We start from the raw sequence: 55,124 nt of genomic DNA, 5'->3' as shown, positions 1-55,124 counted from the left end.
GACGCCGCGGCGGAGGACGGCCAGGCGGCCGGCTCGTCGAACGACGACTCCCGGGACGACGACTCCCGGGACGACGACTCCCGGGACGACGACTCTCTGAACGACGACTCCCAGGCCGCCGACTCCCAGGCAGCCGAGTCCCTGAGCGGTGACTCCCCGAGCGGCGACTCCTCGGAGTCCGAGGACGGCCCCGCACCCGAGGACGACGGTTCGCCGAAGGGCGACGGTCCCAAGGGCGACAGGTCCCGGAAGCGCGAGCCGGTGAAGGCGAAGGCCGCCGCCGCGACGAGCGAGGCCGCCGCGAACGCGGCCGAGTCGGCTCCGATCGCCTCGGAGGCCGCCGTGGACGGCGGTACCGGGGCCGCGGCGCAGGAGGACGAGGCGCAGGGGCAGCCCGTGGCGGTCGACGGGCATGAGCGCGCGGCCGCCACCACTCCCGCCCGGCACGCCCCGTCCGCGCAGCAGCCCGCGGGTCACTTCGTCGCACCGACCGCGGTGGCCGTGGTGCCCGCCGCACCCACGCGCCCGGCGGTCGAGGGCCAGTTCGACTTCTTCGGCACGAAGGCGGAACCGTCCCCGAAGGCCATCGAGGCCGTGCAGAACGAGGACCTCGCGGACGTGGTCGGCGAGGAGGCGCTCGCGCTCCACAAGGCCGAGGCCGAGGCGGAGTTCAAGCCGGCCGGCGAGGAGACGCGCGACGCGGGCCAAGTGATCGACCTGACGGCGCACGACGAGACCGAGCAGATCGACGTGCAGGGGCTGCGCAGCGCGGTTTCCTGACGCGGCACCTCCTGAAATCCCGAAGCCGGCGGCCTCAGGGCCGCCGGCTCTCCTGTGCCTCCGCGTCATCGGCCGGCGGTGCCATCCAGCGGTCGGGGCGGGCGTCCCTGCGTCCCGTCCTCGACCGCTCGGCCTGGGCCCGCAGCAGCTCCGCCGCCTCCTGAGCGTCCCGCAGCCGGGCCGTCACGGTCTTGTCGGCCCCCGTGTCCACATGGACGTCGGCGACCCGCCACAGCCGCTCCCACGGCCCCTGGGCCAGCCGTACGCTCTGCACCTTCGCGTGCGGTACGAGCGCAAGGCTCCGGCGCAGCAGCCCGTGCCGGGCGGCGAACACCGCGTCGGTGACCGCGAGTCCGTGACCCCGCCACCACACCGGCACGCACCGCCCGGCCCGCTTCGGGGGACGTGACACGGCGGCCGGCACGGTCACCCCGGGCAGCACGCGCGCGACGACCGACTCGGCGACCGCCCGCGGAGCCACCGGAACCAGTACGGAGTTGGACGATCCGGCCACGTCCAGCTCCACCCGCACCCAGCCGCGCCGCCGCCACAGCAGCGGTTCCACGATCCGCACGGTCTGCACCCGGCCGGGCGGCACCGTCTCGTGCGTACGGTCGAGCAGACCGTGGTCGATGCGCAGTCCGTCCGGCGACTCGCCGACCGTCCAGTCGTACTCGCCGACGAACCGGCCCACACTGGTCGCGCCCGCCGCGCCCAGCAGCGGCACAGCCGTCGCGAGGACCGTCCACACGCTGTGGGTGGCCAGCCACAGCAGCGACGGGACGACGAGCGCCGCGACCAGGGAGCCCCAGGTGGCGCCCGTCAGCACGACGGAGATCGCGAGGTCGAGCGGAGGCGTGCGCAGCAGCTCGCGCGCCGGTGCCTCACCGACCTCGTGCGCCGTCTCGGGCGCGAACCCCGCGGCGCGGGCGAGGAGTTCGGCGCGCAGCGCACGCGCCTCGCGCTCCCCCAGGAAGGCGAGCTCGTCCTTCTTCTTGTCGGTGCCTATGACGTCGATCTTGAGCTTGGCGACGCCCGCCACGCGCGCGAGGAGCGGCTGGGTGACGTCGATGGCCTGGATGCGTTCGAGCCGGATGTGCGCGGTGCGCCGGAACAACAGGCCGGTACGGATGCGCAGTTCGCTCTCCGTCACCGCGAAGTGCGTGAACCACCAGGTCATGAAGCCGTACAGAGAGGCGACCGGGACGAGGACGGCGATCGCGATCAGGAGGGTCGTGGCCGTCAGTCTCGTCAGCTGGTGCTGCGCCTGGTCGGGGTCGTGCACCGCCCACCCGATGACGACGGCCACCGGCGCCCACGCCCGCCGCAGGGGCGTCACGGGGTGCAGCCGCCGTTCGGTGACGGGCTCCTTCTCGCGTACGGCGTCCTCGACGCCCGGCGCGGTCACAGACCCGCCGATCGGGCCTCGCCGAGCTCGGTGAGCCGGTCGCGCAGCCGCTCCGCCTCGGCCGGGTCGAGGCCGGGGATGGTCGCGTCGGTCGCGGCGGCCGCCGTGTGCAGCTGCACGCTGGCCAGCCCGAAGTGCCGCTCCACGGGTCCCGAGGTCACCTCGACCAGCTGCATCCGCCCGTACGGCACGACGGTCTCCTCGCGCCACAGCACGCCTCTGCTGATCAGCAGGTCGTCGGCGCGCTCGGCGTAGCGCCAGGACCGCCAGTTGCGGCCGAGCAGCACCCAGCCCCAGGCCGTGAGCGCCGGGGGCAGCAGCGCGAACGCGGCCCAGGCGGGCCCGGCGAACAGTCCCAGCAGCAGGCCCAGGGCGAGGGTCAGCAGCCCCAGCCACACCACCAGCAGCAGCCGCCGCATCCGCAGCAGTCCGGGAGGCAGCCCGATCCAGGCCGGCTCCGCCGTCTCGTCCCCCGTGGTCCCCGCGCCCGGCGGGCTCCCCGTCTCCATACCGCCAGCGTACGTAGGAGAGACTGTGTTCCATGACTCCTACGACGGAGACCATGGTCGGTATCGGCGGCGCCGCGGAGAGCACCGACATGGTGCTCAACATCGGGCCCCAGCACCCGTCCACGCACGGCGTACTGCGCCTGCGACTGGTGCTGGACGGCGAGCGGATCATGCACGCGGAGCCGGTGATCGGCTACATGCACCGGGGAGCCGAGAAGCTCTTCGAGGCGCGCGACTACCGCCAGATCATCATGCTCGCCAACCGTCACGACTGGCTGTCGGCCTTCTCGAACGAGCTCGGTGTGGTCCTCGCCGTGGAGCGCATGCTCGGCATGGAGGTCCCCACGCGCGCGGTGTGGACGCGCACGCTGCTGGCGGAGCTCAACCGGGTGCTCAACCACCTGATGTTCCTCGGCTCCTACCCGCTGGAGCTCGGCGGCATCACGCCGGTCTTCTACGCCTTCCGGGAGCGCGAGGTCCTCCAGAACGTCATGGAGGAGGTCTCCGGCGGCCGTATGCACTACATGTTCAACCGCGTCGGCGGCCTCAAGGAGGACCTGCCGGCGGGCTGGAGCGCACGCGCGCGTGCCGCCGTCGCCGCGGTGCGCTCGCGCATGGACCGGTTCGACGACCTGGTGCTCGGCAACGAGATCTTCCGCGGGCGCACGCGGGGCGTGGGCGCGCTGAGCCCGGAGGCCGTGCACGCCTACGGCGTGAGCGGGCCGATCGCGCGCGGCTCGGGCGTCGACTTCGACCTGCGCCGCGACGAGCCGTATCTCGCGTACGGCGAGCTGCAGGACACCCTGAAGGTCGTCACGCGGCAGGAGGGCGACTGCCTCGCCCGCTTCGAGGTGCTCCTGGAGCAGACCCACGTCGCCCTCGACCTCGCCGACGCCTGCCTGGACCGGCTGGCCGACCTGCCGCCCGGGCCGATCAACCAGCGGCTGCCCAAGGTCCTGAAGGCGCCCGAGGGACACACCTACGCCTGGACTGAGAACCCGCTCGGCATCAACGGCTACTACCTGGTCAGCAGGGGCGAGAAGACCCCGTACCGGCTGAAGCTGCGCTCGGCCTCGTACAACAACATCCAGGCGCTCGTGGAGCTGCTGCCGGGGACGCTGGTCGCGGACATGGTGGCGATCCTGGGGTCGCTGTTCTTCGTGGTCGGGGACATCGACAAGTAGGGCCTCCGCGCCCGCGGCGCCGGCCGGCGCCGTCACCCGGCGAGCGGGTCCGGGATCCCCACCGGCTGGAGCAGCCAGCCGAAGTCGCCGAGACCGCCCTCGGCGGTGAGCTCGGCGGCCTCGCCGGCGCTCGCGAGGGCGCGTACGTATGCGGCGGGCTGGGTGGACGCCAGCGTGAGCGGGGGGCGTGCGCCGGTGATGCCCAGGGCGTGCAGGGCGTCGCGCTGGTACAGCAGGCGTGCGCCGGGGAGGCCGGGCGCTGCCGTGTGCGCCGCGCACGCGTCGAGGGCGACATGCGCCGTGACGTCGCACGACCCGTCGGGCACGGGCGTCGTCTGCCGCCCGGCACGGAAGCCGGTGAGCGTCCCGAACGGGGGGCGCGCGTCCAGGGAGTGCGCGTAGTCGACGGCGACCGCGAGGCCCCGGTCGAGCGAGGCGACCGCGTCCGCCCACGCCTCGTCCCTGGGCAGCCCGATCTCGGCCCGCATCCCTTCCTCGGCCGGCAGCGGCCACCACCGGGCGAGCCACCGGGCCTCCGCACCGCCGAGGGGCTCCCCGAGCCGCTCGGTCCCGTCCTGCCGTACGAGCACGCGGCGCACTGCGCCCGCCGCGTCCACCTCGGCGACGTCCACAGGGACGTTGTCCAGCCACTCGTTGGCGAACAGGAGCCCGGTGACGCCCAGCGGCGGCGCGGTGAGCCACTCGATCCGTTCGTCCAGGCCGTCCGGGCGCCCGGCGATCTCGACGGCGTACGCGCGCGTGCGGGCGAGCACGTCCGCCGGCAGCGCGGCCAGCACGCCGGCGGCCAGCTCGCCCCGCCCCGCCGCCATGTCGACGAAGGCGAGCGGTTCGGGCCGGCCCAGGGCCGCGTCGACCCGGCACAGCAGCCGCGCCACGGCCTCGGCGAACAGGCGCGAGGCGTGCACCGAGGTACGGAAGTGCCCGGCCGGACCCCCGGGCCCGCGGTAGAAGCCGCCGGGTCCGTACAGAGCCGTCCGCGCCGCCGCCCGCCAGCCGTGCCACCGGCCGGATGTCTCTTCCCTCACCGGCCAAGGCTAAGCGCGCAGGACAGGGGGGCCTCCACCTTGGGGAGTATGCGCGGTGGATGCGGATCGGCCCTCCGGTTGACCCCTGCACGCATCCCGCTTCCCTACTCTGGGTTACGTGCAGCGCCTCTATGACTTCCTCCGCAGGCACCCGACAGGGGTCGACAGCTTCTGGGCCGTCTTCCTCTTCGGGATCTCGGTCGTGGGCGCGGCCGCCCACCGGGAGTCCCGGGGCACCGAATCACTTGCTCTGATCATTCCGATCGCGTTCCTGCTGTGCCTGGTGATCGCGCTGCGCCGCCTGATGCCGGAGAAGATGCTGCTGCTGACGATCGGGCTCGGCGTGGCGCAGGTCGCGCTCGACGTCGAGACCACGGTCGCCGACTTCGCGATGCTGGTGATCGTCTACACGGTCGCGGCGACGGGCGCCCGCTGGGCCTCCCGGGTGGCGCTGGGCACCGGTCTGTGCGCGGCGCTGGTCGCGCAACTGCGCTGGCCGAACCAGCATTCCAGTGCCCTGGGCAACCTCGCGATAGTGGTCTTCCAGACGGTGCCGTTCGCGCTGGCCTGGGTGCTCGGCGACTCCATCCGCACCCGGCGCGCCTACTTCGCGCAGCTCGAGGAGCGCAACGCCCGGCTGGAGAAGGAGCGCGAGGCGCAGGCCAAGGTCGCGGTCGCCGCCGAGCGTGCCCGCATCGCACGCGAGCTGCACGACGTCGTCGCGCACAACGTCTCTGTGATGGTGGTGCAGGCCGATGGCGCCGCCTATGTCCTCGACGCCGCCCCCGACCAGGCGAAGAAGGCGCTGGAGACCATCTCCTCCACCGGCCGCCAGGCCCTCGCCGAGATGCGCCGCCTGCTCGGCGTGCTGCGCACCGGCGAGCACAAGGAGGCCGGCGAGTACGTTCCGCAGCCGGACGTCGAGCAGATAGACGAGCTGATCGAGCAGTGCCGCACCTCCGGCCTGCCCGTCGACTTCAAGGTCGAGGGCACCCCGCGCCCGCTGCCCAGCGGCGTCGAGCTCACCGCGTACCGCATCGTGCAGGAGGCCCTGACCAACACCCGCAAGCACGGCGGGCAAAACGCGGGCGCGAGCGTGCGCCTCGTCTACTTCGACGACGGCCTGGGCCTGCTCGTCGAGGACGACGGCAAGGGCGCCCCGCACGAGCTGTACGAGGAGGGCGGGTTCGACGGCCAGGGCCACGGGCTGATCGGCATGCGCGAGCGGGTCGGTATGGTCGGTGGCACGCTCGACGCGGGCCCGCGCCCCGGCGGCGGATTCCGGATCAGTGCGCTGCTGCCGCTGAAACCCGCACACTGACGCGTACGTACGCTCCCCGCTGACACCTGCAACGACCCGCTGCGCCGACCACGCAGCCGGAGACCGCCGCAAACGGACGAGAACGGAAGAGGCCCCGATGACGATCCGCGTGATGCTCGTCGACGACCAGGTGCTGCTGCGCACCGGGTTCCGGATGGTGCTCGCCGCGCAGCCGGACATGGAGGTCGTCGCGGAGGCGGGGGACGGCGTGGAGGCTCTTCAGGTGCTGCGCGCGACGGCCGTCGACGTCGTTCTGATGGACGTCCGCATGCCGAAGCTCGACGGGGTGGAGACCACCCGCCGCATCTGCTCGGAGCCCGAACCGCCCAAGGTGCTGATCCTGACCACCTTCGACCTCGACGAGTACGCCTTCTCCGGCCTGAAGGCGGGTGCCTCGGGCTTCATGCTCAAGGACGTGCCGCCCGGCGAGCTGCTGGCCGCCATCCGCGCCGTGCACAGCGGCGACGCGGTGGTGGCGCCGTCGACCACGCGCCGGCTGCTCGACCGGTTCGCGCCGATGCTGCCGAGCGGTGCCAAGGAGCCCCGGCACAAGGAGCTGGAGCGGCTCACCGACCGCGAGCGCGAGGTCATGATCCTGGTCGCGCAGGGCCTGTCCAACGGCGAGATCGCGGCCCGGCTGGTGCTGTCCGAGGCGACGGTGAAGACCCACGTCGGCCGCATCCTGACCAAGCTGGGGCTGCGCGACCGGGTGCAGGTCGTGGTCCTCGCCTACGAGACCGGGCTGGTGCGCGCGGGCGGGCACGGCTGACGCGCGGGGGGCGTGCACTTCGCGCGAGCGCCGGCCACTAGGGTCTGCGCATGCTCCTGTGGATCAACGGCCCCTTCGGGGGCGGCAAGACACAGACCGCACACGAGATCCAGCGGCGTCTGCGCGGCAGCGTCATCTGCGACCCCGAACACGCCGGCTTCGGTCTGCGCCGGATGCTCCCGCCCGAACTGCGCGGCGACTTCCAGGACTTGACGGCTTGGCGGCAGGGCGTGGTCGAGGTGCTGGACCTCGCCCTGACCAAACACGAAGGAGTCGTGATCGCGCCGATGACGGTCACGGACTCCGGGTACCTGGACGAGACCGTGGGCCGGCTGCGCGAACTCGGCCACGACGTACGCCACTTCACCCTCCTCGCCCAGCGGGAGACGGTCCTCGGGCGGCTGCGCGAGCGCGGCTTCGGGCATCTCCTTCAGTACGTCGCCGGCAAGAACGCCGGGCTGGGCAGGGAGACCTGGGCCGTACGGCAGCTCGACCACTGCCTGGAGCGGCTGAGCGAGCCGGAGTTCGCCGAGCACCTGTGGACGGACCACTCGACCGTGCCGAAGACCGCGGACCGCATCGCCGTGCTCGCCGGGCTGACGCTGCGGCCCAACAACGAGGGCGCACTGCGCACGCGGCTGCGGCAGGCGCGGGTGGGCATCCGGCACATCCGGTTCGACTGACCCGGCGGCCGCCCGCTCAGCGCAGGATGCCCTCCAGGAAGTCGCTGCCCAGCCGGGCCACGACGGATATGTCCAGCTGGTGCTGGACGTACCGGCCGCGGCGGCGCGTGGTGATCAGGCCCGCCTTCTTCAGCACGCCCAGGTGACGGGATATCTCGGGGGCCGTCATGCCGTGCGCCTGCGCCAGCTCGCTCGTGGTGTAGGCGCTGCGGGCCAGGTAGCGGCAGATCCGCATGCGGACCGGGTGGGACAGGGCGGTCATCCGCAGGGCGAGCTGCTGCACGGAGGGCGGGGACGTGAGCTCGGGCGAGCCGGCCGGGTAGTGCAGCACCGGCTGCCAGCCGCGCCGGTACAGGACGGACAGGTGGGGCCAGCCGAGGCTGGTCGGCACCAGGAGCAGCCCACGGTCCCGGGTGGCGGTGCGGCCCACGCTCAGCTTGTCGACCGTGATCGCCCCGGCGTCCTCGTCGAGCGCGACGGCCGGGGACACGGCGGCCAGCGCCTCGGCCAGGCCCTTGCGGCGCAGCAGGTCGGTCTTGTGACGGGCGTCCGCCGTGAGCTGGTGGCGCAGCCGGGACCAGGTCTCCGCGAAGAACGCCTCGTCGCAGTCCTCGAGGAACTGCCGCAACCAGGAACGGGTCTTGGGCGGATCGGCCAGCAACAGCTCGCTGAACCGCACCTGTTGCGGCCCGCGTGCGGCGGCCAGTTCCAGGGCGCGCCGGCGCAGCCCGGCGTCGAAGAGCGGGCTCGGCCCCTCGCCGTAGGGCATCGCGCAGCTGAACTCCAGCGCCGCGTCGACGAATTCCTCGTCCGTCAGCTTGTCCAGCAGGTCGAGCTCCTCGGCGAGCGTGGCCCCGGGCAGGGCGCCGCCGGGGATGCCCGCGTACGGCAGGAACAGGTCCGAGAACGTCGACCGCCACAGGAAGTCGGCCTCGCACATGCGGTCCGCGAGGTGGGGGTCGAGGCGGGCCGTCACGCCCGTCACCCAGCCCTGCAGACCCGGGTGGTGCCCCGGCTCGGACAGCGCGTGCAGCGCCATGCCGAGCTCGGCCAGGGGCGAGGGGACGACGGCGACCCTCTCCGGCCGCAGCCCCGCGATGTCGATGTGCACGCTCATGACCTCATGGTGCACCCCGCCACTGACAACGCCGCGCTCGATTGACGCCGCCCGTCAATCGACGCGACGTCTCCGCGGCGTCCGGCGCAGCCTGGGATCACCGGGGCGACCGCGGAGCCCAGTCCCAGATCCGGAGTCCCACATCCGGAGAAGTCCCGAAAAGGCGATCCGTCATGAGCATCACGCAGCAGTACCTTCTCGACACCTACCGTGCCCGGCAGCTGGGCGAGCCCGCCCCGCCCGCGCCCGGCGCCAACGACTGGCAGGTCGTGCGCGAGCTGCGCGACCACCGGCAGTTCAGCGCGGTCGTCGCCGGGCGTCCGGCCCATGGGCGGATACGGCAGGCCCTGGGCCGCTGGCTGCATCTGCGGCCGCGTTCCATCTACTGACCGGTCCCGGCCGCTCCCGCCTCGCCGGCCTCCTCGGTGAGGCGGGACGCGAACTCCGCGACGGCCGCCTTCACGTCCTCGGCGGTCCACTCCAGGCCCGCGGACCGTACGGACACCTCGGTGAGGGCCAGGCCCGGGCCCTTCTCGTCCCAGGGCGCCGCGAACAGCAGCGTGCCCGTCTCCTCGCCCTGCCGGATCGCGGCTTCCGAGAGGACGTCGGCGCCGTACGGCAGCCAGACCTGGAACTCGTTGGTGTGCGGCACGCCGGGGTGGACGCGCGCCCAGGGCACCCCTGCCGCCGCGAACCCCTCGCGCAGCGCGGCGGCGACCACGCGCGCGTGCGCCACGTACGCGGGCAGCCGGGGCAGCTCCCGCTCCAGGCCCGCGAGGGCCGACAGGGCGGTCGGGAACTGCTGGAAGATCTGGCCGCCGTACCGGTGCCGCCAGGTCCTCGCCTCCTGGACGAGCGTCCGGGGACCGGCGAGCGCGGCGCCGCCGTAGCCGTCGAGGGACTTGTAGAACGACACGTACACGCTGTCCGCCAGGCCCGCGATCTCGTCCAGGGGGCGGCCGAAGTGGACCGTGGACTCCCACAGGCGCGCGCCGTCGAAGTGCACCACCGCGTCCCGCTCGCGCGCGGCCTCGACGACCTCGGTGAGCTCCTCCCAGGAGGGCAGCACCAAACCGGCGTCCCTGAGGGGCAGTTCGAGCATCAGCGCACCGAAGGGCTCCTCGAAGTCGCGCACCTCGGCGGCGGTCGGGAGCCGGGGCTCACTCGTCACCCGCACCGGGCGCAATCCGCTGACCTGGCTGAACGCATTGCGCTCGTGCACCTCGGGGTGGGCCAGCGCGTGCACGGCGACCGTGGGATTGCCGGTGCGGCCCGCCCAGCAGCGCAGTGCCACCTGCTGGGCCATCGTGCCCGTGGGGAAGAACGCGGCGGCCTCCGTGCCGAGCAGCCCGGCGACCTTCTCCTCCAGGGCCTCGACGATGCCGTTGCCGTAGATGTCCGACGGCTCGTCCAGGTCGTACAGGTCCCGCGCGTCGTCCAGCAGCGCCAGTCGTTCGCGGAGCGTGCCCAGGAAACCGGGGCGCGCGAGCACACGCCTGGCGTCCCGGTACGCGCTGATCCGCCGCTTGCGCCGCTGCTTGAGCCGTTCCTCGTCGGGCATTTCGTCCGTCTGCCCGTCCTGTTCCGCCAATTCGCTCATGGAGCGGATCATTCCCGTGACGCTCCGCGAGGGCACCCGGATTTCCACCGGGCTTCCGCGTGGGTCACCGTGTGACTACTCACAGCCTGTGGACAGCCGAACGCACTTCGGACGGATAGCGTTAACATGACGAGAAATCGTCCGGTACCCGGAGCGGACTGGAACGGGAAGGCCGCCGTCGAGTGAGTACAAGCCAACAGCCAGATCCCAGGGACCGCCCGGCGCGGCTCACCGTCGGCATCGTCGGCGCCGGTCGAGTCGGCCCCGCGCTGGCCGCGTCCCTCCAGCTCGCCGGGCACCGCCCGGTCGCCGTCTCCGGTGTCTCCGAGACCTCCAGGAGGCGCGCCGCGCAGATGCTGCCCGACGTCCCGCTCGTGCCGCCCGCCGAGGTGCTCCAGCGCTCCGAACTGGTCCTGCTGACCGTCCCGGACGACGCCCTGCCCGGCCTGGTCGAGGGGCTCGCCGAGACCGGGGCGGTCCGGCCGGGTCAGCTGCTCGTGCACACCTCCGGGCGGTACGGCGCGAAGGTCCTGGACCCCGCCCTGCGCGCGGGTGCGCTGCCGCTGGCCCTGCACCCGGCGATGACCTTCACGGGCACGCCCGTGGACGTCCAGCGCCTGGCCGGCTGCTCGTTCGGCGTCACCGCGCCCGCGGAGCTTCGGCTGGCCGCCGAGGCCCTCGTCATCGAGATGGGCGGCGAGCCGGAATGGGTCGCCGAGGAGATGCGCCCGCTGTACCACGCGGCGCTTGCACTGGGCGCCAATCACCTGGTCACGCTGGTCGCCCAGTCCATGGAGCTGCTGCGCGAGGCCGGCGTCGCGGCCCCCGACCGGATGCTCGGCCCGCTGCTCGGCGCCGCCCTCGACAACGCCCTGCGCTCCGGCGACGCGGCCCTGACCGGCCCCGTCGCGCGCGGGGACGCGGGCACGGTCGCGGCGCACGTCGCGGAGCTGCGCCGGTACGCCCCGCAGACCGTCGCGGGCTACCTGGCGATGGCGCGTGCCACCGCCGACCGCGCGCTCGCCCACGGGCTGCTGAAGCCGGAACTCGCCGAGGATCTCCTCGGGGTACTCGCCGACGGCGCCGACCGGACCGACGGCGCCGAGGGAGACGCCCGATGACCACCACCCTGCTGCGCACCGCCGACGAACTGCACGCACGCACGCGTACCGGCCGCCGCGCCGTCGTGATGACCATGGGCGCCCTGCACGAGGGCCACGCCACCCTGATCCGCACCGCGCGCGGCATCGCCGGAGCGGACGGCGAGGTCGTCGTCACGGTCTTCGTGAACCCTCTTCAGTTCGGCGCGGGCGAGGACCTCGACCGCTACCCGCGCACCCTGGACGCGGACGTCAAGCTCGCCGAACTCTCCGGCGCGGACGTCGTGTTCGCCCCGTCCGTGGACGAGGTCTACCCCGGCGGCGAGCCCCAGGTCCGGATCGGCGCGGGCCCCATGGGCGAGCGCCTGGAGGGCTCCGCGCGCCCCGGCCACTTCGACGGCATGCTCACCGTCGTCGCCAAGCTGCTGCACCTCACCCGCCCCGACGTCGCCCTCTACGGCCAGAAGGACGCCCAGCAGCTCGCCCTGATCCGCCGCATGGTGCGGGACCTGAACTTCGGCATCGAGATCGTCGGCGTCCCCACGGTGCGCGAGGAGGACGGCCTGGCGCTCTCCAGCCGCAACCGCTACCTCTCGCCCACCGAGCGGCGCACGGCGCTCTCGCTGTCCCGCGCGCTGTTCGCGGGCAGCGACCGGCACGCCGCCCAGGAGGCGCTGCGCGCGAGGGCGCGCGAGGTGCCCGCCACGCACGCGCGTGCCGAGGCGCTCAGCGCGATCGGCGAGTCACGCGCGGCCGCCGACGCGCACGCCGTCGCCAAGGCACTCCCGGGCGCCCCCTCCGCCGTCCGCGCCGCCGCCCGGCTGGTCCTCGACGACGCCGCGCGCCTGTCGCCGCCGCTGAAGCTGGACTACCTCGCCCTGGTCGACCCGTCCGACTTCACCGAGATCGAGGACGGCTTCACCGGTGAGGCCGTCCTCGCCGTCGCCGCCCGGGTCGGCACGACCCGGCTGATCGACAACATCCCTCTCACTTTCGGAACCTTCGGAGCCGCCTCGTGAGCAGCACAGGCATACGCCCGCCCGCCTCCCACCACCCTCGGCCGAACGCGCTCGGCGCCCGCCTCCCTCGTCTGGCCGCGCCCGCCCCCGGGTGGTCCATCTCCGCGGACGTGGTGGTCGTCGGCTCCGGGGTCGCCGGCCTCACCGCGGCCCTGCGCTGCGAGGCCTCCGGGCTGCGCACCGTCGTCGTCACCAAGGCCCGCCTCGACGACGGCTCCACCCGCTGGGCCCAGGGCGGCATCGCCGCGGCCCTCGGCGAGGGCGACACCCCCGAACAGCACCTGGACGACACCCTGGTGGCGGGCGCGGGCCTGTGCGACGAGGAGGCCGTACGGATCCTGGTCACCGAGGGCCCGGACGCCGTACGGCGGCTCATCGCGACCGGCGCGCACTTCGACGAGTCCGAAGAGGGCGAGCTGGCACTCACCCGCGAGGGCGGCCACCACCGCCGCCGCATCGCGCACGCCGGCGGCGACGCGACGGGCGCGGAGATCTCCCGCGCGCTGGTCGAGGCGGCACGCGCGCGTGGCGTCCGCACCATCGAGAACGCGCTGGTGCTGGACCTGCTGACGGACACCGACGGACGTACGGCGGGCGTGAGCCTGCACGTCATGGGCGAGGGCCAGCACGACGGCGTGGGCGCCGTGCACGCGCCCGCGGTCGTCCTCGCGACCGGCGGCATGGGCCAGGTGTTCTCGGCCACGACCAACCCGTCCGTGTCCACCGGCGACGGCGTGGCCCTCGCCCTGCGCGCGGGCGCGGAGGTCTCCGACCTCGAGTTCGTGCAGTTCCACCCGACCGTGCTGTTCCTCGGCGCGGACGCGGAGGGCCAGCAGCCGCTGGTCTCCGAGGCCGTGCGCGGCGAGGGCGCCCATCTGGTCGACGCCGGCGGCGTGCGCTTCATGGTCGGGCAGCACGAACTGGCCGAGCTGGCGCCCCGGGACATCGTCGCCAAGGGCATCACGCGCCGCATGCAGGAGCAGGACGCCGAGCACATGTACCTCGACGCCCGGCACTTCGGCGCCGACATGTGGGAGCACCGCTTCCCGACGATCCTGGCCGCCTGCCGCGCCCACGGCATCGACCCGGTGACCGAACCCATCCCGATCGCCCCGGCCGCCCACTACGCCTCCGGCGGCGTCCGCACCGACTCCCGGGGCCGGACGACCGTGCCGGGCCTGTACGCGTGCGGCGAGGTCGCCTGCACCGGCGTGCACGGCGCGAACCGGCTCGCCTCCAACTCCCTGCTGGAGGGCCTCGTCTACGCCGAGCGCATCGTCGCCGACATCGCGGAGAAGCAGGCGGCGAACGGCCTCCACGCGCGCGTGCCCGAGCTCATGGAGCACCCGGAGGTGCCCCGGCACCCGCTGCTCGCACCGGAGGCCCGGTTCGCGATCCAGCGGATCATGACCGACGGCGCGGGCGTGCTGCGCTCCGCCGAGTCCCTCGCCAGGGCCGCCGACCAGCTCCAGCGGCTGCACACCGACGCCCGCGACGCCCTCGCCGAGGACGGCAAGACCGCCGAACCGGGCGTCGACACCTGGGAGGCCACCAACCTCCTGTGCGTGGCCCGCGTCCTGGTCGCCGCCGCCCTGCAGCGCGAGGAGACCCGCGGCTGCCACTGGCGCGAGGACCACCCAGACCGCGACGACACGGCATGGCGCCGTCACATCGTCGTACGGCTGAATCCCGACCGCACACTCGCTGTCGGCACCACCGATACCCCAGACTTCCCCCCGACCCAGCAGACCCAGCAGCGCCTCCAGGAGCAGTGACAGAAGTGAGCACCCCCGACCTCCCCCTCGTGTCGAACGGCGGCTGCGGCGACGGCTGTGCCTGTGGCGCGGACGCCGGCACCGACGCGGAATACCTGGAGTGCGGGCTCGACCCCGCGCTCGCCCAGCTCCTGGCCGACGCCGGACTCGACCCCGTGGAGGTCGAGGACATCGCCAACGTCGCCATCCAGGAGGACCTCGACCACGGCGTGGACGTGACCACGGTGGCGACCATCCCCGAAGAGGCCGTCGCCACCTCCGACTTCACCGCGCGCGAGGCGGGCGTCGTGGCCGGCCTCAGGGTCGCCGAAGCGGTGCTCTCCGTGGTCTGCACGGACGAGTTCGAGGTCGAGCGGCACGTGGAGGACGGCGACCGGGTGGCGGCCGGGCAGAAGCTGCTGTCGGTCACCTCGCGCACCCGCGACCTGCTCACCGCCGAACGCAGCGCGCTCAACCTCCTGTGCCGCCTGTCGGGCATCGCCACCGCCACGCGCGCGTGGGCGGACGCCCTGGACGGCACGACGACCAAGGTCCGCGACACCCGCAAGACGACTCCGGGGCTGCGGTCGCTGGAGAAGTTCGCCGTGCGCTGCGGCGGCGGGGTCAACCACCGGATGTCGCTGTCGGACGCGGCGCTCGTCAAGGACAACCACGTCGTCGCCGCGGGCGGCGTCGCCCAGGCGTTCAAGGCCGTACGGGAAGCCTTCCCGGAGGTGCCGATCGAGGTCGAGGTCGACACCCTGCACCAGCTGCGCGAGGTCGTCGACGCCGGCGCCGACCTGATCCTCCTGGACAACTTCACGCCCGGCGAGTGCGAGGAGGCGGTCGCCCTCGTGCACGGCCGCGCCGCCCTGGAGGCGTCGGGCCGGCTCACCCTCGCCAACGCGCGCGCGTACGCCGACACCGGCGTCGACTACCTCGCCGTGGGAGCCCTGACCCACTCCTCGCCGATCCTCGACATCGGCCTCGACCTGCGAGCGGCGGAGTAGGTACCGGCCATGCTGCTGACCATCGACGTAGGCAACACGCACACCGTCCTCGGCCTGTTCGACGGGGACGACATCGTCGAGCACTGGCGCATCTCCACGGACGCCCGCCGCACGGCGGACGAGCTGGCGGTGCTGCTGCAGGGCCTGATGGGCATGCACCCCCTGCTCGGCGACGAGCTGGGCGACGGCATCGACGGGATCGCGATCTGCGCCACCGTGCCGTCCGTGCTGCACGAGCTGCGCGAGGTGACCCGCCGGTACTACGGCGACGTCCCCGCGGTGCTGGTGGAGCCGGGCGTGAAGACCGGTGTGCCGATCCTGACCGACAACCCCAAGGAGGTCGGCGCCGACCGCATCATCAACGCGGTCGCGGCCGTCGAGCTGTACGGCGGCCCGGCGATCGTCGTCGACTTCGGCACCGCCACCACCTTCGACGCGGTCTCCGCGCGCGGGGAGTACATCGGCGGCGTGATCGCCCCCGGTATCGAGATCTCCGTCGAGGCGCTCGGCGTCCGGGGCGCGCAGCTGCGCAAGATCGAGGTGGCCCGCCCGCGGAGCGTGATCGGCAAGAACACGGTCGAGGCGATGCAGTCCGGCATCATCTACGGCTTCGCCGGACAGGTCGACGGCGTCGTCGGACGGATGGCGCGCGAGCTGGCGGACGACCCCGACGACGTCACGGTGATCGCGACCGGCGGGCTGGCACCGATGGTGCTGGGGGAGTCGTCCGTGATCGACGAGCACGAGCCGTGGCTGACGCTGATCGGGCTGCGGATGGTCTACGAGCGCAACGTCTCCCGCATGTAGCGCAACGTCTCCCGCATGTGAGGACGGCCTAGGAGCAACCGGGTGGCGCGACCGCGCCACACCTGCCCCTTATGTCGAATTTGTCTGATTAGCGCGTAGTGTCGCCGCATGCCCACGCCATACGGATCCCGCGGCGGCATGGCGTTCGGCGCGGAGGAGCTGCGTGTGCTCCGCCGCGCTCTCGCCCTCGCCCTTCAGCCCGGCCCCACGCCCGCAGAGGACGTCAAGGACTGCCTCCGCCTCGCCGAGTCCCTGGACGAGGCGATGCGTGAGGGTGACCGGCTGCGTGCCTTCCTGGTGGCCGATCTCGCGCGCTACCGCGCCGCTCTGCCAGGGACCGTGTCCGGCTATCTGACGCTCCTGGAGGAGGCGCTGGCAGCCGGATACCGTCCGCAGCCCGACGATCTCGCCGCCCTGCGGGCCCTGCGCGGCAGTCCGGCCGCCTCGGTCCTGCTGGGGCGCTGCCGGAGGCTCGCGGAGCAGGACGTACGCGACCGTCTCGCGCCCGGTGCGACCCGCCGGGTCACTGCGACCGTCCCGGCCGCCCGCAGCCGCCTCAAGGCCCTTCCAGGCGGCCTGAAGGGCGCCGGTGCGCGGCCCGCCGGGGCCGCGGAGCGGGATCCCGCGCGCGAGCCCGACAAGAAGCCCGCCCGGAAACCGGACGCCCCCAAGCCGGCCCCCGCCCCGGACGAGCCGAAGCCGGCCCGTCCCATCCCGACCCCGGGCGAGGTCTTCCCGCGCCGCAAGCCGGCCCCGCCGCCCAGCTCAGGGCAGCGCCGGCACCTCGCCGCCGGCTGAGAGCGCCCGAACCGCCCGGAACCTCCCGGCCCCGCCCTGCCCGTCCATTGCGGCCGTGGCTACCCTGGACGCATGGACATCGTCTCCGCGCTCGTGCCCCCGGTCGTCATGGCCGCGCTCTTCATCGCTGTGATCAGGGTGATGGTGAAGACCCAGGGCGGGGCCAACAAGGCCAAGGAGGACGCGGCCGTCGACGCCGCGATCGCACGCGCGGAGAGCGCCCGGCAGGGCACCCCGAAGGCCGACGCCTGACCCTCCCCGGCGGCGCCCCTTTTTCACTGTTTGTCGGTGGATGCGCACGTCCGGCACGCCAATGTGGACTTCTCCCACTATTGTGCTGAGCTGTGCCTCGCCCATTGGGAGAACTCGAAGACGCGGTCATGACGCGGGTGTGGAAGTGGAACCGCCCGGTGACCGTCCGAGAAGTCCTGGAAGACCTTCAGCAGGAACGGTCCATCGCATACACCACGGTGATGACCGTTTTGGACAATCTCCATCAGAAGGGCTGGGTCCGCCGTGAGGCGGAAGGCCGGGCCTATCGATATGAGGCGGTCTCCACCAGGGCCGCCTACGCGGCCGCTCTGATGAACGACGCCTGGTCGCAGAGCGACAACCCGGCAGCTGCTCTCGTCGCCTTCTTCGGGATGATGAGCGAGGAACAGCGCCTTGCCCTCAGGGACGCCGTACGCATGGTCCAAGGTCCGGAAACACCCGAAGCGGCCGCGGATACCGGTGGGGATACGGACCGCGAGAACCCCGGGTCGGCGCAGGAGACCGACGGGCGATAGCGTCCGCACATGTCAGCAGAGAGTCCTGTAGGTCCCGAAGGCACCGAAGTCAGTGCTAAAGCCATCACTGTCCGGCGGGCCCGTACCAGCGATGTCCCGGCCGTGCGCCGTCTCCTCGACACGTACGTCCGCGGCCGCATCCTGCTCGACAAAGCAACGGTGACGCTTTACGAGGACATCCAGGAGTTCTGGATCGCCGAACGGGACGACAACGCCGACGTGGTCGGCTGCGGCGCGCTGCACGTGATGTGGGAAGACCTCGCGGAAGTCCGCACTCTCGCGGTGAAGCCCGGCCTGAAGGGCGCCGGTGTCGGGCATCAACTGCTGCAGAAGTTGGTGGAGACCGCGCGCTGGCTCGGCGTTCGCCGCGTTTTCTGCCTGACCTTCGAAGTGGACTTCTTCGCCAAGCACGGCTTCGTCGAGATCGGTGAGACACCCGTTGACACCGATGTCTACGCGGAGCTACTGCGTTCCTATGACGAGGGCGTAGCGGAGTTCCTCGGTCTCGAACGGGTGAAACCGAACACCTTGGGCAACAGCCGGATGCTTCTGCATCTGTGATCGCCGATCGCCGCGATGTATTCCGCGGCCCCTGCCCACGTTCCCTATGTCCGAAACGCGCATGTTTCCGGACGGCGCGGCCATCTGTCTCGCTCTTGACCCCGTACTAGGTCTCACAGCCGGTCTCTCGGGCAGTCCAGCGGTCAGTCTCTCCAAGGGGTTTGTGTTTTTCCGGCAAAAGCGGTTTGCTTTCCGACGTACTGCAGTACTGCATATAACAGGGGACGGCGAAACGGCGGACGCCGCAGACCCCAGGCCCTCAAGTTATGGATGAAAGGAAATCCGGTGGCACAGAAGGTTCAGGTCCTTCTTGTCGACGACCTCGACGGCGGCGAGGCGGACGAGACCGTTACGTTCGCGTTGGACGGCAAGACGTACGAGATCGATCTCACGACCGCCAATGCGGACAAGCTCCGTGGCCTTCTCGAGCCTTACGTGAAGGGTGGCCGTCGTACCGGAGGTCGTTCTTCGGGTGGGCGCGGAAAGGCGCGCGCCGCTTCCGGTGGCAGCCAGGACACCGCGCAGATCCGCGCGTGGGCGAAGGAGAACGGCTACGAGGTCAACGACCGCGGCCGTGTTCCCGCGTCCATCCGCGAGGCCTACGAGAAGGCCAACGCCTGATCGCCGTTCTACGGCAGGGCGGACGGCCGGGCGCCCGCGCGCCACAGTCGCAGCCGGTGGCACTGCGTTGCCACCGTGTCCACGAGTCGTACGAGATCGGGGGCGCCCCCATCGCCCCCCACGGCCGACAGCGTCGGCAGCGAGGCCTCGACCTCGCACCCAGGCTCGGGGGGCCGCAGCCATACGGCGGCCCCCTGCAGGGCGCCCGAGCGGCCCCGTCGACCGGCCGGCCCGCTCCCGGGCGGAAGCGGCGCGTCCATGACGCCGCCCTCGCCGGTCGCCGTCAGATCCAGCGTGAGCGCGCCCCACTCCAGCCAGTCCAGCAGCCCCGGCAGTTCCTCGGCGCTGCCCGCGGCCACCAGCAGCCGCATCCGGTCGCCCTGCACGGCCACCGGAGAGGACGGGGCGAGATGGCGCAGGCCCGCCCGGCCCGCCTCGGCCGGCACGTCCAGGACGTCGAAGCGGTCGCCCACCCGCAGCCGGAGCCCGTGTCCGGGCTCTCCCGCCGGTGCGGGCACCGTCGCCCAGCCGAGTTCGTTCTCGTACCACCGGCGACCGTGATCGCCGGAATCGAGCGGCCTGCGGGGGAGCGGGATCGTGCGGCGGCTGCGAACCATGCCAAGTGCAACCGTCCGAACGTCTCCCGAGTTACGCTGGGTGCTCGTGCGGCTGCAAAGGGTGCCGAATCGGGGGGCGTGCGGGGGTGCGGGGTGGTGCAAGGTTGTTCGCCCGTAGCGGAGGGAACGGGGCCGCGCGGCATGGACTGTCAGTCCCAGCGGGTAAGACATCCCTAGTGGGAGGGGGCGACACGCAGGAGAGGACGTCTCACGTTCGCCATCGGCGTACTGATGGTGTGGGTAACGGTCTGGCCTGCGGGAACATCGTCTCGCACCATCGGGTTGGAGCATATGTCGGCGTTCGGGGTCAGGAGGCAGCGTTGGTTCTCGGTCCGGTGTCGGCAGTTGGAATGAGCGGTCCCCGCTTGCGGGACTAAGCTGCGGAAGGACAGGGAGGGGAAGTTCCCCTCCACTGCCTGACCGCTCTGAGGAGCGATTAACGATGTTCGAGAGGTTCACCGACCGCGCGCGGCGGGTTGTCGTCCTGGCTCAGGAAGAAGCCCGGATGCTCAACCACAACTACATCGGCACCGAGCACATCCTCCTGGGCCTGATCCACGAGGGTGAGGGTGTCGCCGCCAAGGCCCTTGAGAGCCTCGGGATTTCGCTCGAGGCGGTCCGCCAGCAGGTGGAGGAGATCATCGGCCAGGGCCAGCAGGCCCCGTCCGGGCACATCCCCTTCACCCCCCGTGCCAAGAAGGTCCTGGAGCTGTCGCTCCGGGAGGCCCTCCAGCTGGGCCACAACTACATCGGCACGGAGCACATCCTGCTCGGCCTGATCCGCGAGGGTGAGGGCGTCGCCGCCCAGGTCCTCGTCAAGCTCGGCGCCGATCTCAACCGGGTGCGGCAGCAGGTCATCCAGCTGCTCTCCGGCTACCAGGGCAAGGAGACCGCCGCCGCCGGCGGCCCTGCCGAGGGCACGCCCTCGACGTCCCTGGTCCTCGACCAGTTCGGCCGGAACCTCACCCAGGCCGCTCGTGAGTCCAAGCTCGACCCGGTCATCGGGCGCGAGAAGGAGATCGAGCGGGTCATGCAGGTGCTGTCCCGCCGTACCAAGAACAACCCGGTCCTGATCGGTGAGCCCGGCGTCGGCAAGACCGCCGTCGTCGAGGGCCTCGCCCAGGCCATCGTCAAGGGCGAGGTGCCCGAGACCCTCAAGGACAAGCACCTCTACACCCTGGACCTCGGCGCGCTGGTCGCCGGCTCCCGCTACCGCGGTGACTTCGAGGAGCGCCTGAAGAAGGTGCTCAAGGAGATCCGCACCCGCGGCGACATCATCCTGTTCATCGACGAGCTGCACACGCTGGTCGGTGCGGGTGCCGCCGAGGGCGCCATCGACGCCGCTTCGATCCTGAAGCCGATGCTGGCCCGCGGTGAGCTCCAGACCATCGGTGCGACCACGCTGGACGAGTACCGCAAGCACCTGGAGAAGGACGCGGCCCTCGAGCGCCGCTTCCAGCCCATCCAGGTCGCCGAGCCGTCCCTGCCGCACACGATCGAGATCCTCAAGGGTCTGCGCGACCGGTACGAGGCCCACCACCGCGTCTCCATCACCGACGAGGCGCTGGTCCAGGCGGCCACCCTGGCCGACCGCTACATCTCGGACCGCTTCCTGCCGGACAAGGCGATCGACCTGATCGACGAGGCCGGCTCCCGGATGCGCATCCGCCGGATGACGGCTCCGCCGGACCTGCGCGAGTTCGACGAGAAGATCGCGGGCGTGCGCCGCGACAAGGAGTCCGCGATCGACTCGCAGGACTTCGAGAAGGCCGCTTCCCTGCGCGACAAGGAGAAGCAGCTCCTGGCCGCCAAGGCCAAGCGGGAGAAGGAGTGGAAGGCCGGCGACATGGACGTCGTCGCCGAGGTCGACGGCGAGCTGATCGCCGAGGTCCTCGCGACCGCCACCGGCATCCCGGTCTTCAAGCTGACCGAGGAGGAGTCCTCGCGTCTGCTGCGCATGGAGGAGGAGCTCCACAAGCGGGTCATCGGCCAGGTCGACGCCGTCAAGGCGCTGTCGAAGGCGATCCGCCGTACGCGTGCCGGTCTGAAGGACCCCAAGCGCCCCGGTGGTTCGTTCATCTTCGCCGGCCCCTCCGGTGTCGGTAAGACCGAACTCTCCAAGGCCCTCGCGGAGTTCCTCTTCGGTGACGAGGACGCGCTGATCTCCCTCGACATGTCGGAGTTCAGCGAGAAGCACACGGTCTCGCGTCTCTTCGGTTCGCCCCCCGGCTACGTGGGCTACGAAGAGGGCGGCCAGCTGACCGAGAAGGTCCGCCGCAAGCCGTTCTCCGTCGTCCTCTTCGACGAGGTCGAGAAGGCCCACCCGGACATCTTCAACTCGCTGCTGCAGATCCTGGAGGACGGTCGCCTGACCGACTCCCAGGGCCGGGTCGTGGACTTCAAGAACACGGTCATCATCATGACGACCAACCTCGGCACCCGGGACATCTCCAAGGGCTTCAACCTCGGCTTCGCGGCCTCGGGTGACAAGAAGTCCAACTACGAGCGCATGAAGAACAAGGTGTCGGACGAGCTCAAGCAGCACTTCCGTCCCGAATTCCTCAACCGCGTCGACGACGTGGTCGTCTTCCCGCAGCTGACGCAGGAGGACATCCTCAAGATCGTCGACCTGATGGTCGGCAAGGTGGACGAGCGCCTCAAGGACCGGGACATGGGCATCGAGCTCTCCCAGTCCGCCAAGGAGCTGCTGTCCAAGAAGGGTTACGACCCCGTGCTCGGTGCGCGGCCGCTGCGCCGCACCATCCAGCGCGAGATCGAGGACTCCCTCTCCGAGAAGATCCTCTTCGGCGAGCTGCGTCCCGGTCACATCGTGGTCGTCGACACCGAGGGCGAGGGCGACAACGTCACCTTCACCTTCCGCGGTGAGGAGAAGTCGGCCCTGCCGGACGTCCCGCCGATCGAGCAGGCGGCCGGCGGAGCCGGACCGAATCTGAGCAAGGAGGCCTGACCCTCCAGGGGTTGAGCCGACGAAAGGGGCCGGTGCCGAAAGGCACCGGCCCCTTTCGCATGGGGTCCTCCGGGGTTTTCCGGGGCCCTCCCGGCACGAGGCCCTAGGAGAGCTGCCCGTCGTAGTCCGGCAGCTTGTACGTCTTCTCGGCGTGGCCGCCCGAGAGGTCGGTGGCGCTGTTGCCGATGTTCGCGATGATCGTGTAGCCCTTGTTCTCGATGTCGACGCGCTGGGCGGTCTTGTAGGCGGCGACGTCCTTGAAGAGGTCGAACAGGCCGCGGACGTAGAGCCCGGAGACCTGGTAGCCGTCGTGCTCCAGGTTCCACTCGGTGGGCGCGTAGAGGATGCCCGGGCGGGCCGTGACGAAGAAGACCGAGACGCCGTGCTGCTGGGCGTACTCGGCGACGTTCAGGACGGGCTTGTTGGCCGGCTGCGGGAACTTGAAGCCGAAGTCGGTCTCCAGCGTGGTGTTGTCGATGTCGAAGACGATCGCCTGCTTCTCACCGGGTCCGGTGCGCGCGATCCGCTGCTGGAGATAGGGCAGTGCCTGGTCCATCACCGCCCGGCAGTCCTTCTGCCAGGTCGCGTAGTCGACGTCCTCGGTGCTCGTTGCCGCGTTCGCGGGGCCGGCCAGTGCCACAAGGGCCGTGGTGGAGACTGCGGTGACCACTGTGCTCAGCGCCCAGGGGCGTCGGCTCGTCATGGTGGGGGGTCCTCTCACGTCCGTATGCCGTTGTCTGGTGCATGTTCGGGGGCGAGGGTGGCGCGAGGGGAACCGTAGGGTTACTGGGTGGTAAGTCGCCAGAGATGTGCGTCACATGAGGCCGAGTTCTTTCACCGGGTCCGATGTGGGCGGGGAGTTGACCGGCGTTGCCGCCGTCACATCGGCGGGGGAACGGATCTTGCCGGCCGGTGACATGCCGCACAGGCGATATGTCCGTTACTAGACGGAATAGTGGATCCCCTGATGCGGGAGAGGGGGCCTTGGTCCCCGAATAGAGGTGGCTTTTTCGCCGCATTAGGCGGATTGATTACCGATCTGTCCCGGATGGGTCATGTGTCAATAAGTCGGAAGTCTTGGGATGAAGTACTAGCTTCCGTCGTAGATCACATGTTTTGGGTTCAACGGGTCCCGGGGTTACCAAGGATGAGCCCATCCGGTGGCCGCGAACGCGTCGGGTGGCTTTTCTCTGTCCCCGTCATCCCGAGGTATCCATGTCTTCGCGTGTCACGTCCCGTTCCTCCCGTACGTCCCACCTCCGCACCCGCGCCGCCGTCCTGGCCGCAGGCCTCGGGGCCTCGGTCGTGCTGGGAGCCGGGGTGGCGGCCGCCGCCGACGTCTCCTCCGCCTCCAGCGCCGCGAGCGCCGTCGAGGCGCAGGCCGCCGCGCAGGCCAAGGCCGCCAAGGCCGCGGCGACCGCGAAGGCGAAGGCGCAGGCGGTCGCGAAGCAGAAGGCCGCCGCCAAGAAGGCCGCTGCCGCCAAGAGGGCCCGCTCCTGGGTCCACCCGGTGGCGAAGTACGCGCTCTCCGCGAGCTTCAACCAGGCCGGCGGCATGTGGCAGCACAAGCACAGTGGTCAGGACTTCGCCGTGCCGAGCGGCACGAACGTCGTCGCCGCGCACGGCGGCACCGTCGTCAAGGCCGGCGGCAACGGCGCCGGCGACGGCCCCGCGTACGGCAACGCCATCGTCATCAAGCACGGCAACGGGACGTACTCGCAGTACGCCCACCTGTCGCGGATCGACGTCCACGTCGGCCAGGTCGTCACCACCGGCCAGCACATAGCCCGGTCCGGCAACACCGGTAACTCCAGCGGCCCGCACCTGCACTTCGAGGTCCGTAAGACCGCCAACTACGGTTCGGCGATCAACCCGGTCTCCTTCCTCCTGACCAAGGGCGTCAAGGTCTGAGAGGTGAGTGCCTGGGTGTGATCGGCTACGGCGTGTGCGTCGACCGGTGAGCCTGGGTCACCAGATCGGTGGCGACCTCGAGGACGGCCTTGCGCTTCTCCTCGGGGTCGCCTTCGAGGTCGTTGAGGACGAACATCCCGGCGTGCAGCGTGAACATCGCGCTGACGCAGCGCACCTGGTCGACCAGTTCGGCGTCCGTGTCGATGAGGATGTCGCGCATCCCCATCATGCGGTTGCGGAACATCTCGCCGATGCGCAGTTCCTTCACCGTCGCCTGGTTCTCCTGCATGAAGCGGAAGAGCGGGGACGCGCTCGCCAGGGTGTCGCTGTAGCGGCGGATGATCTCCTGCTTGGTCTCCAGCGTCTGGGGCTGCGCCCTGCCCCACTCGATCAGGTCCTCTATCGGCTGGGAGAGGTCCTCGAAGATGCTGACGAGGATCTCTTCCTTCGTCTTGAAGTGGTAGTACAGCGCTGCCTTGGTGACGTCGAGGCGCTCGGCGATCTCGCGCAGCGACGTCTTCTCGTAGCCCTGCTCGGCGAAGAGCTCGAGCGCCACGTCCTGGATGCGCTGGCGGGTGTTTCCGCGGCGATGCTGTTTGGTGCCGTCCATGGTGACGCCCATCCTCGTACTCCTCGCACTGCACGGAAACTTACTTGCCGCCCGACTAGATAACTTACTTGACGCCCGGCTAGTTGGAGGTCTAACTTCTCCCAGTGTAGACAACTAGCCGGGCGGCAAGTAAGTGGCCGGCCGGGGGAACGAAGCGGGGCTCAGGGGAGTGGGGACGATGGCGGACACGCAGACGGTCGAGACCAAGCCGGACAAACAGCCGAAGAGCGTACGGGTCGTGCTGCTCGCGCTCATGATCACCATGATGCTCGCGATGCTCGACAACATGATCGTGGGTACGGCGATGCCGACGATCGTGGGCGAGCTCGGCGGCCTGGAGCACCTGTCCTGGGTGGTGACGGCGTACACGCTGGCCACCGCGGCGGCCACACCGATCTGGGGCAAGCTCGGTGACATGTTCGGCCGCAAGGCCACCTTCATGACCTCGATCGTGATCTTCCTGATCGGCTCCGCGCTCAGCGGCATGGCCCAGAACATGGGCGAGTTGATCGGTTTCCGGGCCGTGCAGGGCCTCGGCGCCGGCGGTCTGATGGTCGGCGTCATGGCGATCATCGGCGACCTGATCCCGCCGCGGGAGCGCGGCAAGTACCAGGGCATGATGGCCGGCGTCATGGCGCTCGCGATGATCGGCGGCCCGCTGGTCGGTGGCACCATCACGGACAACTGGGGCTGGCGCTGGTCGTTCTACATCAACCTGCCGCTCGGCGTCTTCGCCCTCGGTCTGATCAGCGTGGTGCTGCACCTGCCGAAGAAGCGGTCCAAGGCGGGCATCGACTACCTCGGTGTCGTGCTGCTGACCGTCGGCATCACCTCGATCGTGCTCGTCACCACCTGGGGCGGTACGCAGTACGCCTGGACGTCCGCTCGGATCATGGAGCTCATCGGCATCGGCGTGGCATCGCTGATCGGGTTCGTGTTCTGGCAGACCAAGGCCCGCGAGCCGGTCGTCCCGCTCCACATCTTCCGCAGCCGCAACTTCACGCTGATGTCGATCATCGGCTTCATCACCGGCTTCGTGATGTTCGGCGCGACGCTGTTCCTGCCGCTGTACCAGCAGTCGGTGCAGGGTGCCTCCGCGACCAACTCCGGTCTGCTGCTCCTGCCGATGCTCGGCGCGATGCTGGTCACCTCGATGGTGGCCGGGCGCGTGACCACGAACACCGGCAAGTACAAGGTGTTCCCGGTGGTCGGCAGCGCCCTGATGATCGTCGGGCTGTACCTGCTGTCGACGATGGACACGGGGACCTCGCGGTTGATGTCCGGTGTGTTCATGGCCGTCGTCGGTCTCGGCATGGGCTGCCTGATGCAGATCACCATGCTGGTCGCGCAGAACAGCGTCGAGATGCGGGACATGGGCGTCGCGTCCTCCTCGACCACCCTGTTCCGTACGCTCGGCTCCTCCTTCGGTGTCGCGATCATGGGCGCGCTGTTCAACAACCGGGTCCAGGACGTGATGTCCGCACGGGCCGGAGCGCTGGGTTCGAAGATCACCGAGAAGTCGGCGCAGCTGGACGCGAAGAGCCTGGAGAAACTGCCGGCGGTGGCGCGGGAGGCGTACCAGCACGCGGTGTCCGCGGGTACGCACACGGCCTTCCTGCTCGGGTCGATCGTGGCCGTGGGCGCGCTGATCGCGGCGGTGTTCGTGACGGAGGTCGCTCTTCGCGGCGCGGGGCCGGCTGCGCCCAAGCCTGGCGAGGGTGAGGCCGCGCCGGCGCCGGTCGTCGAAGCCGTGTGATCCTCCCAAGGTGAGCTGAAGGCCCCCGGACGGTGTCCGCCCCGGGGGCCTTCGTCATGTGTGGGTGCGTGGGGGCGTGCGTCTCTGGGGGGCCGCCCCCAGGCCCCCGCTTCGGCCCCGCCGCTGTCAGTGGGCCGTGTCACCATCGGACCTGTGGACAAGATGCGGCAGTTGCGGCTCGCCAAGGACGCGATGGACCGTGACTGGGCCGATCCGGAGCTGGATCTGGACGGGGTGGCCGCATATGCCGGGTATTCGCGGTTTCACTTCCTGCGCGCCTTCAAGGCGGCGTACGGGGAGACGCCCGGGCAGTACCTGACGCATCGGCGTATCGAGCGGGCCGAGGAGATGCTGCGCAGCGCCGGCCTGAGCGTGACGGAGATCTGCCATCTGGTCGGGTTCAGCAGTCTCGGGACGTTCTCGGCGCGGTTCAAGGCGCGGACCGGGCTGACGCCGAGCGACTACCGGAGCAAGCACGTCGGCCGCGGCGCCGCCCTCATCCCGGGGTGCTACGCGATGCTGTGGGCCGGCGGTTTCCCCACCGCAACATCGAAGAAGCGGCCCGAGGCCCGCCCTGCCTACGGTGACGGACAGGACACCGGCACCGAGCCAGGGAGAGCAGAGCCATGATCTTGGGCCTGGGCATCAGCACCGTATGGACCTTCGACCAGCAGCGCACCAAGACCTTCTTCACGGAGAAGCTGGACTTCGAGGTGCGGGACGAGATCTCCATGGGGGACATGACGTGGATCACCGTCGGCGCCAAGGATCAGCCGGGCGTCGAGCTCGCGTTGATGAACCTCGACGGCCCCGGGCTCGACCCCGAGTCCGCCGAGGCGCTGAAGAAGCTGGTCGGCAAGGGCGTGCTGGGCGCGGGAGCGTTCCGTACGGACGACTGCCGGGGTGACTACGCGACCTTCAAGGCACGCGGAGTCGAGTTCCTGCAGTCGCCGCAGGAGCGGCCGTACGGGATCGAGGCGATCTTCCGCGACGACAACGGCAACTGGTACTCGCTGACCGAGCGCAGCGAGGAGCTGGACTTCTCCAAGGACTTCGGGTGACGGGCCCGGCGGGCGAGGAGGCCGCCGCCGAGCACACCGCCGTGCGGGTCGCCCTCTGGCGGGCCCTGCATCTGCGCGCCGATCCGCCGCCGTACGTCATCGAGGACGAGGTCGGGCTGCGGCTCGCCGACCCGGGTGCGGGGTGGCGTGAGCGGCCCGACATGGATGTCGCGGCCACCCGGCGCACGCGGGCGTCCATCGTCGCGCGGGCCCGGTTCGTCGAGGATCTCGTGGTGGAGCGGGTGGCGGAGGGTCTCGACCAGTACGTCGTCCTCGGGGCCGGGCTCGACACCTTCGCGCAGCGCCGGCCGGACGTCGGCGCCGGTGGGCTGCGTGTCTTCGAGGTCGATCAGGCCGGGCCGCAGACCTGGAAGCGGCGCCGGCTCGACGAGCTCGGCCTCGGCGTCCCCGAGTGGCTGCGGCTGGTGCCCGTCGACTTCGAGGGCGACTGGTGGGGGCAGCTGCTCGCGGGCGGACTCGATCCCGGGCGGCCCGCGGTGGTGGCCTCCGCGGGAGTGACCATGTACCTCACCCCGGAGGCGATCAAGGCGACCTTCCGGCTCGTCGCGGGCCTCGCGCCGGGGTCGGCGCTCGTGTCCACGTTCCTCCGGCCCGTGGAAGACGTCGAGCCCGAGGAGCAGGCCCAGCTCAGGGTCGCGATGAAGGGCGCCCGGGCCGCGGGGACGCCGTTCCTCAGCTTCTACCGGCCGCCGGAGATCCTCGGTCTCGCCCGCGAGGCCGGCTTCCGCGAGGTCCGGCACGTCTCGGCGGCCCACCTGGAGCAGCGGTACTTCGCGGGGCGGACGGACGGTCTGCGGCCCTCCCGAGGGGAGGAGCTGCTGGTCGCGGAGGTATGAGCGGTCGCAGGAGAGCCGGCTACGGCAACATCGGATAGCTGCCGGTGTTCGTCGGGGCGTGCTCCGGCAGCCACAGCACCGCCACCGCGCCCTCCGCCGGGACGTCGTCGGGCGTGCCCACCGGGCGGACGTTGCGGAAGGTCAGGCGGGCGCCCAGGACGCGGGCCTGGCCGGCGGCGATCGTGAGGCCCAGGCCGTGGCCGTGGCCCGCGCGGTCGGTGCTGCCGGTGCGGAACCGGCTCGGGCCGTCGGCGAGGAGGTCGGCGGGGAAGCCGGGGCCGTGGTCGCGGACGCGGATGACGCGGCCCTCGACGGTGACCTGGATCGGCGGTTTGCCGTGCTTGGCGGCGTTGGCGAGCAGGTTGAACAGGACCCGCTCCAGGCGCCGGGGATCGGTCGTGACCATCGACTCGTGCACCACCCGCACCTCGACGGCCGGGTCCTTCGCCGTCACCCGGCGGCTGACGAACTCGCCGAGCATGATGTCCTGCAGCTCGGCCCGTTCGGAGGCCCCGTCGAGGCGGGCCACCTCCAGGACGTCCTCGACGAGGGTCCGCATCGCCTTCGCCCGGTCCAGGACCAGCTCGGTGGGGCGGCCGGGCGGCAGCAGTTCGGCCGCCGTCAGCAGCCCGGTCACCGGGGTGCGCAGCTCGTGCGCGATGTCCGCGGTGACCCGGCGCTCGGCCTCCAGCCGCTGCTGCAGGGTGTCCGCCATGGCGTCCACCGCCCGCGCCAGATCGTCGGTCTCGTCGCGTACGACCCCGCCGATGGCGTCCCGCACCCGTACGTCCGACTCGCCCTTGGCGACCTGGTTCGCCGCGGCCGCCGCCTTGCGCAGCCGGCGCGAGAGCTGGCCGCCGATGAGCACGCCCAGCGCGCTGCCGCCGAGGACCACCGCGATGGAGCCGATCACCAGGGCCTGGTCGAGGTCCTTGAGCATGTCCGTGCTGCGGTCGGTGAAGTTGGTGTGCAGCGACAGCACATGCCCGTCCTTGACCGGCACGGCGGCCCAGATGTCCGGCACCCCGTCGCGCCGGTCGGTCACGAACGTCGCCCGGCGGCCCTGCTGGACCTTCGCGCGCAGCGCCGACGGCAGCCGGGGGTCGTCGATCTTGACGTTGGGGAAGTTCGGCCGGTTGGACAGCTCGTAGCTGCGCTGCGCGATCTGGACGCGCTCGTCGGCGAGGTCGCGCGCGTTGTCCAGCATCGAGACCCGGGCCGCGTTGTGCACGACCAGGCTCAGCGCGATCGCCACCAGCGCGCCGACCAGGGCGATGGCCGCGCTGAGCTTCCATCTCAGACCCGTGCGCATGCCCGTGCCACCCGGGTTGTCCGGGTTGGTCGGGCGCCTGAATGTCCCCCGCATGTCCCTGGTGTCCCCGTTCAGGCCTTCAACTTGTAACCGAAGCCGCGGACCGTCTCGATCCGGTCCTGGCCGATCTTCGTGCGCAGCCGCTGGACGTGGACGTCCACCACGCGCGTGTCGCCGCCCCAGCCGTAGTCCCACACCCGCTCCAGCAGCTTGTCGCGCGACAGGACCGTGCCCGGCGCGGAGGAGAACTCCAGGAGCAGCCGCATCTCGGTCGGGGTCAGCCCCACCGGCTGCCCGGACCGGCGCACCTCCATGCCCTCGGTGTCGATCTCCAGATCCCCGAAGGTCAGCACACCGCCGCCCATCGGGCCCCCGTCGTCGTCGGCCTTCTCGCCGCCGCTCGCGTGACCGAAGCGCCGCAGCACCGCACGGATCCGCGCGACCAGCACGGCGCCGTCGAAGGGCTTGGTCACGTAGTCGTCGGCGCCCGCCTCCAGGCCCAGCACGACGTCGATCGAGTCGGCCCGGGCGGAGAGCATGATCACCGGGACGGTCGACTCGTCGCGGATACGGCGGCACAGGCTCACGCCGTCGAGACCGGGCACCATGACGTCGAGCAGCGCGATGTCGGGGCGGTTCGCCCGGAACGCCTCCAGGCCCGACAGCCCGTCGGGCATGGCGGTGACCGCGAAGCCGTCCCGCTCCAGCGCGAGCTGGGTGGCCTCGCGGATGACGTCGTCGTCCTCGACGAACAGGACGTGGGTCTGGTCTGCCATCCCGGTGCTCTCAGTTCTCGTATCGGTGATGTCGGTCGTGCCGTGCGTACGGCCTGCCGCTGGTGGATCGGTCCGAGCGGCCCGAACGGTTCACGAGGACGGCGACGCGCCGCCCCCGACGGCGTTGCTGTAGTCGTTGCGCGTGTTGTACCGCTTGACGAAGCGGCCCGCGGTCCAGCCGTACGTCGTCACGATCTCGCCGGACGGACTCGACACCCGGTCACCCTTCTCGTACACCTGCTTGGTCACCACCAGGTCGCCGCGGTCGATCTCCGCGTAGACCGGGGGTTCCTCGGCACGGAACACATTCTCGTACCGACCGCGTTCCTGGCGATACACATACGAGCCGACCCCCACCGCGTCACCGCAGGTCAGCACATTCACCACGACGTCGTCGCCCGGCCCGCCGGTCACGTCGCCGTAGGAGACGTCGATCGGGTACTCGTTCGCGACGCACGGCTTGAGGTCGCGCTTGACCTCCGCCGAGACCGACGGGTCGTCCTTGACCAGCCTGACCGCGTCCACATGCGCGGACGCCTTCGAGGAGCTGGGCGAGGGCGAGACCGCGGCACCCGCCACCGCGTCCGAGGGCGCGTGCGCGGGGCCCTCGTCACGGGCGCCGGTGCCGCCCGTGGCGCAGGCGGAGACGAAAAGGGCGAGGGCGGCGAGCACGGCCACCGCCGTGAACGCCGCCTGCAAGGTCCCCCGGCCCGAGTCCGTCAGACCGCGCAACGCTCCTGCTCCCCACGCTCCAGCGCGCGTGCGTCCAGATCGCGGCTCTCCAGCTCCTCGCGGAGCCGGGCGAGCGCCCGGTGCAGCGTGCTCTTGACCGTACCGGCCGACATGCCAAGGGCTGCGGCCGTCTCCTCCGTCGACATCTGCTCCCAGTGTCGCAGGACGACGACGCTGCGCTGTTTCGGCGCCAGAACCTTCATGATGTCCATCAGCAGGGCGCGGTCCGCGTGCTGCTCGGTGGAGTCGTCGACCGAGGCGTCCGGCAGTTGCTCGGTCGGGACCTCCTCCAGTTTGCGCGCCCGCCACCACTCGGTACGCGTGTTGATCATCACGCGCCGCAGGTAGGCGTCGGCGAGGCGCTTGTCCGCGATGCCGTCCCAGCGGTGGTAGGTCCTGACCAGCGCCGTCTGGAGCAGGTCCTGAGCGTCCACCGGGTCCGGGACCAGCCGGCGTGCGCTGCGCAGCAGCGCATCCTGCCTGGTGCGGACGTACTCCTCGAACTCGAGCACCTCTCCCTGCGCCATGTTGAACCGCCTCCCGATCCCCGTTCCCGCCCGGCCCCTCGCCGTCGGTCTTCCTCGTGCCAATGAAGCTACGGAGGCGTTGTCACGGCGCTGTGCGAGCCAGCGCGCGGCTGGCAATCGGCTGTCCGTCGGTTGTGTAACGGACGTAGGAACGGGGTAAACAGGCGCACCGAACTGCGGTGCTATGGGGGGATTTGGTCGGGTGGCGGGTCGTGATGTGCCGTGGGTTACGAGGGGTTACGTCAACGGGAGCCGATACAAACCACCGGGAAGCGGCTCCACGAGCCCGTCCGAGACGAGTCCGTCGAGAGCCCGCGCGCGCTGCACGGGCTCGTGCCACACGCGGTCGAGAACCGCCTGCGGCACGGGTCCGTGGGCCTCGCGCAGCACGGCGAGCAGCTTGCCCCGCACCTGGCGGTCCGTGCCCGCGTACGTCTGCCCGCGGCGCGGCGGCCCCTGGTGCTCGGGCTTGCCCGCGAGCCGCCAGGCGCACCGGTCGGCGATGGGGCAGCGGTGGCAGGACTCGTTCTTGGCGGTGCACACGAGCGCGCCGAGCTCCATGGAGGCGGCTGCCCAGCGGGAGGCCGTGCCCTCGTCCTCGGGCAACAGGGCGCGGGCCAGCTTGCGTTCGGCGGCGGTGGTGGCGTTCGGCGGGTACTGGACGCCGGTGACGGCGCGCGCGAAGACCCGGCGGACGTTGGTGTCGAGCACCGCGTGCCGCTGCCCGTACGCGAAGGAGGCCACGGCCGCCGCCGTGTACTCGCCGATGCCGGGCAGGGCCAGCAGCTGGCCGTGGTCGGTCGGTACGTCTCCGCCGTGCCGCTCCGTTATGGCCACGGCGGCGCCGTGCAGCCGGAGCGCGCGGCGCGGGTAGCCGAGCCGGCCCCAGGCGCGGACCGCCTCGCCGGGCGCCTCCTTGGCCAGGTCGGCGGGGCGCGGCCAGCGGGCGAGCCACTGCTCGTAGACGGGCAGCACGCGGCTGACGGGGGTCTGCTGCAGCATGAACTCGCTGACCATCACCCCCCAGGCGCCGGCTTCCGGGAGCCGCCACGGCAGGTCCCGGGCATGCTCCTCGAACCAGTCGATGACGGGGGAGTGGAGGTCCTCGCCGGGAGGGGGCCCGAGGGGGCCGTCGGCGGGGCTGTCGTTCGGGGGCTTCGTTGGCGCAGTCATGGCCCTTCCGATCCTGCCACGGCCAGGGGCGGTTGGGCGGTCGTGCCGCCTGCGGTGCGTCGTGCGGAACAGGTCGGTGTGCGGACCGGGATGATGATCCGGAAAAGTTGTGGGACAGGCGGCGGGTGCGGCAAGCGAACGCGCCGATCTCTCGTACAGTTTGCGCCGTGGGATCTCTGCGCAATCCTGTCGGGCCGCTCCCCCGCTCCATCTACTGGCGCCGGAGGGCCGTACTCGTGTCCGTGGTCGCCCTGTTGGCGCTGCTGATCACCTGGATCGTGGTGTCGGGCGGAGGCGGCGGCAAGAAGGACGGCGGGACGAACGGCAAGGGTCCCGCGCCCACGATCACTGCGGGGCCGTCGAGTTCGGGTCCCGCGATCAGTCAAGCCCCGGGCGGGCGCGACGATTCGGGCGGCGGGGATTCCAGCGGGGCGGGATCCGGGGGCAGTTCGGGATCCGGGTCCGGGGGTTCCGGGTCGGGTTCCGGCTCCGGCTCCGGTGGCGGGTCCGCGGCCGGTGGCGGGTCCGGGTCCGGAGGCACCGAGGGTGCGGGTGGCGGCGGCGCGGCCGGCGTCGGATCGAGCATCGGGGTCGGCGGGGGCGACACCCTCGCGCCGGGCTCGACACTCCCCAACTGCACCGCGAGTACGGTCAAGTTGAGCGTGCGCAGCCTGCACAACGCCTACTCGCCCGGCCGGACGCCCACCCTGCTGCTGACCGCCGCGAACACCTCGCCCTACGACTGCAAGATCGATCTCGGCCCTAAGAGCGCGGTGTTGACCATCACGCAGGCCGGCAGCGACAACGACTACTGGTCCTCCGCCGACTGCCCCAAGGGCTCCGGCAGCCTGGTGTTCCGGGCGCCCGCGAAGACCGGCATCACCTACACGGTGAAGTGGGACCGCAAGCCCAGCGCCCCGAAGTGCGCGACGCCCCCGGCGGGGTCGGCGAAGGCCGGAACGTACCTGGTGGAGGCGACGGCATCGGGCTTCACCAAGGCCCAGACGTCGTTCCTGCTCAAGGCGGACTGAGGGGCCTGTCACGGCGGGCGGGCTGGTAAGCCCTCGGCGTGCAGGCGTGCAGGCGTGCAGGCGTGCAGGCGTGCAGGCGTGCAGGCGTGCAGGCGTGCAGGCGTGCAGGCGTGCAGGCCTGCAGGCGGGCCGGTGGTCCTCGGGGCGGCCGGGGGGCTGAGGGGGCTCGGTGCGGCTGTGGGGGCGGGGCTCAGACGTAGCGCTCGAGGATCGACGACTCGGCGAGCCTGGACAGGCCCTCGCGCACGCTGCGGGCCCGTGCCTCGCCGACGCCGTCGACGGTCTGCAGGTCGTCGACGCTCGCGGCGAGCAGCTTCTGCAGGCCGCCGAAGTGCTCCACGAGACGGTCGATGATGGCGCCCGGCAGGCGCGGCACCTTGGCCAGCAGGCGGAAGCCGCGGGGCGAGACCGCCGAGTCCAGCGTCTCCGGAGATCCGGTGTAGCCCAACGCCCGTGCCACCGTGGGCAGTTCGAGCAGCTCGGCGTGGGTGAGGGCGTCGAGCTCGTAGAGCGCCTCGTCGACCGTGCGGGAGCGTTTGGCCGTGGGCTCGGGGACGTAGTCCCGGACGACCAGCTCGCGCTCAGGCTCCACGCCCGCGATCAACTCGTCGAGCTGGAGAGCCAGAAGACGCCCGTCGGTGCCCAGTTCGACCACGTATTCGGCGATTTCGGTGGCGATGCGGCGCACCATCTCCAGCCTCTGGGCCACCGCCGACACGTCGCGGACCGTCACCAGGTCCTCGATCTCCAGGGCCGACAGCGTGCCCGCGACCTCGTCCAGGCGGAGCTTGTAGCGCTCCAGGGTGGCGAGGGCCTGGTTGGCGCGCGAGAGGATCGCCGCGGAGTCCTCCAGGACGCGGCGCTGGCCGTCGACGTAGAGGGCGATCAGGCGCATGGACTGCGAGACCGAGACGACCGGGAAGCCGACCTGCTTGCTGACCCGGTCCGCCGTGCGGTGCCGGGTGCCGGTCTCCTCGGTCGGGATCGTCGCGTCGGGCACGAACTGCACGCCCGCCCGCAGGATCTTCGACAGGTCGGAGTTCAGCACGATGCCGCCGTCCAGTTTGCACAGCTCACGCAGGCGCGTGGCCGTGAACTCGACGTCCAGCACGAATCCGCCCGAGCACATCGCCTCGACCGTCTTGTCGAAGCCGAGCACGATGAGACCGCCGGTGTTGCCGCGCAGGACGCGCTCCAGGCCGTCGCGCATGGCCGTGCCGGGAGCCACGGCGCTCAGTGAGGCGCGCATCAGGCCATCGGCACCGGAACTCCCACCGGATTTTCCGGGAGCTGCTGCCCGGTCGTTGGCTGCCACTGCACTCCTCCGGTCGCAGGTTCTGGGCGCCCCCATGTCGCACATTCTCTTCGTACGGACGGGCGAGACCAGGGCAAAGTCTACCGGCGGTCCTCCTCGTCCCGTGGGGCCTCTCGACGACGGGAGCGTGGAAGGACTCTCAGGGCGTCCCCTATGTCGGCGACTTCCAGGACCTTCATGCCCGGCGGGATCTTGCCGGGGTCGCCCGGAACGAGGGCGTGCGTGAAGCCCAGACGGTGCGCCTCGGAGAGCCGGCGCTGGACGCCCGTCACCCGTCTGACCTCGCCCGCAAGGCCGACCTCGCCGATCGCGACGAGGTTCTTGGGCAGCGGGGTGTCGCTCGCGGCCGACGCCAGCGCGAGGGCCACGGCGAGGTCGGCCGCGGGCTCGGAGAGCTTCACCCCGCCGACCGTCGCGGAGTAGATGTCCCGCTTGCCGAGCGCGCTGATCCGGCCGCGCTGCTCCAGGACGGCGAGCATCATCGAGACGCGGGAGGTCTCCAGGCCCGAGGTCGTACGGCGCGGGGAGGGGATCTGGGAGTCGACGGTGAGCGCCTGGACTTCGGCGACCAGGGGACGGCGGCCCTCCAGGGTGACCGTCAGACAGGTGCCGGGGACCGGTTCGTCACGTCTGGTCAGGAAAAGTCCGCTCGGGTCGGCGAGGCCCGTGATGCCCTCGTCGTGCAGTTCGAAGCAGCCCACCTCGTCCGTGGCGCCGTAGCGGTTCTTGACGCCTCGTACGAGGCGCAGGCGCGCGTGCCGGTCGCCCTCGAAGCTCAGGACGACGTCCACGAGGTGTTCGAGGAGGCGGGGGCCGGCGATGGCGCCGTCCTTGGTGACGTGGCCCACCAGCAGCGTGGACATGCCGCGATCCTTGGAGGCTCGGATGAGTGCGCCGGCGACCTCGCGCACCTGCGCCATGCCGCCGGGGGCGCCGTCGATCTCGGGGGAGGCGACGGTCTGCACCGAGTCGAGGATGAGCAGCGAGGGCTTCACCGCGTCCAAGTGGCCCAGCACGGCGGACAGATCGGTCTCGGCGGCGAGATACAGATGGTCGTCGAGTGCCTTGATGCGGTCGGCGCGCAGCCGGACCTGGCTCGCCGACTCCTCACCCGTGACGTACAGCGTGGGGTGTTCGTCGCTCGCCGACTTGGCCGCCACGTCCAGCAGCAGCGTCGACTTGCCGACGCCGGGTTCGCCCGCGAGGAGCACGACCGCGCCGGGCACGAGCCCGCCGCCGAGGACCCGGTCCAGCTCGGGCACGCCGGTCGAGCGGGCGGTGGCCTGCCTGCCGTCGACCTGGCCGATGGGCACGGCGGAGGTGGTCACACGGCCCGGTGCCGTCGTGCGCACGGCGGGCGTGCCGTACTCGTCGATCGTCCCCCAGGCCTGGCACTCGGGGCAGCGACCGAGCCACTTGGCCGTCTGCCAGCCGCACTCGGTGCAGCGGTAGGACGGGCGGTCCTTGGCGGACTTCGTACGGGCAGCCATGCCGAGAACCGTAACCGAGGCCACTGACAATGCCGGACGGCGCGGAGCGTTCCCCCTGGCCACCGCCCGATCTCGCGTCGCGAACCGGCCACCGCAGTCAGGAACCGGCCACGGAACGAACGGTTCCTGTCCCCGATTGAGGGATCGTTTCACCCGTATGGATTAAATGTGCTCAAGGGGGAAGAAGGGGCCATCCCGAGCCGCCTACGGTCCACGGATGACGAGCAGCAGTCCGGAGACTCCGACCCGCACCACCGGCGCACACCGGGCGCGCCGGGAGGCCCGCGACCGCGCCGCGGCCCGCACGCTGGCGCAGCGCCCGCCCGCGCGCTACGAGCCGTATCTCGACGGCCTGTTCACCTACTGCCTGTCGGTGCTGTGCGACCACGACGCGGCGACCGAGGCCCTCGGTGACGCCCTCGCGCTCGCCGAGCGGCGCCGCGGCCCGGAGACGGCCGGGGACCGCCGGCCGTGGCTGTACGCGCTGGCCCGCTGGTCCTGCCTGCGCAAGCTGGCCGAGGCCAAGCAGAAACGTCAGGGCACCCATGCGGCGGGCCGCGCCGGCGCCGAGCGGCAGGACCCCGGTGGGCCTCCCGTCGCCGACGAGGTCCAGGAGCAGCGCCGCCGCGAACTCGCCCTGCTCGCCTGGCCGGAGGCCGCCGGCACCACCCCGGAGCAGCGCGAGGCACTCGAACTCGCCGTGCGCCACCACCTGGCCGCCCACGAGGTCGCCGCCGTGCTCGGCCTGGACCTCGCCACCGCCCGCGAGTTGCTGGCCTCCGCCGCCTGCGAGGTCGAGCGCACGCGCGCGGCCCTCGCCGTCGTCGAGGCCGGCGGCTGCCCGGGGGTCGCCCGGCTCACCGGGGACAGCCAGCTGGTGCTCAGCTCGGCCCTGCGCAAGGAGCTCGTCCGGCACGTCGACGACTGTCCGCGCTGCCGCCGCAGCGCCGAGCGCGCGATCCCCGGCCGCTGGCCCGGCGCGATGGTCACGCCCGCCGAACTTCCCGTCCTTCCGGCGCCCCGCGCGGCCCTGCACGTGTCGGTCGCGCACCATGCACGCGCGCGTGGCACCGCCGTTCCGCGCTTCGACCGGCGCGGTTTCCCGATGGACCCCAAGGACCGAGCCGCCCGCCGGGACCGCATCCGCGCGCGTGCCGTCACCACGACGGTCGTGGCCACCGTCGTGGCGGCCCCCGTGCTCGCCCTGTGGGCCGCCTACCGCGGCTCACCGGCCGACGAGAGCCCCGACGGCCGCTTTCCCACCGCCAGCGAGGCGCACGGCCCCGAGAGTCTCGGCGGCGAGGCGGCGGGCGGCGGCTACGAGAACGCCGGCAACGCCAGCAGCCCACCCGGCGGCCGCTTCGGCTCGGGCGGCGACCCGGACGTCTCCGTGGAGGTCGTCAGCGTCGCCGGTGCCGGGCGGAAGGGCTCCGGAGACCTCGACGTGTCGGCCGGCCACCACGGCGACACCACGCTCGTCACGCTCACCGCGACCGGAGACGCACCGGTGCGCTGGTCGGCGTCGACGGGAGCCTCCTGGCTCTATCTGAGCCAGTCGTCGGGAACGCTCGCGCCCGGCGACTCGTTGACGATCAAGGTGTACGTCGACCACCTGCGCGAGCCGTCCGGCGCGTGGAGCGCGAAGGTGGCCGTCTCACCGGCCGGCGCCGTCGTCTCCATCAAGGGCTACGGCACCGCACCCAGCCCGAGCAGCCCGGCCCCGACCAGCCCCTCGGACCCGCCGTCCTCGTCCGGCCCGGACCCCACGCCGGGCAGTCCGACGCCCTCCGACCCCCCGTCGAGCACCCCGCCCTCGTCGCCCACCCCGGACCCCACGCCCAGCGACCCGACCCCGACCGCGCCGACGGGCTCGACGCCACCGCCCACCGGAAGCGGCGGCCCGAGTTCCTCGACGCCGTGAGCGCGGACCCCGGACGGATGCCGGCTCAGGGTCGGTGCACCGCCGGTGCCTGCTGCGGGAGTCCCGCCTGCCCGGCGGCGTCCGGCCCGCGCCGAGAGCACGCACCGCACGCCGCCGGGATCGCCGCCGCGCCCGCCCTTCCGGCGGCCGACGGCACTGTCGCGGAAGGTCCTAGCCGGCCGGATCGGCCGGGTGCGGCGCCAGCAGCGGAAGCTGCGAGGCGAGCCGCTCCTCGCACAGCTCGACCAGGCGGTCGTAGCCTGCCTTGCCCATCAGCTCGATCAGCTCCGGCCGGTAGGACACGTACACCGGGTCCCCCGCGCCGTGCGCCGAGGTCGCCGACGTGCACCACCAGTGCAGGTCGTGGCCGCCCGGGCCCCAGCCCCGGCGGTCGTACTCGCCGATCGACACCTGGAGCACACGGGTGTCGTCGGGCCGGTCGATCCAGTCGTAGGTCCGCCGGACCGGCAGCTGCCAGCACACGTCCGGCTTGGTCTCGAGCGGTTCGCGGCCCTCCTTCAGGGCCAGGATGTGCAGCGAGCAGCCCGCGCCGCCCGCGAACCCGGGCCGGTTCTGGAAGATGCAGGAGCCCTGGAAAGGACGGGTCTGGCGGTCGCCGTCCTCGTCCTCGGAGACCCAGCCGTGCTCCATGCCCTCGTCATGGTGCTGCCAGATCTCCGGCGTGAGCCTCGCCACATGCCCGGCCACGCGCTTCTCGTCGTCCTCGTCGGAGAAGTGGGCGCCCAGCGTGCAGCACCCGTCGTCCGCGCGGCCGGCCTGGATGCCCTGGCAGCCGCTGCCGAAGATGCAGTTCCAGCGAGAGGTCAGCCATGTCAGATCGCACCGGAAGACCTGCTCGTCGTCCGCCGGATCCGGGAATTCCACCCACGCGCGCGCGAAGTCGAGGCCCTTCTCGTCGGCCTTCAGGTCCTTCTTCGACTTCTTCGTCGTCTTCGTCGTCTTGGGTGGCGACACCTTCGAAGACTCCTTGGCGGACTTGTCCTTCTTCGCCGTTTTCGTCTTTGGCACGGACCCAGCCTACGGCTCCGGCGGCACCATCCCATACGGAGGACCGCCGAGCTGGCAGTAGCGTTCCGTACATGAGACTCGGTGTCCTCGACGTGGGTTCGAACACGGTGCATCTGCTGGTGGTGGATGCCCACCCCGGCGCGCGCCCGCTGCCCGCGCACTCGCACAAGGCGGAATTGCGCCTCGCCCAACTTCTCGACGACAGCGGGGCCATCGACTCCGACGGCATCGGAAAGCTGGTCGACGTCGTCCACGAGTGCCTCCAGGCCGCCGAGGACAAGGGTGTCGAGGACGTCCTCCCCTTCGCCACCTCCGCCGTGCGCGAGGCGAGCAACGCCGACGACGTCCTCGCGCGCGTGCGTGACGAGACCGGCGTGGAGCTTCAGGTACTCACCGGCGCGGAGGAGGCCCGGCTGACCTTCCTCGCCGCCCGCCGCTGGTTCGGCTGGTCCGCGGGCAAGCTGCTGGTCCTGGACATCGGCGGCGGCTCCCTGGAGATCGCCTACGGCATCGACGAGGAGCCCGACGCCGCGGTCTCCCTCCCGCTCGGCGCCGGCCGGCTCACCGCGGCTTGGCTCCCCGGCGACCCGCCCGCCGCGGACTCGATACGGGCTCTGCGCCGCCACGTACGCGCCCAGATCGCGCGCACGGTGGGCGAGTTCACCCGCTTCGGCACCCCTGACCACGTGGTCGCCACCTCCAAGACCTTCAAGCAGCTGGCCCGCATCGCCGGTGCCGCCCGCTCCGCGGAGGGCCTGTACGTCCAGCGGGAGCTGAAGCGGGAGTCCCTGGAGGCGTGGGTCCCGAGGCTGGCCGGAATGACGGAGGCCCAGCGCGCCGAACTCCCGGGTGTCTCCGAGGGCCGCGCGGGCCAGCTCCTCGCCGGCGCCCTGGTCGCCGAGGGCGCCATGGACCTGTTCGGAGTGGACAAACTCGAGGTCTGCCCCTGGGCCCTGCGCGAGGGCGTCATCCTGCGCCGCCTGGATCACATGGGGTCGGTGTAGCGCTCCCGGGGGGCGCGGGGAACGGTGCGAGCAACCACCCACGAAACCGCGCCCGCCAGTGGCGAAGTCCACAACGGCGCATAGGCGCACCACGGCGGCCAACCCCAACCCGTAACCTGTCCAGCATGGCGGAGCCAGTCGTGCGCATCCCGGATGCGAAGGTCGCGCTGTCCACGGCCTCGGTGTACCCGGAGTCCACGGCGACGGCCTTCGAGATCGCCGCGCGCCTCGGATACGACGGAGTCGAGGTCATGGTGTGGACCGACCCGGTCAGCCAGGACATCGAGGCGCTGCGCAGACTCAGCGACTACCACCAGATCCCGATCCTGGCCGTCCACGCCCCCTGCCTGCTCATCACGCAGCGGGTGTGGTCGACGGACCCCTGGGTCAAACTCCAGCGCGCCCGGGCGGCGGCCGAGAAGCTAGGGGCGAGCACGGTCGTCGTGCACCCGCCCTTCCGCTGGCAGCGCCAGTACGCGCGCGACTTCGTCAGCGGGATCTGGCGCATGGCGAACGAGACGGACGTGCGGTTCGCCGTCGAGAACATGTACCCCTGGCGCTACCGCGACCGCGAGATGCTCGCGTACGCCCCCGACTGGGACGTGACGAAGGAGGACTACCGCCACTTCACGATCGATCTCAGCCACAGCGCGACCGCCCGGGTCGACGCGATGCACATGATCGACCGCATGGGCGACCGTCTCGGTCATGTCCACCTGGCCGACGGCCGGGGCTCGGCGAAGGACGAGCATCTGGTCCCGGGGCGCGGCAACCAGCCCTGCGCCGAGTTGCTGGAGCGGCTCGCCCTGACCGGCTTCGACGGCCATGTCGTCATCGAGGTCAACACCCGGCGCGCGATGTCCAGCGCCGAACGCGAGGCCGATCTGGCGGAGGCCCTGGCCTTCACCCGGCTCCACCTCGCCTCCGCGGTGAAGGTGCCGCGGCCATGACCGACACCGCCTCCCGGGGCCGGGGCAGGCCTCGTCGTACGGAGTCCGCCGACACCCGCGACCGCATCCTGGCCGTCGCCCGCGAGGAGTTCTCCGAACGGGGCTACGAGAAGACGTCGGTGCGCGGCATCGCGAAGGCGGCCGGCGTGGACTCCTCGCTGGTGCACCACTACTTCGGCACCAAGGAGCAGGTCTTCGAGGCGGCGATCGAGGTCGCCTTCGCGCCCGCGCTGAACGCGCCGGCGGCGCTCGCCGACGGCCCGCCGGCCGAGGTCGGCGAGCGGCTGACCCGCTTCATCTTCGGCATCTGGGAGAACCCCACCACCCGTACGCCGCTGCTGGCGATCGTGCGCTCCGCCGTCAACAACGAGGCGGCGGCCGCCGTCTTCCGCCGCCTGATCGCCTCCCAGCTGCTGCGCCGCATCGCCTCCCAGCTGGACCTGCCGGACCCGGAGCTGCGGGCCGAGCTGGCGGCCGCGCAGATCGTGGGGTGCGCCATGCTGCGCTACGTGATCAAGGTGGAGCCGCTGGCGTCGGCGGACATGGAGCAGATCATCGCGCGGGTGGCGCCGGTGGTGCAGGGACATTTGACCGGTCCCTGAGCCGGTCCGCCGAGCCGCGTGTCCCGGCTCTCCGAGACAAACGTCCCGTATTGCGGACACCGCGTCCCGACCCCTGGATGACCGGCGTAACCTCGGTAGCAGCCCTATCTGTCTGAAGGAGCGAGCGACGATGCCCGAGCTGAGGTCCCGCACAGTCACCCACGGACGCAACATGGCGGGCGCCCGCGCCCTTATGCGCGCCTCCGGTGTACCCGGTGCGGACATCGGCCGTAAGCCGATCATCGCGGTCGCCAACTCCTTCACGGAGTTCGTGCCGGGTCACACCCACCTCCAGCCGGTCGGCCGGATCGTCAGCGAGGCGATCGTCGAGGCCGGCGGCATCCCCCGCGAGTTCAACACCATCGCGGTGGACGACGGCATCGCGATGGGCCACGGCGGCATGCTCTACAGCCTGCCCTCCCGCGACCTGATCGCGGACAGCGTGGAGTACATGGTCGAGGCCCACTGCGCCGACGCCCTGGTCTGCATCTCCAACTGCGACAAGATCACCCCGGGCATGCTGAACGCGGCCCTGCGCCTGAACATCCCGACGGTCTTCGTCTCCGGCGGGCCCATGGAGTCCGGCCGCGCGACCCTCGTGGACGGCACGGTCCGCACGCTCGACCTGGTCGACGCGATCTCCGACGCCGTGAACGACAAGATCTCGGACGAGGACATCCTCCGTATCGAGGAGAACGCCTGTCCGACCTGCGGCAGCTGCTCCGGCATGTTCACCGCCAACTCGATGAACTGCCTGACCGAGGCCATCGGCCTCTCCCTGCCCGGCAACGGCTCGGTCCTCGCGACCCACACGGCCCGCAAGCAGCTCTACGTCGACGCGGCCCGCACGGTCATGGACATCACCCGCCGCTACTACGAGCAGGACGACGACACGGTCCTGCCCCGCTCGGTCGCGACCTTCGCCGCCTTCGAGAACGCGATGGCCCTGGACATCGCTATGGGCGGCTCGACCAACACGATCCTGCACCTGCTGGCCGCGGCCCAGGAGGCGGAGATCACGTTCGGCCTCACGGAGATCGACGCGGTCTCGCGCCGCGTGCCCTGCCTGGCGAAGGTCGCCCCGAACGTCGCCAAGAACCGCACGTACTACATGGAGGACGTGCACCGCGCCGGCGGCATCCCGGCCCTCCTCGGCGAACTGCACCGCGCGGGCCTGCTGAACGAGGACGTGCACGCGGTCCACAGCCCGTCCCTGGCGGACTGGCTGAAGACCTGGGACGTCCGCGGCGGCTCCCCCTCCCACGAGGCGGTGGAGCTGTGGCACGCGGCCCCGGGCTGCGTCCGCTCCGCGGAGGCCTTCTCCCAGTCCGAGCGCTGGGAGGCGCTGGACGAGGACGCGGCGGAGGGCTGCATCCGCAGCGCCGAGCACGCGTACTCGAAGGACGGCGGCCTCGCCGTCCTCAAGGGCAACCTCGCCGTCGACGGCTGCGTGGTGAAGACGGCCGGCGTCGACGAGTCGATCTGGACCTTCGAGGGCCCGGCGGTCGTCTGCGAGTCGCAGGAGGAGGCCGTCCAGAAGATCCTCACCCAGCAGGTCAAGGAGGGCGACGTCGTCGTCATCCGCTACGAGGGCCCCAAGGGCGGCCCCGGCATGCAGGAGATGCTCTACCCGACCTCGTACCTGAAGGGCCGCGGCCTCGGCAAGGCCTGCGCCCTGGTCACGGACGGCCGCTTCTCCGGCGGCACTTCGGGCCTGTCCATCGGCCACGCCTCCCCGGAGGCGGCGGGCGGCGGCACCATCGCCCTCGTCGAGGACGGCGACCGCATCCGCATCGACATCCCGAACCGCACGATCGACCTCCTGGTCGACGACGCCGAACTGGCCCGCCGCGAGGCCGCCTTGGACGGCGTCTTCGCCCCCAAGAACCGCGAGCGCAAGGTCTCAGCGGCCCTGCGCGCCTACGCCGCGATGGCGACCAGCGCGGACAAGGGCGCGGTGCGGGACGTGTCGAAGCTGGGCTGAGCCTCCGGTTTCCCGACGGGGCCGCCCCTCCGGGGCGGCCCTTCCGGCTGTCACCAGGCGGCGGGATCGCGGGCGTCGACGGAGAAGACGGTGCCGTCGGGGGCGGTGGCGTAGATGTGGGAGTGGGCGAGGACGGGCCCGGGCAGCGAGGAGGCGACCTGGCCCGACCCTGCTCCCGGCCGCGCCGGAGTCTGCCCGACGAGGCGTCCCTCGGCGGCGTCGACGGCGAGCAGCCGCCCGTCGCCTGCCGAGAGGTACACATACCTGCTGTCGGCGACGGGTGCCGAACTTCGGCTCACGGACGTCTCGACATGCCAGAGCCGCTTGCGGGCCTCCAGGCCGATGGCGTCCAGCGAGCCGTCCGGCGCCAGGACGTACACGACGTTCCCCTGCACGGTCGCCTGGGCGTCCGGACGCGCGACCGGCAGCACCACCCGGCGCGACGCCCTGGAGGCGGGGGTGTAGCGGAGGACCGCGTCGGTGTCGGCGTAGACCTTGTTGGCGGAAAGGAAGAAGACGGAGCCGGTGTGGGCGCCGACCGGGGTCAGGTTCCCGCTCAGCCGTGCCTCCCAGCGCACAGCCCCCGAGGCCGGGTCCACGGCGGTGACCAGGGTGCTCGAGCCGTCGCCCGACGGATTGGCCGCGTACGCCAGCGGATCTCCGGGGAACGAGGCGAAGGACGGCGCGGGTTGGCCCGGTATCCGGTGACTCCACCTGGTCCTGCCCGACGCGGCGTCCACGGCGGTGACCGTCCCGTCGACGTGCGTGAGCAGCACCATCTCCCCGGCGACCTGTATGCCGCTGTGCTCGGGCATCTTCCGCTGCCAACGTGCCTTGCCCGAACCGGGTTCGAGCGCCTCCAGCCGCCGGCCCTGCTGGGTCTGCGGCTGCACCAGGCCGCCCGCGAGGGCCGGCGGCGCGGTTCTGAACCCCTCGGCGACGGAATGACGCCACAGCACGTTGCCGTCGGACGGATCCATCGCGAAGACCACCCCGGGCCGGGCGCAGATCAACTGCTGTGTCCCGTACGAGCATTGTGGGGCGCCCGCGTCCTTGGCCAGGGGCTTCACCGACCACGCGGCGGGCCGGGATGCCGACGCCGTGGGGGAGTCGCCGCCCTGTGGTGCGGGGCTGCCACCACCGAGCAACTGGACGGAGGCAAGCGCTCCACCGGCCACGAGCACGAGTGCCGTGGCCGAGAGGACCACTCTCCCGCCCAGGCGTCTCTTGAGCCGCGGTGCAGGCACCTGGCGTTCGGCCGGCCTCGGCACATCCCCCGTCCGCTGCGCAGGTATGAAGGCCTGCGTGTCGTAGGAGGCCGCCACCGACCTCAGTTCACGCATGAGCTCGTCAGGCGTGGGCCGGTCCTCGGGCTCCTTGGCCAGGCAACGCACCAGCAGCGGCGCGAGATTCTCCGGTACGCCGGTCAGGTCCGGCTCGTCGTGCACGACCTGGTAGGCGACGACGTACGGACTGTCGGAGTCGAACGGCCCCCGCCCGGTAGCCGCGTGCACCAGAACGGACCCGAGCGCGAAGATGTCGGCCGCGGGCCCGACCTCCCGGGGCCGCCGGAACTGCTCGGGCGCCATGAACGGGGGAGTGCCGATCAACTTCCCCGTCTCGGTGCGCAGTTCGCTGTCCTTTGGCCGAGAGATGCCGAAGTCGATGACCCTCGGCCCGTCGTCGGCGAGCAGCACGTTGCTCGGTTTGAGGTCCCGGTGCACGACTCCGACGCGGTGGATGTCGCGCAGCGCCTCGGCCAGTCCGGCCATCAGCCGGCGCAACTGGGCGGAGGGCATCGGGCCGTTCCGCTTCACATGCTCGGAGAGCGTCGGACCGGGTATGAACTGCGTGGCCATCCAGGGCCGTTCGGCCTCGGGATCGGCGTCCACGACGGGGGCGGTGAAGGCGCCGCTCACCCTCCGCGCGGCGGCCACCTCCTGCCGAAAACGCCCCCTGAACTCAGGGTCCTTGGCGAACTCGGCGTGCACGACCTTGACCGCGAGCTTCATCCCCGAGGTGCTGCGGGCGAGGTGCACCACGCCCATGCCACCGGAGCCGAGGCATGCCTCGAGGCGGTAGTGACCGGCGTACTCGGGAAGTTCCGCTTCCGCGCCCGCTCCGGTGTTTCCCTGTGGCGCCATGGGACCACCCCCGTGCTGTTCGTCCGCGCGCGCGACGCTCGGAGCCTAGTCGATGTGCCGCGTGAGACAGAGGCGGCTTGCTAGTCTCCGCGTGCGAGTTGCGTACATGTGTTTCATGGCGTGTTTTAGGGGAATCAATGGGGCCCCATGGCAGACATGGGGACCAACGGGGGAGGTTTTTCATGTCTGTTGACCGCATCGAAGCGACCGAAGACGGCGAGAGGGCGGATGCCCTGGCGGCAGCGACGGTCCGCTACTACTCGGTGGCCCCGGGCGTCCGGCTGAACGTGCGTAACGGCCCTGGCACCGGCTACAGCATCGTCCGCGTTCTGCCGGAGGGCTCCAAGGTCCCGATCTACTGCCAGACACCGGGCACGACGGTCTCGGGCCCCTACGGCACCTCGAACATCTGGGACAACATCAGCAACGGCCAGTTCGTCTCCGACGCCTACATCCTCACCGGCAGCGACGGCTATGTCGCCGACCGCTGCTCCTCCTGACACGGCACACGAGGGGTGATGTGATGTCGAGGACCCGCAGGTCCATGCTGCTGGCGGGCACTGCCGTCAGCGCCTTCCTGATGACGCTCGGGTCGTCCGCGACCGCCTCGGCGGCGACCGTGCAGACGTACCCGATCGCTCCGGGTGTGGACCTCAACGTCCGCAGGGGGCCCGGCACCAACTACCAGATCGTGCGCGTCCTGCCCGAGAACACCCGCGTCCAGATCTTCTGCCAGTCGCCGGGCACCACGGTGACCGGCCCGTACGGCACCTCGAACATCTGGGACAACATCGACGACGGCGAGTACGTCTCGGACGCCTACGTGAAGACCGGCAGCGACGGCTACATCGCCTCCCGCTGCGGCTGACCCGGCAGGGAGCCCGCCCCCGCCCCGGAGCCATAATCGTCCCGTGAGCGACGAAAACGGCACCCCGGCGGCCCCCGCGGGCTCCCCCGCCCCCCACCCGGAACCCCTGCGCTTCTTCGGCACCACCTGGGTCGACCACGACAACGGCTACCCCCTCCGCCGGATCGGCGCGACCGCCGGCTCCTTCGTCGCCGCCGTCGTCTCCTGCCTCGTGCTCCGGTTCGCCTACCAGGGGCTCCAGATCGCCGACACCGGCGCCTTCGTCACCGTCCTGGTGGTCGCGATGTTCGCGATCTGCAGCGCGTTGGCCCTCCGTACCACCTGGGACTCCTTCACCCGCCGCCCCGACCCGGACCGCCAGGCATCCCTCCGCGGCCTGCTGGCCATCGGTTTCGTCGGCTCGCTCCTCGCCTACTTCTTCCGCTCCCTCACCGAGGCACCCGGCGAGAAACTCCACCGCGAGGAGTACGAGGCGGCCCTCGAGCAGCACGCGAAGCGCAGCACGCGCCGCTCGGGCAACCCGTCGAAAAAGCGGCGCCGCGGCTGACCGGCACCTGCGCCGGGGACGCCGGGCCCGCCTTCTGCACCGAAAGTCAGCTGCCCCCTGCGCGCGGCGGGGCCACCATGGCCGTATGACGGTCTCCTCACGCACCGCCCGCGCCCACTCCTTCAACGCCGCCGCAGCCCAGTACGCCGCGAACCGCCCCTCGTACCCGCTGGCCCTCTTCGACGTGATCGAGGAGCTGTCCGGCCGCCCGCTCGCCGGCGCCCGCGTCGCGGACATCGGCGCCGGTACCGGTATCTCGACCGCACTCCTGGCCGCCCGCGGCGCGGACGTCCTCGCCGTGGAGCCCGGCGAGGGCATGGCGGCCGAGTTCCGCCGCACCCATCCCGACATCCCGATCGTCCGCGGCAGCGGCAACGCCCTCCCCCTCGCCGCCGCTTCCGCCGACCTCCTCACGTACGCCCAGGCCTGGCACTGGACCGACACGGCCCGCTCGGTGCCGGAGGCTCTGCGCGTGCTGCGGCCGGGCGGCGCGCTCGCGCTGTGGTGGAACACCAGCGCCCTCGACGTCCCGTGGATCGACGCGCAGACAACCCGGATCGGACGGCACTTCGGCGCCGACGGGGTCGTCGACCGCAACGGCAGCGGTCTCCGCACCGCACTCGCCGACCCCAGCGGCCGCCTGGAGTTCACCCATCGCCGGGTGCGCTGGAGTCGTCACGTCCCCGTCGACACCCACCTCGCCAACATCGGCAGCCACTCGATCTTCCTGGTCCAGGGTGAGGAGAGCGCGAGCGCCTTCCTCACCGAGGAGCGCACCCACCTGCTGACGGTCTTCCCGGACGGAATCGTCGAGGAGACCTACGTCGTCGAACTCCTGGTGGCCACCAGCGCACGACCTGCGTGACGGCCCATCCCTCGCGGGCCGCCACGCACACGCTCATCCGTTTGCCGAGTGGCGCGGTGGGCGCGAGCGCGGGTGGTGGCTCGCGCCTGCGCGCCCTCGAAGGACGACCAGTCGCCCCACCGCGCCCTCGCACCCCTCTCGCCCACCGCCGACCCCCATCAGCCCTTGACGCCGCCCCCTCCCGAGAGGATTATTCATCACATGATGAATTATTCCCCGGGCCCACCCGCCGAGCCCGCGGCCGGCCTCGATCCCGCGGCCGGCGCCGCGGCCGGCGCCGCGCCCGTCGTCCGGGCCGAAGGCCTCACCGTCGTCCGCGGCCCCCGCACCGTCCTGCGCGGCCTCGACTTCACCGTCCCGCGCGGCCAGATCACCGGTCTGCTCGGCCCGTCCGGCTGCGGCAAGTCGACGCTCATGCGCGCGGTCGTCGGCACCCAGGCCAAGGTCACCGGCACGCTGGAGGTGCTGGGCAACCCGGCCGGCCACCCCGCCCTGCGTACCCGCATCGGCTACGTCACCCAGGACCCCTCCGTCTACAACGACCTGACGGTGCGGCAGAACCTCGACTACTTCGCGGCGATCCTCGACCCGGGCCGCACGGCCGCCGAACGCCGCCAGGAAGTCGACCGCGTCCTCACCGACGTCGACATGACCAGCCACGCCGACGCCCTCGCCCGCAATCTCTCCGGCGGCCAGCGCAGCCGCGTCTCCCTGGCGATCGCCCTCCTCGGCACGCCCGAACTCCTGGTCCTCGACGAACCGACGGTCGGCCTGGACCCGGTCCTGCGCCGCGACCTGTGGAACCTCTTCCACTCCATCGCCGCCGAACACGGGGCGACCCTCCTCATCTCCTCCCACGTCATGGACGAGGCCGAGCGCTGCCACCGCCTGCTCCTGATGCGGGAGGGCGAGATCCTGGCCGACGACACCCCCGACGCCCTGCGCACCCGCACCGGCTCCGAGACGGTCGAGGCGGCCTTCCTGCATCTGGTCGACGAGGCGGCCGCCGCCGCCCGCGAGAAGGAGACCACCCGATGACCGCGACGACGCCCACGACCGGCACCCGGCCGACGCCCGCCCCGCCCCGCGCCCTGAACATCTCCCGCACCAACGCCACGGCGGCCCGCGTCCTGCGCCAGCTCCGGCACGACCCGCGGACCATCGCGCTGATGATCGTGATCCCCTGCCTGATGCTGTTCCTGCTGCGCTACGTCTTCGACGGCAGCCCGCAGACCTTCGACAACATCGGCGCTTCGCTCCTCGGCATCTTCCCGCTCATCACGATGTTCCTGGTCACGTCCATCGCCACCCTGCGCGAACGCACCTCGGGCACCCTCGAACGCCTCCTCGCCATGCCGCTCGGCAAAGGCGACCTGATCGCCGGCTACGCCATCGCCTTCGGCACCATCGCGATCATCCAGTCCGCCCTCGCCACCGGCCTCGCGGTCTGGTTCCTGGGTCTGGACGTCATCGGCAGCCCCTGGCTGCTCCTCCTGGTCGCCCTCCTGGACGCCCTCCTCGGCACCGCCCTCGGCCTCTTCGTCTCGGCCTTCGCGTCCTCCGAGTTCCAGGCGGTCCAGTTCATGCCGGCGGTGATCTTCCCCCAGCTCCTCCTCTGCGGCCTCTTCACCCCCCGCTCCAACATGCACCCCGCCCTGGAGGCCATCTCCAACGTCCTCCCCATGTCATACGCCGTCGACGGCATGAACGAGGTCCTCAAACACACCGACATGACAGCCACCTTCGTGCGCGACGTCCTGATCGTCGCGGGCAGCGCCCTGCTGGTCCTGGGCCTGGGCGCGGCCACCCTGAAGCGCAGGACGGCCTGAACCCGGAACCGGGGAGCAGCAGCTCACAGGGCGGGGTCGCCGGCACCCGGGGCGGGGTCGCCGCCGGCATCCCGCCCACCGGACACCGAAGCCGCCCACCCACCCCCGATGCGAGGATGAACCCGGACGACGCAACCCCCGGAGGACACCCCGCCATGACCCAGAAAGTCGCAGTCCTCGGCACCGGAAAGATCGGCGAAGCCCTGCTCAGCGGAATGATCCGCGCCGGCTGGGCCCCGTCGGACCTGCTGGTCACCGCCCGCCGCCAGGAACGTGCCGAAGAACTCCGCACCCGCTACGGAGTCTCCCCGGTCACCAACCCGGAGGCCGCCAAGACCGCCGACACCCTGATTCTCACGGTCAAGCCGCAGGACATGGGCACCCTCCTCGAGGAGCTCGCCCCGCACCTCCCCGCCGACCGCCTGATCATCAGCGGCGCCGCCGGCATCCCCACCTCCTTCTTCGAGGAGCGCCTGGCCGCCGGCACCCCGGTCGTCCGCGTCATGACGAACACCCCCGCGCTCGTCGACGAGGCGATGTCCGTCATCTCCGCCGGCACCCACGCCACCGCCGAACACCTCGCCCACGCCGAGGAGATCTTCGGCGCCGTCGGCAAGACGCTCCGCGTCCCCGAGTCCCAGCAGGACGCCTGCACCGCCCTCTCCGGCTCCGGCCCGGCGTACTTCTTCTACCTGGTCGAAGCCATGACGGACGCCGGCATCCTGCTCGGCCTGCCACGCGACAAGGCCCACGACCTGATCGTCCAGTCCGCGATCGGCGCCGCGACCATGCTCCGCGACAGCGGCGAACACCCGGTCAAACTCCGCGAGAACGTCACGTCCCCCGCGGGCACCACCATCAACGCCATCCGCGAACTCGAGAACCACGGCGTACGAGCCGCCCTCATCGCCGCTCTTGAAGCCGCCCGCGACCGCAGCCGCGAACTGGCCACCGGCAAGAAGGACTGACCCACCAGCCCGACCGGGGGCGGCCGTTCACGCGGCCGCCGCGTCCACCACCTCCTTCGTGGCCACCACCCGCGCGAAGCCGCCGCCGTCCAGCGACACCGCCGACGCCTGCGCGATCTCGTCCGCACTGCGCCGCCAGCCGAACGGTCCCTCCAGGTCGAAGGTGTACGTCGCGTCGTAAGCGACCACCACGTCGTACCCCAGATTCCCGCCCATCCGGGCCGTCGTCTCCACACACATGTTGGTCTGGATCCCGGCCACCACGACCTGCGAGATCCCTTCCGCCTTCAGCCAGGCGTCCAGATCGGGCGTGCCGTAGAACGCCGAGTTCACCGTCTTCGTCACGAACAGCTCAGCCCCCTCGACTCCCTTCCCGCGCCGCTGCTGCACGTACTCCTTGAAGTCGTTCCCCTCGTATCCCGGCCGCAGCGGCGACTCGGGCTTCACCGAGTCATGCCGTACGAACACGACCGGCCGCCCCGTCGACTGCCACACGTCGATCAGCGACGCGATGTTGTCGTCGGCCCCCGGGTTGTTCCGCGGCCCCCAGAAGTCGGCCTCCTCGAAGCCCTTCTGCACGTCCACGACCACCAGCGCTGCGTTCTCTGCGATCTCCATGCCCTCGATCCTGCCGCCGGGAGCACGCCCGCCCCAGAGGGCAAAAAGACAGCGATCGATGATTTACTGCCAGCCATGGAGAATGCCGCGAAGAACGCCTACCGCGTCGCCCTCGTCGCCTTCCCCGGTATCCGCGCCTTCGACGTCTCCGTCATCACGGAGGTCTGGGGCACCGACCGGACCGACCGCGGTGCCCCCGCCTTCGATCTGCGCCGCGTCGCCGCCGAGACCACCCCTGTCCCCATGCGCGGAGGCATGGCCCTCCACCCGGACCGCGCCCTCACCTGGCTGTCCCGCGCTGACCTGATCGTGATCCCCGGCCTCGACGACCACCTCACCCCAGCACCCACCCCCGTCCTGGGCGCCCTTCGCCGCGCGCACGCCCGCGGCATCCCCATCGCGGCCCTGTGCGGCGGAGCCTTCACCCTCGCCCAGGCCGGCCTCCTCGACGGCCGCCGCGCCATCACCCACTGGAACCTCATCGACCTCCTCCGCGCACACCACCCCCAGGTCACCGTCGTCCCCGACGCCCTCTTCATCGAGGACGACAACATCTGGACCGCCGCCGGCACGGCAGCCGGCATCGACCTCTGTCTCCACCTCGTCCGCCGGTCCCACGGCGCCGAATCGGCGGCCACCATCGCCCGGTCGATGGTCACCGCACCCTTCCGCACCGGAAGCCAGGCACAGTTCGTCGAGCACCCCACCCCACGCGCGGACCGCGACGCCGACGCCCTCGCCGCCGTACGCGAGCACGCCCTTCGCCGCCTCCACGAACCGCTCACGATCGCCGACCTGGCCGCCTTCGCGGGCATGTCCCCACGCAGCTTCGCCCGTCACTTCACCGCGGAGACCGGCGTCTCCCCGCTCCGCTGGCTCCTCGACCAGCGCATCGCCGCAGCCCAGAAACTCCTGGAACGCACCGACCTGCCGATGCCCGAGGTCGCCCGCCGCGCCGGATTCGGCAGCGAGGTCACGATGCGCCAGCACTTCGCATCGCGCCTCGCCACCAGCCCACGCGCCTACCGCGCAGCGTTCAGCACGGCATCAGCATCGGTATCGACCACGCCGGTGTCGGACGCATCCGTATCCGAGCCGGCCGGCAACAACCCGATCGCGCGATAAGCGGCATCCACGGTCGGCCGGGCCATCGCCCGAGCCTTCTCCGCACCATCCCGCAGCACCCCCTCCACATGGCCAGGATCGGCGCACAGCGCACTGTGCCTTTCCTGTACGGGCCTGAGGAGTTCGACCACGGCCTCCGCGGTGTCCTTCTTCAAGGCGCCGTACGACTCATATACACCGGCCAGGGCCTCCGGGTTCCCACCCGTGCAGGCCGCGAGGATCTCCAGCAGATTCGCGAGTCCGGGCCGCTCCGCACGGTCGTAGACGACGTCCCGACCGCTGTCGGTCACCGCCCGCATGACCTTCTTCCGCACCACGTCCGGGTCGTCCAGCAGATAGACGACCCCCAACCCCGACTCGTCGGACTTCCCCATCTTCCGCGTCGGCTCCTGAAGGTTCATCACCCGCGCGGCGACCTGGGGAAGCGTCGCCCGCGGAACCCTGAACGTGTGCCCGTACCGCTGGTTGAACCGCACCGCCAGATCCCGCGCAAGCTCCACGTGCTGCGCCTGGTCCTCCCCGACGGGCACGTCGTCCGTCCCGTACGCCAGGATGTCCGCCGCCATCAGCACCGGATACGTCAGCAGCGACACCCGCACGCTTCTGCCCCGCGCGGCCTCCTTCGCGGCCTTCTCCTTGTACTGGATCATCCGCCGCATCTCGCCGTCGGTGGCCACACACTCCAGCAGGTACGACAGCCGCGCGTGCTCGTCCACATGGCTCTGCACGAAGAGCGTGCACAGGGCGGGGTCCAGCCCCGCCGCGAGCAGCAGCGTCGCCGCCTGCCGACTGAGCCTCCGCACCCGCGCCGGATCGTGCTCCACGGTCAGCGCGTGCAGATCCACGACGCAGAACAGCGCGTCAGCCTGGTACTGGTCCGCCTCTGCCCACCGCCGCATGGCGCCCAGGTAGTTCCCCAGCGTCAGGTTCCCAGTCGGCTGGATCCCACTGAAGACCCGTGTCATCTCTACTCCCTCTCCGTTCGGGCCGCCGTCCCGGACGGCCGCCCCTCGGAGATCCGGAGGAGATACGAAAACGGCCGCCGAAGCGGCGGCCGTTGAGTGCATACGTGCGTCCGGCCGCCGTCAGGCGGCCCACCACAGCTGGGTGCACGTACGCGTAGTCATGTCTTGAGAGTACGCCTCCCGGGTGCGGTCCGGAGGCGAGTTGACACGCCCAGGCCGCATCCGTAGTGTTCTCCGAGTTGTCCGACGTGAGCGCCGACTCCGGTCGGTCCCCGGACAGCCATTCCGTAAGTACCAACCACTGCTCGACTGCCGTCGATCCGTCGGCCGTTGCGTTATTGGCATGCGTATTTACGAAATGAGGAATCCGCGTTCGAAAGGACGCAGCCCCCGATTAGCGCGGGAGGCAGGGAGTCCGCTAAAGTCTCACTCGTCCGAACGGCCCAACAGCCGGAAAGACAAGCCCCGCTGACTGGGAGTCAGGCCCGAAAGGATCTGATAGAGTCGGACTCGCCGGAAAGGGAAACGCGAAAGCGGGAACCTGGAAAGCGCCGAGGAAATCGGATACGGAAACGGTCTGATAGAGTCGGAAACGCAAGACCGAAGGGAAGCGCCCGGAGGAAAGCCCGAGAGGGTGAGTACGAAGGAAGCGTCCGTTCCTTGAGAACTCAACAGCGTGCCAAAAGTCAACGCC

General features: G+C 71.3%; 55 protein-coding genes (1 of these 55 running past the window's edge). 36 read left to right on the top strand and 19 right to left on the bottom strand.

Annotated elements, in window-relative coordinates; genetic code table 11:
- On the top strand, nt 1-780 hold the 3' portion of the coding sequence (locus tag ACIBN2_RS25585) for a hypothetical protein (protein ID WP_399137551.1). 768 nt of this gene lie to the left of the window's left edge; 780 of the gene's 1,548 nt are visible here — the last part of the coding sequence; its start codon lies beyond the left edge, outside the window; the stop codon is at nt 778-780.
- 34 nt (nt 781-814) lie between these two features.
- Here the strand turns inward: ACIBN2_RS25585 and ACIBN2_RS25580 are convergent, their stop codons facing one another.
- Both ACIBN2_RS25580 and ACIBN2_RS25575 read right to left on the bottom strand, forming a co-directional pair.
- The gene (locus ACIBN2_RS25580; RefSeq protein WP_399137550.1) at nt 815-2,188 is read right to left on the bottom strand and encodes a PH domain-containing protein; all 1,374 of its coding nucleotides are present in this window, start codon (nt 2,186-2,188) and stop codon (nt 815-817) included.
- On the bottom strand, nt 2,185-2,697 hold the full coding sequence (locus tag ACIBN2_RS25575; protein WP_399137548.1) for a PH domain-containing protein: 513 nt from the start codon (nt 2,695-2,697) through the stop codon (nt 2,185-2,187). The genes ACIBN2_RS25580 and ACIBN2_RS25575 overlap by 4 nt, the downstream gene beginning before the upstream one ends.
- Before the next feature lie 32 nt (nt 2,698-2,729).
- On the opposite strand from ACIBN2_RS25575, the gene ACIBN2_RS25570 reads away from it, so the two are divergent.
- Nucleotides 2,730-3,881: an NADH-quinone oxidoreductase subunit D gene (locus ACIBN2_RS25570; protein WP_399137546.1), complete on the top strand. Its 1,152-nt coding sequence runs from the start codon at nt 2,730-2,732 to the stop codon at nt 3,879-3,881.
- Nucleotides 3,882-3,913: 32 nt separating this feature from the next.
- Here ACIBN2_RS25570 and ACIBN2_RS25565 read toward each other — a convergent pair whose 3' ends face one another.
- A complete protein-coding gene (locus ACIBN2_RS25565) occupies nt 3,914-4,927 on the bottom strand; it encodes an SAM-dependent methyltransferase (protein ID WP_399137545.1) in 1,014 nt (337 codons plus the stop codon).
- A 118-nt stretch (nt 4,928-5,045) separates the two neighbouring features.
- On the opposite strand from ACIBN2_RS25565, the gene ACIBN2_RS25560 reads away from it, so the two are divergent.
- The 3 genes from ACIBN2_RS25560 to ACIBN2_RS25550 all read left to right on the top strand — a co-directional run bounded on the left by ACIBN2_RS25560 (nt 5,046) and on the right by ACIBN2_RS25550 (nt 7,700).
- Complete coding sequence (locus ACIBN2_RS25560) at nt 5,046-6,248, top strand: sensor histidine kinase (protein ID WP_399137544.1); 1,203 nt, start codon at nt 5,046-5,048, stop codon at nt 6,246-6,248.
- Nucleotides 6,249-6,345: 97 nt separating this feature from the next.
- Complete coding sequence (locus ACIBN2_RS25555; RefSeq protein ID WP_393867181.1) at nt 6,346-7,017, top strand: response regulator; 672 nt, start codon at nt 6,346-6,348, stop codon at nt 7,015-7,017.
- 50 nt (nt 7,018-7,067) lie between these two features.
- Complete coding sequence (locus tag ACIBN2_RS25550) at nt 7,068-7,700, top strand: AAA family ATPase (RefSeq protein WP_399137542.1); 633 nt, start codon at nt 7,068-7,070, stop codon at nt 7,698-7,700.
- Nucleotides 7,701-7,716: 16 nt separating this feature from the next.
- Here the strand turns inward: ACIBN2_RS25550 and ACIBN2_RS25545 are convergent, their stop codons facing one another.
- Complete coding sequence (locus ACIBN2_RS25545; protein WP_399137540.1) at nt 7,717-8,817, bottom strand: DUF5937 family protein; 1,101 nt, start codon at nt 8,815-8,817, stop codon at nt 7,717-7,719.
- A gap of 173 nt (nt 8,818-8,990) precedes the next feature.
- Between ACIBN2_RS25545 and ACIBN2_RS25540 the strand changes: the two genes are divergently transcribed.
- A complete protein-coding gene (locus tag ACIBN2_RS25540) occupies nt 8,991-9,206 on the top strand; it encodes a hypothetical protein (RefSeq protein WP_399137538.1) in 216 nt (71 codons plus the stop codon).
- Here the strand turns inward: ACIBN2_RS25540 and ACIBN2_RS25535 are convergent.
- Nucleotides 9,200-10,417, bottom strand: coding sequence for a threonine aldolase family protein (locus tag ACIBN2_RS25535; protein ID WP_399137536.1), 1,218 nt, complete (start codon nt 10,415-10,417; stop codon nt 9,200-9,202). The two genes, ACIBN2_RS25540 and ACIBN2_RS25535, sit on opposite strands and share 7 nt — an antisense overlap.
- 182 nt (nt 10,418-10,599) lie before the next feature.
- Between ACIBN2_RS25535 and ACIBN2_RS25530 the strand changes: the two genes are divergently transcribed.
- The 10 genes from ACIBN2_RS25530 to ACIBN2_RS25485 all read left to right on the top strand — a co-directional run bounded on the left by ACIBN2_RS25530 (nt 10,600) and on the right by ACIBN2_RS25485 (nt 18,875).
- Nucleotides 10,600-11,538 carry a Rossmann-like and DUF2520 domain-containing protein gene (locus ACIBN2_RS25530; protein WP_399137534.1) on the top strand — a complete coding sequence of 313 codons (939 nt, stop codon included), beginning with the start codon at nt 10,600-10,602 and terminating at the stop codon, nt 11,536-11,538.
- Nucleotides 11,535-12,536 (top strand): pantoate--beta-alanine ligase, encoded by a 1,002-nt coding sequence (gene panC, locus ACIBN2_RS25525; RefSeq protein WP_399137532.1) that lies wholly within the window; start codon nt 11,535-11,537, stop codon nt 12,534-12,536. The genes ACIBN2_RS25530 and panC overlap by 4 nt, the downstream gene beginning before the upstream one ends.
- Before the next feature lie 11 nt (nt 12,537-12,547).
- On the top strand, nt 12,548-14,311 hold the full coding sequence (locus tag ACIBN2_RS25520; protein ID WP_399138213.1) for an L-aspartate oxidase: 1,764 nt from the start codon (nt 12,548-12,550) through the stop codon (nt 14,309-14,311).
- A gap of 5 nt (nt 14,312-14,316) precedes the next feature.
- Complete coding sequence (nadC, locus tag ACIBN2_RS25515) at nt 14,317-15,300, top strand: carboxylating nicotinate-nucleotide diphosphorylase (protein ID WP_399137530.1); 984 nt, start codon at nt 14,317-14,319, stop codon at nt 15,298-15,300.
- 9 nt (nt 15,301-15,309) lie between these two features.
- A complete protein-coding gene (locus tag ACIBN2_RS25510; RefSeq protein ID WP_399137528.1) occupies nt 15,310-16,107 on the top strand; it encodes a type III pantothenate kinase in 798 nt (265 codons plus the stop codon).
- A gap of 138 nt (nt 16,108-16,245) precedes the next feature.
- The gene (locus ACIBN2_RS25505) at nt 16,246-16,905 is read left to right on the top strand and encodes a hypothetical protein (RefSeq protein WP_399138211.1); all 660 of its coding nucleotides are present in this window, start codon (nt 16,246-16,248) and stop codon (nt 16,903-16,905) included.
- A 72-nt stretch (nt 16,906-16,977) separates the two neighbouring features.
- On the top strand, nt 16,978-17,157 hold the full coding sequence (locus ACIBN2_RS25500; protein WP_399137526.1) for a hypothetical protein: 180 nt from the start codon (nt 16,978-16,980) through the stop codon (nt 17,155-17,157).
- A gap of 92 nt (nt 17,158-17,249) precedes the next feature.
- Nucleotides 17,250-17,693: a BlaI/MecI/CopY family transcriptional regulator gene (locus ACIBN2_RS25495; protein WP_399137525.1), complete on the top strand. Its 444-nt coding sequence runs from the start codon at nt 17,250-17,252 to the stop codon at nt 17,691-17,693.
- A gap of 9 nt (nt 17,694-17,702) precedes the next feature.
- Nucleotides 17,703-18,254: an amino-acid N-acetyltransferase gene (locus tag ACIBN2_RS25490; protein ID WP_399137524.1), complete on the top strand. Its 552-nt coding sequence runs from the start codon at nt 17,703-17,705 to the stop codon at nt 18,252-18,254.
- A gap of 285 nt (nt 18,255-18,539) precedes the next feature.
- A complete protein-coding gene (locus tag ACIBN2_RS25485; RefSeq protein WP_360745728.1) occupies nt 18,540-18,875 on the top strand; it encodes an Lsr2 family protein in 336 nt (111 codons plus the stop codon).
- A gap of 8 nt (nt 18,876-18,883) precedes the next feature.
- Here ACIBN2_RS25485 and ACIBN2_RS25480 read toward each other — a convergent pair whose 3' ends face one another.
- Nucleotides 18,884-19,492: an SCO3374 family protein gene (locus ACIBN2_RS25480; RefSeq protein ID WP_399137523.1), complete on the bottom strand. Its 609-nt coding sequence runs from the start codon at nt 19,490-19,492 to the stop codon at nt 18,884-18,886.
- Nucleotides 19,493-19,934: 442 nt separating this feature from the next.
- Between ACIBN2_RS25480 and ACIBN2_RS25475 the strand changes: the two genes are divergently transcribed.
- Nucleotides 19,935-22,460, top strand: coding sequence for an ATP-dependent Clp protease ATP-binding subunit (locus ACIBN2_RS25475; RefSeq protein WP_399137522.1), 2,526 nt, complete (start codon nt 19,935-19,937; stop codon nt 22,458-22,460).
- Between the two features lie 103 nt (nt 22,461-22,563).
- On the opposite strand, the gene ACIBN2_RS25470 is transcribed toward ACIBN2_RS25475, so the two are convergent.
- The gene (locus ACIBN2_RS25470) at nt 22,564-23,163 is read right to left on the bottom strand and encodes an HAD family acid phosphatase (RefSeq protein ID WP_399137520.1); all 600 of its coding nucleotides are present in this window, start codon (nt 23,161-23,163) and stop codon (nt 22,564-22,566) included.
- A 512-nt stretch (nt 23,164-23,675) separates the two neighbouring features.
- On the opposite strand from ACIBN2_RS25470, the gene ACIBN2_RS25465 reads away from it, so the two are divergent.
- Nucleotides 23,676-24,371, top strand: a complete 696-nt coding sequence (locus ACIBN2_RS25465) for a M23 family metallopeptidase (protein WP_399137518.1) — start codon at nt 23,676-23,678, stop codon at nt 24,369-24,371.
- 25 nt (nt 24,372-24,396) lie between these two features.
- Here the strand turns inward: ACIBN2_RS25465 and ACIBN2_RS25460 are convergent, their stop codons facing one another.
- Nucleotides 24,397-24,993 carry a TetR/AcrR family transcriptional regulator gene (locus ACIBN2_RS25460; RefSeq protein ID WP_399137516.1) on the bottom strand — a complete coding sequence of 199 codons (597 nt, stop codon included), beginning with the start codon at nt 24,991-24,993 and terminating at the stop codon, nt 24,397-24,399.
- 166 nt (nt 24,994-25,159) lie between these two features.
- On the opposite strand from ACIBN2_RS25460, the gene ACIBN2_RS25455 reads away from it, so the two are divergent.
- The 4 genes from ACIBN2_RS25455 to ACIBN2_RS25440 all read left to right on the top strand — a co-directional run bounded on the left by ACIBN2_RS25455 (nt 25,160) and on the right by ACIBN2_RS25440 (nt 28,655).
- A complete protein-coding gene (locus tag ACIBN2_RS25455; protein WP_399137515.1) occupies nt 25,160-26,737 on the top strand; it encodes an MDR family MFS transporter in 1,578 nt (525 codons plus the stop codon).
- 162 nt (nt 26,738-26,899) lie between these two features.
- Complete coding sequence (locus tag ACIBN2_RS25450) at nt 26,900-27,367, top strand: helix-turn-helix transcriptional regulator (protein ID WP_399138210.1); 468 nt, start codon at nt 26,900-26,902, stop codon at nt 27,365-27,367.
- On the top strand, nt 27,364-27,798 hold the full coding sequence (locus tag ACIBN2_RS25445; RefSeq protein WP_399137513.1) for a VOC family protein: 435 nt from the start codon (nt 27,364-27,366) through the stop codon (nt 27,796-27,798). The genes ACIBN2_RS25450 and ACIBN2_RS25445 overlap by 4 nt, the downstream gene beginning before the upstream one ends.
- Nucleotides 27,795-28,655, top strand: a complete 861-nt coding sequence (locus tag ACIBN2_RS25440; protein WP_399137511.1) for a class I SAM-dependent methyltransferase — start codon at nt 27,795-27,797, stop codon at nt 28,653-28,655. Before ACIBN2_RS25445 ends, ACIBN2_RS25440 begins: the two co-directional genes overlap by 4 nt.
- A 19-nt stretch (nt 28,656-28,674) precedes the next feature.
- On the opposite strand, the gene cseC is transcribed toward ACIBN2_RS25440, so the two are convergent.
- The 5 genes from cseC to ACIBN2_RS25415 all read right to left on the bottom strand — a co-directional run bounded on the left by cseC (nt 28,675) and on the right by ACIBN2_RS25415 (nt 33,175).
- A complete protein-coding gene (gene cseC / locus ACIBN2_RS25435) occupies nt 28,675-30,150 on the bottom strand; it encodes a two-component system sensor histidine kinase CseC (RefSeq protein WP_399138208.1) in 1,476 nt (491 codons plus the stop codon).
- Nucleotides 30,039-30,743 (bottom strand): two-component system response regulator CseB, encoded by a 705-nt coding sequence (gene cseB, locus ACIBN2_RS25430; protein ID WP_399137509.1) that lies wholly within the window; start codon nt 30,741-30,743, stop codon nt 30,039-30,041. Before cseB ends, cseC begins: the two co-directional genes overlap by 112 nt.
- A gap of 90 nt (nt 30,744-30,833) precedes the next feature.
- Nucleotides 30,834-31,475, bottom strand: coding sequence for a hypothetical protein (locus ACIBN2_RS25425; RefSeq protein ID WP_399137507.1), 642 nt, complete (start codon nt 31,473-31,475; stop codon nt 30,834-30,836).
- Nucleotides 31,463-32,002 carry a SigE family RNA polymerase sigma factor gene (locus tag ACIBN2_RS25420; RefSeq protein WP_108011029.1) on the bottom strand — a complete coding sequence of 180 codons (540 nt, stop codon included), beginning with the start codon at nt 32,000-32,002 and terminating at the stop codon, nt 31,463-31,465. Before ACIBN2_RS25420 ends, ACIBN2_RS25425 begins: the two co-directional genes overlap by 13 nt.
- 237 nt (nt 32,003-32,239) lie before the next feature.
- Nucleotides 32,240-33,175: an A/G-specific adenine glycosylase gene (locus ACIBN2_RS25415; protein WP_399137505.1), complete on the bottom strand. Its 936-nt coding sequence runs from the start codon at nt 33,173-33,175 to the stop codon at nt 32,240-32,242.
- A gap of 167 nt (nt 33,176-33,342) precedes the next feature.
- Between ACIBN2_RS25415 and ACIBN2_RS25410 the strand changes: the two genes are divergently transcribed.
- Nucleotides 33,343-34,206, top strand: a complete 864-nt coding sequence (locus ACIBN2_RS25410) for a hypothetical protein (RefSeq protein WP_399137503.1) — start codon at nt 33,343-33,345, stop codon at nt 34,204-34,206.
- Between the two features lie 190 nt (nt 34,207-34,396).
- Here ACIBN2_RS25410 and disA read toward each other — a convergent pair whose 3' ends face one another.
- Both disA and radA read right to left on the bottom strand, forming a co-directional pair.
- The gene (disA, locus tag ACIBN2_RS25405) at nt 34,397-35,521 is read right to left on the bottom strand and encodes a DNA integrity scanning diadenylate cyclase DisA (protein ID WP_399137502.1); all 1,125 of its coding nucleotides are present in this window, start codon (nt 35,519-35,521) and stop codon (nt 34,397-34,399) included.
- Nucleotides 35,522-35,601: 80 nt separating this feature from the next.
- Complete coding sequence (radA, locus tag ACIBN2_RS25400; protein WP_399137500.1) at nt 35,602-37,011, bottom strand: DNA repair protein RadA; 1,410 nt, start codon at nt 37,009-37,011, stop codon at nt 35,602-35,604.
- A 217-nt stretch (nt 37,012-37,228) separates the two neighbouring features.
- Between radA and ACIBN2_RS25395 the strand changes: the two genes are divergently transcribed.
- Nucleotides 37,229-38,932 carry a hypothetical protein gene (locus ACIBN2_RS25395; protein ID WP_399137499.1) on the top strand — a complete coding sequence of 568 codons (1,704 nt, stop codon included), beginning with the start codon at nt 37,229-37,231 and terminating at the stop codon, nt 38,930-38,932.
- Between the two features lie 171 nt (nt 38,933-39,103).
- Here the strand turns inward: ACIBN2_RS25395 and ACIBN2_RS25390 are convergent, their stop codons facing one another.
- The gene (locus ACIBN2_RS25390) at nt 39,104-39,961 is read right to left on the bottom strand and encodes a hypothetical protein (RefSeq protein WP_399137498.1); all 858 of its coding nucleotides are present in this window, start codon (nt 39,959-39,961) and stop codon (nt 39,104-39,106) included.
- 71 nt (nt 39,962-40,032) lie between these two features.
- On the opposite strand from ACIBN2_RS25390, the gene ACIBN2_RS25385 reads away from it, so the two are divergent.
- The 4 genes from ACIBN2_RS25385 to ilvD all read left to right on the top strand — a co-directional run bounded on the left by ACIBN2_RS25385 (nt 40,033) and on the right by ilvD (nt 44,501).
- On the top strand, nt 40,033-40,965 hold the full coding sequence (locus tag ACIBN2_RS25385) for a Ppx/GppA family phosphatase (protein WP_399137496.1): 933 nt from the start codon (nt 40,033-40,035) through the stop codon (nt 40,963-40,965).
- Between the two features lie 125 nt (nt 40,966-41,090).
- Nucleotides 41,091-41,915, top strand: coding sequence for a sugar phosphate isomerase/epimerase family protein (locus tag ACIBN2_RS25380; protein WP_399137495.1), 825 nt, complete (start codon nt 41,091-41,093; stop codon nt 41,913-41,915).
- Nucleotides 41,912-42,517 carry a TetR family transcriptional regulator gene (locus tag ACIBN2_RS25375; RefSeq protein WP_399137493.1) on the top strand — a complete coding sequence of 202 codons (606 nt, stop codon included), beginning with the start codon at nt 41,912-41,914 and terminating at the stop codon, nt 42,515-42,517. Before ACIBN2_RS25380 ends, ACIBN2_RS25375 begins: the two co-directional genes overlap by 4 nt.
- Nucleotides 42,518-42,647: 130 nt before the next feature.
- Nucleotides 42,648-44,501 (top strand): dihydroxy-acid dehydratase, encoded by a 1,854-nt coding sequence (gene ilvD, locus ACIBN2_RS25370; protein WP_399137491.1) that lies wholly within the window; start codon nt 42,648-42,650, stop codon nt 44,499-44,501.
- Nucleotides 44,502-44,551: 50 nt separating this feature from the next.
- Here ilvD and ACIBN2_RS25365 read toward each other — a convergent pair whose 3' ends face one another.
- Nucleotides 44,552-46,645: a serine/threonine-protein kinase gene (locus ACIBN2_RS25365; RefSeq protein ID WP_399137489.1), complete on the bottom strand. Its 2,094-nt coding sequence runs from the start codon at nt 46,643-46,645 to the stop codon at nt 44,552-44,554.
- A 182-nt stretch (nt 46,646-46,827) separates the two neighbouring features.
- On the opposite strand from ACIBN2_RS25365, the gene ACIBN2_RS25360 reads away from it, so the two are divergent.
- The 7 genes from ACIBN2_RS25360 to proC all read left to right on the top strand — a co-directional run bounded on the left by ACIBN2_RS25360 (nt 46,828) and on the right by proC (nt 51,722).
- Nucleotides 46,828-47,145, top strand: a complete 318-nt coding sequence (locus tag ACIBN2_RS25360) for an SH3 domain-containing protein (protein WP_399137487.1) — start codon at nt 46,828-46,830, stop codon at nt 47,143-47,145.
- Between the two features lie 80 nt (nt 47,146-47,225).
- A complete protein-coding gene (locus tag ACIBN2_RS25355; RefSeq protein WP_399138206.1) occupies nt 47,226-47,513 on the top strand; it encodes an SH3 domain-containing protein in 288 nt (95 codons plus the stop codon).
- 43 nt (nt 47,514-47,556) lie between these two features.
- Nucleotides 47,557-48,060: an EamA/RhaT family transporter gene (locus ACIBN2_RS25350; protein WP_399137486.1), complete on the top strand. Its 504-nt coding sequence runs from the start codon at nt 47,557-47,559 to the stop codon at nt 48,058-48,060.
- A gap of 85 nt (nt 48,061-48,145) precedes the next feature.
- A complete protein-coding gene (locus tag ACIBN2_RS25345; protein WP_399137484.1) occupies nt 48,146-48,925 on the top strand; it encodes a class I SAM-dependent methyltransferase in 780 nt (259 codons plus the stop codon).
- 201 nt (nt 48,926-49,126) lie between these two features.
- Nucleotides 49,127-49,963 carry an ABC transporter ATP-binding protein gene (locus tag ACIBN2_RS25340; RefSeq protein ID WP_399137483.1) on the top strand — a complete coding sequence of 279 codons (837 nt, stop codon included), beginning with the start codon at nt 49,127-49,129 and terminating at the stop codon, nt 49,961-49,963.
- Nucleotides 49,960-50,754, top strand: coding sequence for an ABC transporter permease (locus ACIBN2_RS25335; protein WP_399137482.1), 795 nt, complete (start codon nt 49,960-49,962; stop codon nt 50,752-50,754). Before ACIBN2_RS25340 ends, ACIBN2_RS25335 begins: the two co-directional genes overlap by 4 nt.
- A gap of 155 nt (nt 50,755-50,909) precedes the next feature.
- Nucleotides 50,910-51,722, top strand: coding sequence for a pyrroline-5-carboxylate reductase (gene proC / locus ACIBN2_RS25330; RefSeq protein WP_399137480.1), 813 nt, complete (start codon nt 50,910-50,912; stop codon nt 51,720-51,722).
- A gap of 27 nt (nt 51,723-51,749) precedes the next feature.
- Here proC and ACIBN2_RS25325 read toward each other — a convergent pair whose 3' ends face one another.
- Nucleotides 51,750-52,340, bottom strand: coding sequence for a cysteine hydrolase family protein (locus tag ACIBN2_RS25325; RefSeq protein WP_399137479.1), 591 nt, complete (start codon nt 52,338-52,340; stop codon nt 51,750-51,752).
- Between the two features lie 75 nt (nt 52,341-52,415).
- Here ACIBN2_RS25325 and ACIBN2_RS25320 point away from each other — a divergent pair, with 75 nt between their 5' ends.
- The gene (locus tag ACIBN2_RS25320; RefSeq protein ID WP_399137477.1) at nt 52,416-53,465 is read left to right on the top strand and encodes a GlxA family transcriptional regulator; all 1,050 of its coding nucleotides are present in this window, start codon (nt 52,416-52,418) and stop codon (nt 53,463-53,465) included.
- Here the strand turns inward: ACIBN2_RS25320 and trpS are convergent.
- Nucleotides 53,363-54,430, bottom strand: a complete 1,068-nt coding sequence (trpS, locus tag ACIBN2_RS25315) for a tryptophan--tRNA ligase (RefSeq protein ID WP_399137475.1) — start codon at nt 54,428-54,430, stop codon at nt 53,363-53,365. The genes ACIBN2_RS25320 and trpS overlap by 103 nt on opposite strands.
- Nucleotides 54,431-55,124: the final 694 nt, after the last annotated feature.

This window comes from Streptomyces sp. NPDC050534, assembly GCF_044457745.1.
Classification (GTDB): Bacteria; Actinomycetota; Actinomycetes; order Streptomycetales; family Streptomycetaceae; genus Streptomyces.
This window is presented reverse-complemented; position numbering and strand designations above follow the sequence as displayed.

Bases quoted from the DNA above. Each gene is read 5' to 3' on its own strand.
- ACIBN2_RS25415 (WP_399137505.1), bottom strand. From the start codon at position 33,175: ATGACTGCGCCAACGAAGCCCCCGAACGACAGCCCCGCCGACGGCCCC.
- panC (WP_399137532.1), top strand. From the start codon at position 11,535: ATGACCACCACCCTGCTGCGCACCGCCGACGAACTGCACGCACGCACG.
- ACIBN2_RS25500 (WP_399137526.1), top strand. From the start codon at position 16,978: ATGGACATCGTCTCCGCGCTCGTGCCCCCGGTCGTCATGGCCGCGCTC.
- ACIBN2_RS25480 (WP_399137523.1), bottom strand. From the start codon at position 19,492: ATGGTTCGCAGCCGCCGCACGATCCCGCTCCCCCGCAGGCCGCTCGAT.
- ACIBN2_RS25475 (WP_399137522.1), top strand. From the start codon at position 19,935: ATGTTCGAGAGGTTCACCGACCGCGCGCGGCGGGTTGTCGTCCTGGCT.
- ilvD (WP_399137491.1), top strand. From the start codon at position 42,648: ATGCCCGAGCTGAGGTCCCGCACAGTCACCCACGGACGCAACATGGCG.
- ACIBN2_RS25570 (WP_399137546.1), top strand. From the start codon at position 2,730: ATGACTCCTACGACGGAGACCATGGTCGGTATCGGCGGCGCCGCGGAG.
- ACIBN2_RS25460 (WP_399137516.1), bottom strand. From the start codon at position 24,993: ATGGGCGTCACCATGGACGGCACCAAACAGCATCGCCGCGGAAACACC.
- ACIBN2_RS25465 (WP_399137518.1), top strand. From the start codon at position 23,676: ATGTCTTCGCGTGTCACGTCCCGTTCCTCCCGTACGTCCCACCTCCGC.
- ACIBN2_RS25450 (WP_399138210.1), top strand. From the start codon at position 26,900: ATGCGGCAGTTGCGGCTCGCCAAGGACGCGATGGACCGTGACTGGGCC.
- trpS (WP_399137475.1), bottom strand. From the start codon at position 54,430: ATGACACGGGTCTTCAGTGGGATCCAGCCGACTGGGAACCTGACGCTG.
- ACIBN2_RS25510 (WP_399137528.1), top strand. From the start codon at position 15,310: ATGCTGCTGACCATCGACGTAGGCAACACGCACACCGTCCTCGGCCTG.
- ACIBN2_RS25445 (WP_399137513.1), top strand. From the start codon at position 27,364: ATGATCTTGGGCCTGGGCATCAGCACCGTATGGACCTTCGACCAGCAG.
- ACIBN2_RS25545 (WP_399137540.1), bottom strand. From the start codon at position 8,817: ATGAGCGTGCACATCGACATCGCGGGGCTGCGGCCGGAGAGGGTCGCC.
- ACIBN2_RS25550 (WP_399137542.1), top strand. From the start codon at position 7,068: ATGCTCCTGTGGATCAACGGCCCCTTCGGGGGCGGCAAGACACAGACC.
- ACIBN2_RS25505 (WP_399138211.1), top strand. From the start codon at position 16,246: ATGGCGTTCGGCGCGGAGGAGCTGCGTGTGCTCCGCCGCGCTCTCGCC.
- ACIBN2_RS25575 (WP_399137548.1), bottom strand. From the start codon at position 2,697: ATGGAGACGGGGAGCCCGCCGGGCGCGGGGACCACGGGGGACGAGACG.
- ACIBN2_RS25335 (WP_399137482.1), top strand. From the start codon at position 49,960: ATGACCGCGACGACGCCCACGACCGGCACCCGGCCGACGCCCGCCCCG.
- ACIBN2_RS25490 (WP_399137524.1), top strand. From the start codon at position 17,703: ATGTCAGCAGAGAGTCCTGTAGGTCCCGAAGGCACCGAAGTCAGTGCT.
- ACIBN2_RS25395 (WP_399137499.1), top strand. From the start codon at position 37,229: ATGACGAGCAGCAGTCCGGAGACTCCGACCCGCACCACCGGCGCACAC.
- ACIBN2_RS25380 (WP_399137495.1), top strand. From the start codon at position 41,091: ATGGCGGAGCCAGTCGTGCGCATCCCGGATGCGAAGGTCGCGCTGTCC.
- ACIBN2_RS25535 (WP_399137536.1), bottom strand. From the start codon at position 10,417: ATGAGCGAATTGGCGGAACAGGACGGGCAGACGGACGAAATGCCCGAC.
- ACIBN2_RS25345 (WP_399137484.1), top strand. From the start codon at position 48,146: ATGACGGTCTCCTCACGCACCGCCCGCGCCCACTCCTTCAACGCCGCC.
- cseB (WP_399137509.1), bottom strand. From the start codon at position 30,743: ATGGCAGACCAGACCCACGTCCTGTTCGTCGAGGACGACGACGTCATC.
- ACIBN2_RS25365 (WP_399137489.1), bottom strand. From the start codon at position 46,645: ATGGCGCCACAGGGAAACACCGGAGCGGGCGCGGAAGCGGAACTTCCC.
- ACIBN2_RS25455 (WP_399137515.1), top strand. From the start codon at position 25,160: ATGGCGGACACGCAGACGGTCGAGACCAAGCCGGACAAACAGCCGAAG.
- ACIBN2_RS25320 (WP_399137477.1), top strand. From the start codon at position 52,416: ATGGAGAATGCCGCGAAGAACGCCTACCGCGTCGCCCTCGTCGCCTTC.
- proC (WP_399137480.1), top strand. From the start codon at position 50,910: ATGACCCAGAAAGTCGCAGTCCTCGGCACCGGAAAGATCGGCGAAGCC.
- ACIBN2_RS25360 (WP_399137487.1), top strand. From the start codon at position 46,828: ATGTCTGTTGACCGCATCGAAGCGACCGAAGACGGCGAGAGGGCGGAT.
- ACIBN2_RS25555 (WP_393867181.1), top strand. From the start codon at position 6,346: ATGACGATCCGCGTGATGCTCGTCGACGACCAGGTGCTGCTGCGCACC.
- ACIBN2_RS25375 (WP_399137493.1), top strand. From the start codon at position 41,912: ATGACCGACACCGCCTCCCGGGGCCGGGGCAGGCCTCGTCGTACGGAG.
- ACIBN2_RS25540 (WP_399137538.1), top strand. From the start codon at position 8,991: ATGAGCATCACGCAGCAGTACCTTCTCGACACCTACCGTGCCCGGCAG.
- ACIBN2_RS25385 (WP_399137496.1), top strand. From the start codon at position 40,033: ATGAGACTCGGTGTCCTCGACGTGGGTTCGAACACGGTGCATCTGCTG.
- ACIBN2_RS25420 (WP_108011029.1), bottom strand. From the start codon at position 32,002: ATGGCGCAGGGAGAGGTGCTCGAGTTCGAGGAGTACGTCCGCACCAGG.
- ACIBN2_RS25470 (WP_399137520.1), bottom strand. From the start codon at position 23,163: ATGACGAGCCGACGCCCCTGGGCGCTGAGCACAGTGGTCACCGCAGTC.
- ACIBN2_RS25325 (WP_399137479.1), bottom strand. From the start codon at position 52,340: ATGGAGATCGCAGAGAACGCAGCGCTGGTGGTCGTGGACGTGCAGAAG.
- ACIBN2_RS25355 (WP_399138206.1), top strand. From the start codon at position 47,226: ATGACGCTCGGGTCGTCCGCGACCGCCTCGGCGGCGACCGTGCAGACG.
- ACIBN2_RS25340 (WP_399137483.1), top strand. From the start codon at position 49,127: ATGATGAATTATTCCCCGGGCCCACCCGCCGAGCCCGCGGCCGGCCTC.
- radA (WP_399137500.1), bottom strand. From the start codon at position 37,011: ATGGCTGCCCGTACGAAGTCCGCCAAGGACCGCCCGTCCTACCGCTGC.